Below are 55,267 nucleotides of genomic sequence, written 5' to 3'. Positions count from 1 at the left end.
TCGGCCAGTACGTGCAGATAAAGGGCGTGTTTTTCAAGGTGGTCGGCATCTTCACCCACACCGGCAACAACGGCCGCAATGAGGAGCGCGCCTTCGTGCCCTTCACCACTTTCCAAACGACTTTCAATCAGTACAACCAGGTGCAGCGCATCGGCATCAGCAGCACCAAGGGCACGCCCGTGAAGCAGCTCGAAGACCAGGTGCGCCTGCTGCTGGCCCGCCGCCACCAGTTCGACCCCGCCGACAAGCAGGCCCTGGACCTGGAAAACAACGAGGAGGAAGTTAAGCGCTTCGAAGGCCTCTTTACGGGTATCAAGCTGTTCGTCAGCGTTATCGGGGTGCTGACGTTGGTGGCCGGGGTGGTGGGCGTGAGCAACATCATGCTCATCATTGTGCAGGAGCGGACCCGGGAAATCGGGGTGCGCAAGGCCCTGGGTGCCACGCCCTGGAGCATTATCAGCATGATTGTGCAGGAGTCGGTGGTCATCACCAGCTTCTCGGGCTACCTGGGGCTGTTTTTCGGCGTGGCCCTGCTGGACTTGGTGCGCTACATGCTCGAAAAGGCCGGCGGCACCACGTCCTACTTCGACCACCCCGAAGTGAACCTGGGCGTGGCCGTCAGCGCTACCCTGCTGCTGGTCGTGTCTGGAGCCGTAGCCGGCCTGATTCCGGCCATGAAAGCGGCCAATGTGAAACCTATTGAAGCCTTGCGGGCCGACTAAGGGATAGAAAGCTGATTTCCTCTTATCGGAAGAGGGGAGTTGAAAAAGTAACCTGACTATCAATGTTTGACCTCGACAAATGGAGCGAAATATGGGGGACGGTGCGGCGGCATAAGCTGCGCACTGGGCTTACCGCATTTGGCGTGCTCTGGGGCATCTTTATGCTGGTTGTGCTGCTGGGCGCGGGCAAGGGCTTCCGCAACGGGGTGGAAAAGGAATTTGACGTGGCCAAAAACGCCGTATTCGTGTGGAGCCAGCGTACCAGCGTACCATTTGCCGGCCTAAAGGTTGGCCGCTTCATTCGCTTTACCAACGACGACGTGGCGGCCCTGCTGCGCGAAGTGCCTGAGGCGGCCGTGGTCTTGCCCGCAGCTCCCTCGACGGGACGTTTACGGTGCAGTACGGCACCAAAAGCTCGGCTTTTTCGGTGAACGGCGAATATCCCGGCTACCCCGCCATCAAGCCCCTGCACCTCACGGCCGGCCGTTTTATCAATGACGTCGACATCAACGAGCGGCGCAAAGTGGCCATCATCGGCGACCGGGTGGCGGAGGTGCTATTCGGTAGCGAGAATCCGCTGGGCCGGGAAATCCGCATCAAGGGCATCTTCTTCCGGGTCGTGGGCTTATTTAAGGCCGAGGGCAAGCCCGAAAACGCCCAGGAAGAAGCCCAGACCATCATGATTCCGCTCACGGCCCTGCAGGTGACTTTCAACCAGGTCAATCAGGTGGGCTACTTCGCCTTTATTCCCAAGCCCGGCGTGCCGGCGGCCGTAGTCGAAACCAAGGTGAAGCAGCTGCTGGCCCGGCAGCACAAAGTGGCCCCAACGACGACCGGGCTTTTGGTTCGGCCAACGTGGAAGAGGAATATGCCCGGGTGCAGGGCCTGTTTACCGGTATATCGGGCTTTAGCTGGCTCGTGAGCATCGGCACCATTCTGGCCGGCATCATCGGGGTGAGCAACATCATGCTCATCGTGGTGAAGGAACGCACCAAGGAAATCGGGATTCGTAAGGCCCTGGGCGCTACGCCCTGGAGCATTATCAGCCTGATTGTGCAGGAAAGCATTGTCATCACGGCCGCTGCGGGCCTGATCGGGCTGCTGCTGGGCACGGCCCTCATGGCCGGCATTGCCTCCCTGATTCAGGGTCAGGACGTGGGTTTCTTCGCCAACCCGCAGGTCGACCTGGGCGTGGCCCTTACGGCCGTGGTGCTGCTGGTCGTGGCCGGTGGGGTAGCTGGCCTGGTGCCCGCCGCCATTGCGGCTCGTGTGCAGCCGGTGGTAGCTCTTAAAGACGAATAAGCGGTGAGAGGGTGAGTTGCGGGTCCGCTCGCGCAGCCTGCCCGTCATGAACCCGAACTCACCATTTCACTATCTCACCATTTCACCAAACGCCCGGCTATGAACCACCAAGCACTGCCCGACGAAACCACCGTTGATGTAGAGCCCGCAGCGGCTTCTGCCCGTTCGTCCCACGCGTATCAGGCGGCCTACCAACCGCCGAAAACTCCGCTGATTACCATGAAACGAATTTTTCTGGGCATCCTCGTGCTCCTGCTGCTAGCCGGCTTCGGCTGGCTTGTCCGCTACTTCTGGAAGCAGGCCCACACCGACCCGGTGACCTACAAAACGGAAACCCCCTTTGTGGCCGACATCGTGAAGAAAACCGTGGCGACGGGCAGCATTGTGCCCCGGCGCGAGGTCCAGATCAAGCCCCAGGTGTCGGGCATCGTGGAGGAGCTGTTCGTGGAGGCCGGGGAGCCCATCAAAGAAGGCCAGCTTATTGCCCGCATCCGGACCGTCGCCAACGCGGCCAACGTCAATAACGCCCAAAACAACATCCAGGCGGCCCGCGTGGCTCTGGAAACCTCCCAGATTGAGCTGGACCGGCAGCGGCCCTTGTTTGAGCAGAAAGTCATTGCCGAGCAGGAATACAACCGCCTGCTGGCCGACGTGCGCGCCAAAAAGCAGGCCCTCGACGCGGCCCAGAACGATTTGCAGATTGCCCAGCGCGGGGCCTCCCGCAACACCGGCGGCGCCTCCAACACGGTTCGTTCCACCATTACCGGCCTGGTGCTGGATGTGCCCATCAAAGTCGGCTCATCGGTAGTGGAGCGCAACAACTTTAACGAGGGCACCACCATTGCCGCCATTGCCGATATGAAAAGCCTGGTGTTTGAGGGCAAGGTCGACGAGAGTGAGGTGGGCAAGGTGCGGGAAGGCATGGACCTGAACCTGACCGTGGGCGCCCTGGAAGGGGAAAATTTCCCGGCTACCCTCGAATACATTGCGCCCAAGGGCATCACCGAAGAAGGCGCCATCAAGTTTCAGGTGCGGGCCAACGTGCGCCTGCAGCCCGGGCAGTTCCTGCGGGCCGGCTACTCGGCCAACGGCGACATTGTGCTGGGCCGCCGCAAGCAGGTGCTGGCCATCCGGGAAAGCCTGCTGCAGTTCGGCAAAGTCAACAAGGACAGCGTGTTTGTGGAGGTCGAAACCGCGCCCCAGCAGTTTCAGAAGCGGCTTGTCAAGACGGGCCTATCGGACGGCATCAACGTGGAAGTACTGTCGGGCCTGACCAAGACCGACAAAGTAAAGGTGCTCGGCCCGCCGGCGGAAGGGGAGAAGAAAGGCTAATCGTACGCAACGCCAAGCTGCCACCGCCCCAACGGCCCAACCCTGCACGGGTTGGGCCGTTTGCTGTTTACCCCTTAATCTTTCTCTAATTATGCGCCCCCAAGCCTACACCCTGCAATTCAACCCTAAGCTGAGCTTAAACGCCGACGGCAAACACGTGCGCGACGGGCTTTCGGCAGTGCTGGGCACGGGCGACAACCTGTGGCTGAGCTGCGATGAGCGGACCACCATCGAGCGGCTTACCCGCACCGGGCCGCACGAGTACGGGCAGCACGTTTCTTACCAGCTCGCCGACCTGCTCGATTTGCCCGCCGACGAGGAAAGTGAAATCGACATCGAGGGCTTGGCCGAAGCCGACCATTACCTCTGGGTGATTGGCTCCCACAGCCTTAAGCGCAAGAAGCCCGACCACGAGCACGAGGACGTAGCCAAGCAGATTGCCAAGCTGGCCAAAGTGGAAAACGACCCCAACCGCTACCTGCTGGCCCGGATTCCGATGATCCGCAACGAGAAAACCGGCGACTTTGAACTGCACAAAACGGCGCCCCACCCCACCAAAGCCAATGAAACCCTGCAGGCCGCCCAGCTCCACGGCAGCACCGAAACCAACGAGCTGACCGACCTGCTGGCCGATGACCCCCACCTGAAACCCTTTCTCAAAATACCCGGCAAAGACAACGGCTTCGACATTGAAGGCTTGGCCGCGGCCACCGACGGCCGCCTGTTTGTGGGCTTGCGCGGGCCGGTGCTGCGGGGCTGGGCCGTAGTGCTGGAATTGCTGCCCGAGCTCGACAAGCACGGCCGCCTGCGCTTGGCCAAAGTGGGCGGGGAGCAGCAGTACTACAAGAAGCACTTTCTGGCTTTGGGTGGCATGGGCCTGCGGGAGTTGCGCCAGTCCGGCGACGACTTGTACCTGCTGGCCGGCCCCACCATGGACCTTGACGGCACTATTGCGGTGTACCACTGGCCCAACGGCATGAGTCAGGAAGGCGACAGCCTGATTGGCCCCGACAAAATTCACCGCCTCTTCGACGTGCCCCACGGCCACGGCCCCACAGCCGGGCAGGATAAAGCCGAGGGCATGGGCGTAATTGATAAAGACCACCTGCTTATCGTGTTCGACAGCCCCAGTGACGCGCGCAAGCCCGTGGCCCACCAGGTGCGGGCCGATGCCTACCGGCTGCCTGGGCTCTAGGCCCAGGTCTGAGTTGTTTCCGCTTACTTTGCTTTTCCACGCCTTTTTCCCCGACCACCACACCACACTATGGCTGTCAAGCTGCTGCAAACGCCCGAAACCACGTACCGCATTCATTTCCAGGACTGCGACATGCTGGGCCACCTCAACAACGCCCGCTACCTCGACTATTTTCTCAACGCCCGCGAAGACCACACCACCGAACACTACGCCCTGAATCTGGGGCAACTGGCTAAAGAGGAAGGTGCCGGCTGGGTGATTACCAAGCACCACATTGCCTACCTGCGCCCCGCCAACCACGGCGAAACCGTGCGCATCCGTACCCAGCTCATCCATTTCGACAACTCCAACTTGGTGGTCGAAATGCAGATGCTCAGCGAAGACGGCAGCCGCCTGAAGTCGGTGCTGTGGTCAGAAATGGCCTTTGTGCGCGTGGCATCCGCTACCCGCACCGACCACACTGACGAGCTCATGGACATGCTCGACCAGCTCGACGTCGAAGACGTGAGCTACGACCCCGACGGCTTCGATGAGCGGGTGAAAAGCCTGCGCAAAAAGCTCAAGCGCGACCGGGCCGGCCGCGACGATGAGTAACCCCACCCCACTGTTTGCGTACTATGAAAGCCGGTTCTGCCTAGCGCAGACCGGCTTTTTCATTCCTGTTCTACTACCCCAACCCTAACATCTATTTCCATGAGCATCTTTGGTAGTGATAAACTAAAAGGCAAGAAAATAGCCATTGTAGCCACCGACGGCTTCGAGCAGTCGGAACTGGAAGAACCCAAGAAATACCTCGAAGGCGAAGGCGCCGAAACCCACGTTATTTCCCTGAAAAGTGGCTCCATTAAGGGCTGGGACGAGAAAGACTGGGGTAATAAAGTCGATGTCGACAAGACCATCGACCAAGTGAGCGTGGCCGACTACGACGCCCTAGTGCTGCCCGGTGGGCAGATGAACCCCGACGTGCTGCGTACCGAGCAGAAAGTGGTGGCCTTTGCCGCCGAGTTTATGCGCTCGGGCAAAGTGGTGGCTGCCATCTGCCACGGCCCCTGGACGCTGATCGAAACCGGCTTGCTGCGCGGCCACAAAGTGACCAGCTGGCCCAGCCTAAAAACCGACCTCACCAATGCCGGCGCCCACTGGGAAGACAGCGAAGTGGTCGTCGATAAAGGCCTTATCACCAGCCGCAACCCCAGCGACCTGCCCGCTTTCAACAAGAAGATTGTGGAAGAAATTCTGGAAGGCAAGCACGCGCCCCGCTCATAAGCTTACCGATTTGAACAACGAAAAAGCCCCGGCCATGCATGGCCGGGGCTTTTTCGTTGGCGTGCAGACGCGTTTACAAATCCACGGCCATCCGGACGTTGCCGCGCTTGTACATAACCGTGCCCAGCGGAACTTCCACGAAGCCCAGCTTGCGGTACACGTGCAGGGCCGGCAGCAGAATGTGGTTCGACACCAGTTCAACCCGGGTTACGCCCATAGTCCGGGCCCGGTCCAGAATGGCTTTACACAGCGCATAGCCAATGCCACGGCCCTGCATCTGGTCGGTAACGGCCATCTTGGCCAGCTTCCAGCTGCCATCGGCGGGGTTGTGAAGCAAGGCCCCAGAACCTACAATGGCGCCCTGGTAGCGGGCCAGCAGGATAAAGCCGCCTGGGTCGAGCAAATGGGTTTGCGGGTCGCCCAGGGTTACGTGGTCGGCGGGCTCCAGTTCAAAGTAGCGCGTAATCCACTCGTGGTTGAGGCGCCGGAAATCGTCGTGGTATTGCGGCGCGTACTCAATGATTTCGAGGTCGGCAGCGGTATAGTTATCCATGCCTCAAATATGGCAAATGTAATCTAGGGCTGCACCAAGGCCAGCAGCGCGGCGGCATAGCGGTGGTACGTCAGGTAAAAGCCCAGGTCGAACAACAGCAGGAAGCCACCCTGCAGCCACAACGACCGGCCAAAGCCCAGCAGCCGTTCCGGGCGCTTGGCCGCTGTCAGGCCCCGGGCCCGCAGCCAGCTGCCCATTATCAGGTAAGCCACGTCGAGCCCCGCGTTGAAAAGCAGAATTTTCTCGAAGTCGAACTGGGCCTCCAGGCTGGCCGCCAGCGTAAGGCCGGCCACTTGGTTGGGGTGAGCCCTGAGCATGCCCACCACGGCCAGCACGGCATTCACGAAGTTCCAGCCCACGTTCATCTGGTGGAAGTAGTGGGTTTCGGTGCGGGTGTCGGTGTGGGCCACCAGGTAGCCGCTCACCAGCAGATTGAGCAGGGCCCAGGTAGCCAATATGGCCATGCCATGCTCGGCTAGCAACTCCCGGCCGTGGTTGAGGGCAGGCAAGGCCGTTGTGATATCAGCTCCCATTCGCAGTCGGAAAGAGTGGTGAAAGGGTCAAATGGCGCATAAAAAAAGGAAGCCCCGAAAGGCTTCCTTTAAAAGTCATTATCCAAGGTCGGCTATTGGGTGAAGCCAATGCCAACGTACACCTGGAAGTTGCTGTTCTTAATGTCGCTCAGCGCCTTATTACCCGTTGTGGCCAGGTTCTGATCCTTGATGATTTCGTTGAAGCCGGCGTTGTAGCGGGCTCCCACCCGGGCAGGCCCTACGCGGGCTTCAGCACCCACGGCTAAGCCATAGTCGAAGCTGGTGTAGCTGTAACCGTACGTATTGTTTTCGTCGGCAATCTTGCGCTCATTACCGTCTTCGGTTACCTTGGTCAGCAGCGAAACCTGAGGACCGGCGTGGATGCTCACGTTGTCGAGGATGTTGAACACCAGCAGCACGGGCACGTTCAGGTAGTCGAGACGACGCTCATTTACGGTCGTGGTGGTAGCGCCCGTACCGGTGCCGGTCGTTTTCACCGAGTTGCCTTCAAAACCCTGGCGGCTATAGAGCAGTTCGGGCTGAATAGAAAGGCGGTTATTGAAACCGTACTGACCATAAATGCCAGCGTGGAACGACTTGTAGTTGGAGCCGTTGGCGAAGTTTTTCTTGTCGTCACCGTACACGTCGGACAGGTTAAAGCCGCCCTTAATACCGAAACCGGTGTTGCGGGAGTCACTCGTGCCGGCCGAGTAGTCGGTGGAAGAGCGCAGGCCAACCGGACCGTTGGTGTCGTTCTTCTGAGCAAAGGCGGTAACGGTGGCGAGGGAGAGAGCGAGGAGTAAATTGAATTTTTTCATTGGAGAGTGAAGGTCTAGGGTGGTTGCAACGGCGGGCCTTGGTAAAGTACAGGCGAGCATTTGTAACCGACTATACTTGCCCGTCGGCAGAAGGTTACGCCCGAGGGCTGATCCGGAGAAAAATTTCTTGCCCCAGGAAGTAGGATGAATGAAAACTGCCCGTATCTTTGGCGCTTTCCGGCCGCCGCCAGAGTGTTTGATGGGATATTAGCTCAGTTGGTTCAGAGCACTACCTCGACAAGGTAGGGGTCACTGGTTCGAGCCCAGTATGTCCCACGTCACGCCTTCAATACCCGCCCTTATCCGGCGGGTATTGCTGTTTCTGGCCCTTCTGACTTTCTATGCTCCCCATTGCCTGGGCTCCGCTTTACGCCCACCCGCTGCCCGAGAATCACCGGTTTCCGATGCTTAAGTACGAGCTACTGCCCGAGCAGCTCTTGCGGGAAGGTACCGTGACGGAGGACAGCTTCTTTGCCCCCGTGCCGTCGCCCGAAGCCGAGATTCTGCGCACCCACAACGCGGAATATTACCGGCGACTCGTAGCCGGGCAACTCACGCGGCAGGAGGAGCGAGCCACGGGCTTTCCGTGGTCGGCGCAGCTTATTGAGCGGGAAATAACCATTCTGGGCGGCACAATTGAGTGTGCGCGACGGGCGTTGCAGTGCGGCATTGCCCTCAATATTGCCGGCGGAACCCACCACGCTTTTGCCAACCGGGGCGAAGGATTTTGCCTGCTCAATGACCAGGCCGCGGCGGCCAATTACTTGCTGGTCCATGAGCCGAGTATCCGTAAAATTCTGATTGTGGATCTGGATGTGCACCAGGGCAACGGCACGGCGGCCTTGTTTGGGCGGGAGCCGCGGGTGTTTACCTTCAGCATGCACGGGGCCCGCAACTACCCACACCGCAAGGAGCAGTCGGACCTGGACCTGCCCCTGGCCGACGGCACCGACGACGCGACCTACCTAGGGCTGCTGGCCGCCACGCTGCCCGCCTGCTCGACGAGGTGCAGCCTGATTTCGTGTTTTACCTGGCCGGCGTCGATGTGCTGGCCACCGACAAGCTGGGCCACCTGGGTTTGACCCGGGAAGGCTGCCGCCGGCGCGACGAACTGGTGCTGCGGCTGTGCCACCAAAACCAGGTGCCCGTGGTGGTATGTATGGGTGGCGGCTACTCGGTGCGCATTGCCGACATTGTGGAAGCTCACGCCAATACCTTCCGCCTGGCAGCCGAGCTGTACACGTAAGCCGCTGCCTAGCTAGAAGATAACCTGCCAGCGAAAGGCCCAGCACCAGCGCAGCGTGTACCGCTCGATGCCCGCGGCGGCCAAAATCTGCTGCCAGTCCCGGCGCGCGAAGGCCCGGGCTACCGACAGCGGAGCGTCATTCTGAACCAGGTACGAGCCCCGAAACAGACGCGTAAGCCACTTGATGCTATAATACGCTACCGGCTGCCGGTGCAAATCGTTGATGAGGACGCCTACCCGGGCCTGGGTTTTGAGCTGACGCAGCAGCTCAGCCAGGGCCTCACTGGAAAAGTGGTGGCAAAACAGGCTGCAGGTGATGATATCAAACTGCTGCTGCCGGAACTCGGCGCCGAAAATGTCCTGCTGCTGAAAGCTGATTTCAGGGAAGCTCGCAGCCTTGGCAGCTGCATAGTCAATCATGAAGGCGTTGGCATCAATACCCACCAGCTCCACGGGCACGCTCTGCCGCCGGGCCCAGCCAGCAATGTGGCGCAGCGTGTCGCCGCCGCCGCTGCCCAGGTCGGCCAGGCGTAGGGCGCGGCCAGTAGGGAACTGAGAGCGGAGCCGCTGCAGCCCGTCGAGCACTACGCGGTAGCCGCCCAGCCAGGTATTGATGGTTTCCAGCTCGTCTAGATTCTGCCGCAGCGCGTCGGAAGCCAGTGAGAGGTCGTCCATCAGCTCTTCCTCGGTGGCGCGGGTGCTCAGGTCGGGCATAGCAGACTAGGCAACGTGAACCTGCAGCAGCATAGCTTCCAGGGTCAGGCCCGGTCCGAAGGCGAAGCTCAGCACCGGTGCCCCAGCCTCAGCCGGCGTGAGCGACTTAAGCAGCTCGTGCAACACAAACAGCACCGTGGCCGACGACATATTGCCGTAGTCGCGCAGTACCTGGTAGGCAAAGCGGTTGTCGTGGGCACTCATACCGAGCTCCTGCTCAATGGTTTCCAGGATCTTGCGGCCGCCGGGATGAATGGCAAAGGCGTGAATATCCTTGAGCTTGACCGGCAGCTTGCGCAGCAGGCCTTCGGTGAGTTGCCGGATGCCCTTTTGAATCATCTTGGGCACGTACGACGACAAAGTCATTTCAAACCCGAAGTCGTTGATGTGCCAGGCCATGTCGGCGTGGCCGTCGGGCTCCAGCTCGCAGTGAAAAGCCTCGAGGCTCAGGCTGTAGCCGTGCTTGCCGGGCTGGGCTTGCACCAAAGCCGCCGCCGAGCCGTCACCGAACAGCGCGTTGGATACCAGGTGGTCTTCTTCCTTATTCTTCTGAAAGTGAATGGTGCAGAGCTCGGTGCACACCAGCAGTACTTTGGCACTAGGGTCGGCCAAGCAAAACGCCTGGGCCAGCTTCAAAGCATTAAATGCCGCGTAGCAACCCATGAAATTGACGCAGGTGCGGCGCACACTGGTACTCAGCCCCAACTGCGCGACCAGCTCAATATCCAGACCCGGGGCGTACATGCCCGTGCAGCTTACCGTTATTAGGTGGGTAATGTCGCTTAGGGCCACGTCGGGCTGCTGCTTGAGGCAGTTGCGCACCGCTTCCACTGAAAGCGGCAAAGCGTACTGCCGGTAGGCGGCCATGCGCTGGCCTACCGTGGGGAAAGGCTCCAGGTCGGGCGTGTTCGGGAAAAACTCGAAGTCCCCGTTGGTCCGGCTGTAGTCGGCCAGCACGGAGTAGCGCTGGGCAATGCCCGTAACGCGGTACAGGGCGCGCAGTTTGCGCGTGTCGGCGGCGTCCAGCTGTAAGCCTTCGGCCATAAAGGTGGCAATCTGCGGCTGAGGAATGCGGTGGGGCGGGGTAGCAGTGCCAATGGCACATAAGTAGCTCGTCATCGAAGGCAGTATACGGATTTGCCGTCGGTTCGGCTTAGGAGTGCAACAAACTAAATGACGGGCGGTTTTGGGGCCTCAAAACGCCGAGCCGTGGGTGCGCCGCATCAGGGCCCGCACCCCGCCGGGCCAGTGCCGCATGCCGCCCACCACGGCCTCGCTCAGCACCGGGCGTCCAAACAGACGCTGCACGGCCCGCCCCACCCACAGCCGGGGCCCGAAATGCTGCTGCCAGTCATGGCGGTAGGCAGACTCCAGCGCGGGGCGGGAGTAGCGGCTCTGCAAAAACTGGTCGATGTGAAAACTAGCCCGCTCGGCTCCGTGAATGGCCATGGCCATGCCGTTGCCGCACAGGGGCGTAATCAGGCCGGCCGCGTCGCCGCACATCAGCACGTGGTCTTCCACGCAGTTTTTGGGCGCAAAGGATATTTCGTTGATAACCTCGGGCTGATCATAAAGGAACTCCGCCTCGCGCAGAACAGCCCGCAGGTGTGGGTTCTGGGCCAGCACCTGCTCCTGCATGGCTCCAATGGTGCCGTGGGCTTTCAGGTTTTGGCGGGTGGTGAGGTAGCAAAAGCAGTACTTATCCTCCTCAATAGCCGACAACCCCGCGTAGCCGTCGGCAAAGTTGTGCAGGGCAATTACGTCACGCGGAAAGTCGAGCCGCACGTGGTATTTCACGCCCAGGTACGGGGAGCGTTGCTGAAAAAAGCTGCGCTGCAGCTGCCGGTCTAGGTTGGCGCGCTTGCCGTAGGCGCCCAGCACCACGCGGGCCGTCAGCTGCTGCCCGTCGGCTAGGGTCACGCGGTGCTGGTCCAGGGCCTCGTTGAAAACCACTTCCGTCACGGTAGCCGGCTGGTGAAATACCACGCCCCGGGCCGTGGCCTGCTCAAACAGAAAATAATCGAGGCGGTAGCGGCTGACGCCGAAGCCGCCCAGGTCGAGCGGGCTAGTCAGTATGCGGCCGGCCGGGGAACTGAGCAGAAACCGGGAAATGGTGGCCGGGCCCAGCGGGGCGGGGTCCACGCCGAGGCGGCGCAGGTAGGGCAGCACCTCATTAGAGACATACTCGCCGCACACCTTATGAAAGGGTAGCTTTTGCGCTCTATTAGGGTCACCTGGTAGCCGCGCTGCCGCAAATCCAGGGCGGCGGTCAGCCCGCCTAATCCGCCGCCAATAATGAGAACGTCCAACTTAATTTAGGTAGTAACAAGGTGAGAAAGAGAGTAGAAACAAATCTTTTATCAGCGCGTAGTTATATTTCGTAACTCTAATGCATATTCCGTATTATCTTTGCAAACCTAATTGAGCGCCGGCCGTTAATCTAGTCAATATACAACCTGCGCTTGTCCCACTCTACAGCATGCTATGATGCAACGCTTACGCTTTTTTTGTCTACTACTCGTGCTTGGCTTCGGTTTCGTCCGTAGCACACTGCCCGCAGCCTCGGCCCAGCCGGCTGTTCGTACGCCTGCCCCCACGCGGCCTGCCGACGAAAAATCCTTTTTAGTGTACCCCAACCCCAGCAGCGGTATTGTCCACATCGCCATCAACGGCTTTGAGGGACGGCGGCTGGAGCTCCGGATTCTCAACGTTATCGGCACCGTTATCTACCGTGAGTCTATCACGGAGCTGAGCGGCCCCAAGACTTTGGACTTAAGCAAGTTTGCCAGCGGGCTGTACTACGTGAAGCTGGAAGGCGAAAACGCCAGTGAGATGCGTAAGCTCGTGATTCGCTAATCATCTGCATTCTTGCTGAATAAATAGTAAAAAGCAGTCGTCCGCGGCTGCTTTTTTTGTGAGCTGGATTCCGGGTTGCAAAGTATTGCCCAGCAAAAAGGCCTCCGTCGGGAGGCCTTTTTGCTTTGAGAAGAAGAGGTTAGCGGCCGTTGCGCACTGGCACCCGCACGGGCTGCAGGCGCTTTTTCCGGTCGTTGTCATCAAAAGGATTGAAGACCAGCAGGGCGGCGGCCACGGCTAGTCCGCTGAGAAGGAGCAAGGACATAAGAAAAGTATTAGAGACAAGACAAATTACAACCTTAAGCGGTAACGAACAACTAGTATTTTGTTGATGACCTGCAATTGGTTACTGTTTACCTAACCCCAAAAACCGTGCTTCGGTTTCTATATAATTATGTCCTTTTCAGAAGGGCCTCCACCACGTAGCGGGCGTCGGGCCCGGCGCCACCCATCAGAGCCGAGCTGCGGGTGTGCAGCCACGGCAACCCCAGAAACGCCAGGCCCGGCGCCTCGGTCAGGCCGCGCTGGTGGCGGGGCTCCCCGGCCGCATCAAATACGGGCACTTGAATCCAGTCGAAGGCCGGGCCGTAGCCGGTGGCCCACACCACCGCCTGCAGGGGCGGGGTAGGAGCAACCGAGCCTTGTAGCCCACGGCCATCTTCCGTTACCCTCACTGCCTTGCCGATAAAGTGGACATTCGCAAAACTGCGCAGCCGGCTCAAGTCGGCGCTGACGACTGGCTCGGGCGGGCCAGCATGCGTCGGCCCAGCCAGGACTGTCGCGGCACCCGCATCAGCCCCGTCGACTTGAGGAAAAGCCACATGCCCGTGTTGTTGGGCAGAGCGGGCGTCAGTTCATTAAAGGCCGCATACACCGGCCGGCCGGTGGCAGCTAGGTCGGCGCCAATCTGCAGGGCCGAGTTGCCGCTGCCCACCACAGCCACCGGTCCGGTGCCCGGCAGCTGCCCGGGCGGCGGTATGCGCTGCTATGTACTTGCGGAATGGCTGGGTTAAGCTGCTGAGCAAAATCGGGCAGACGCGGCGCATTGTAAGGACCCGTGCACACAATAACGTTGCGGGCCGTATAGGTTGGCCCGGCCGCAGTGCTGACTTCGTACTCTGTCCCGGCCTGGATGGCGGCCACGCGCGTTACGCGTTGGCCCAGGCGTACGGGCAGGTTGAAATGCTCCGCGTAGCGTTGCAGATAAGCTGCCGCTTCGTCTTTGGTCGGGTAGCGGGTTGAGCTGCCGGGCCAGGGCAGACCGGGCAGGCCGCTGGCCCAGGCCGGCGAAAACAGGCGCAGGGAGTCGTAGCGGGTGGCCCACACGTGGCCGATGGCTGGCCGCTCATCCAGCACCACGAACGACTGGCCGTGGTGCTGCAGATAGTAGGCTGCCGCCAGCCCCGCCTGCCCCGCCCCAATAATCACAGTATCAATAAAAATAGGAGAGTCGGGCATAAGTGGGGAAATGGAGGGCGGCCGCAAAGGTAAGCGGCCTTAATCGGGAAGTTCCCGCCGAAGCTGGGCTATTACCTGGTCAGTAACGGTCCGCACTTGCTGCACGAGGCTGTTTATTTCGGCCAAGTCGTGGTCTGTACCGGGCTTTATGGATTCCAGCCGGCGCACAATGTCCAGCACAGGGTGCATGTGCAAGCCGGCGAAGGAGCTTTTCAGATGGTGGGCGGTGGCACTCAGAGCCGGCCAGTTTTGCTGCTGCAAGGCTGATTCCAGTTCCTGCACAATGGGCGGCGTGGTTTCAACGAATACCCGAATCAAACGACTAATGAATTCTTCGTTGCCGTGGGCCAGGCGACGAATACCCGCCAAGCTGTATACCGGAGCTGATTCCTCGGCCACAAGCGTGTTGGGTGGGGTCAGCAGCCGAACCAGGGTCTGGAACAGCTCTTCTTCCTGGAAAGGCTTGGAAACGTAGCCATCAAATCCGGCCGCCTGATACCGTTCGGCTTCGCCTGGCAAGGCATGGGCCGTCAGGGCAATAATGGGGGTGGCGGCCCGGGCCGCGTCGGGGTGCTCACGCAGCAGGCGGGCGGTGGCAACACCGTCGAGGCCGGGCATCTGAATATCCATCAGCACGGCATCGTAGCGGTGGTGGTGGAACAGCTGCAGGGCTTCGCGGCCGTTGCTGGCAATATCTACCTGGCAGCCCCAGGTGCCGAGCTGGGCGTTTACCAACACCTGATTGACAGCATTGTCTTCGGCCAACAGAATACGGCGCGGCCCTAAGCTGTAGTAGCCGACTGGTGCAGCAAGGGGCGTAGAGAGAGGCAGCGGAGCCTGCGCCTGCGCAAAGGGCAGCGTAACCCGGAAAGCGCTGCCCTCATGCAAGCGGCTTTCCACCGTAATGCTACCACCCATGAGTTCTACTAAGCCCCGCGAAATACTAAGCCCCAGGCCTGAGCCGCCATATTCGCGGGCCGTGCTGGCCGTGGCCTGGGTAAAGGAGTCGAACACGTACTCGAGCTGGTGGGCCGGAATGCCGATGCCCGAATCGAGAACGGCAAACTCAAACACCAGGGGCTCTTGGGGGTTGCTAAGCCGTCGGCAGGTTAGCAGCACCTGGCCTTGATCCGTGAACTTGACGGCATTGCTGAGCAGGTTGAGCAGCACCTGACGCAGCCGGTACGGGTCGCCGGATACCAGCGTGGACACTTCGGCCGGGGGCAACTCTAGCTCCAGGCAGATGCCTTTTTCGGCAGCTTTGGGCAGCAGCAGCTGCCGGCTGGCTACCAGTACTTGCCGCAAATCAAAGTTGGTAGTTTCCAGGCGGACCTTACCCGCACCCAGCTGGGCCATGGCCAGAATATCGTTGATAATCACCAGCAGCTGATCGGCGGAGTGCTGAATATGGTCCAGATACTGGCTTTGCCGCTCGTCGAGCGGCGTTTTTTGCAACAGCCCGGCCAAACCCAGAATGCCAGTCATGGGCGTGCGAATCTCGTGGCTCATGTTGGCCAGGAAGTCCTGTTTGGCCCGGGCATTTTCCTCGGCGGCCTCTTTGGCCTGACGTAGGGCCTGCTGGGTTTCCTTCAGGGCCGTGATGTTGCTGTCGACGCCCAGCACCCGGGTGGTGCCATCGGCTAGCTGGAAAGGGCGTTTGATGCTGTTGAACCATACCACCTCTCCGTTGGGACGGGTAAACGTTTCTTCCATGATCAACTCCCGCTGGGAGGTCATAACCTGCCGGTCGGCGCGCAGGTAGCGAGCCATGTCGTCGGGGGAAATAGGAAGCTGGCTTACGTTGGTTTGTACCACTTCCTCCACGCTCAAGCTATACAGGTCGGCCGTAGCCTGGTTGGCCAGCAGGTAATTGCCGTCGCCGTCCTTGAGGTAGACTAGGTGGGGCGTGGTGTCAATTACCTGGCGGAACAGGTCGTTCTGCTCGGCCAGGGTGCGGTTGGCGGCCCGGCGCTGCTCCTCGGCTAGCTTCCAGTGGGTAATATTCTCGGCCGTGCCCACCACCTGCTGCACTTCCCGGTGGCATTGCGCTCAAAGGGCGTATTGTTGAGCCGCAGCCACCGGATGCTGCCGTCGCGGTGGTACATAAATACTTCCAGGGAGCGTATCTCGCCTTCGGCACAGCGGGTTAGCTGGTCGATATGGTCCTGTAGCAGCAGTAGCTGGTCGGGGGCGGTTAGTTGGGCCAGCATGTTGGGGCCCATAGACTGCAAATCGGTTTCGGAGTAGCCCAGCAGCGTTTCGATGTACTGATTGCAGTACACGTTGCGGCCTTCCTGGATGTCAAGAATATAAATCAGGTTGGGGGCGGTGCTGGCCAGGCGCTCCACAAACAGCTGGCTCTGGCGCAGCTTGACTTCCATGCAGCGACGCGCCGTTACGTCTTCGGCACTGGCCACCATCTGGCTCACGCGCCCGTTGGGGTGGCGGCGAAACGGGGCACTTTTAATCTTCATCCAGCGCCAGCTGCCGTCCCGGTGCCGCACCTGGTACTCCGATTCCAGGGTTTGGCCCACCGCCGTCTGGGCCAACTCACCCCGACGCCGCTGCACGCTCCGATAGTCTTCGGGCTTTAGAATGGTGGGCAGCAGGCGGGCCCCCAGGCCCACCATTTCCACGTCGGAATAGCCCAGCAGCGGCAGGCTCTGACTATTGCAATACAGCAGTCGGCTTTCGTCCAGGTCCAGGAGGAATACCAGGTGCGGAATCGTGTCGGTGATGCGCCGAGCAAAGAGCTGACTGTGCTCAAGCTCCTGCTCGGCCACGTGCCGGGCCGTAATATCGGTCAGGTACACGTTTACGCCTTCTTCCTGCGGCAGGGGCGCAATGGTCCACACGTAGCGGATGGTGCTTAGGCTGTACTCATACACCCGCGGCTGGCGCGCCGCCAACGCCGCACTGATTTCGCTGCGCAGAAAACCCTGGCAGGCGGCCTCAGCCGGTTCCTGCAGCATGTGCAGCACGGGTTGAGCGGCTGAGTTGGCGTAGCGTGCCTGCCCGTCGTAGGTAAAACAGATAATCGGGTTCGGGCACTGCTCGGCCAGCCTGGACAGCTCCTGCACGTGCTGTAGTATCCGCTGCTGCTGGGTTACGTCTTCGTAGCTCCATAAGTGCAGCACGGTTTCGCCGTTTTGAACCACCGGTAGATAGTCGACCTGCAGAATGATGCCGTTGCTGAGGTGCTGAAGCAGGCCCTTTACCTGGGTCTGAGCCTCCCGTGCCGCATCCATCTGGGCTTTCACCCACGTAGGGTTAGTGAAGCCGCGCTGACCCCGCGTGAAAATAGCCTCGCTGGGTTGGCCGATGTACGTGGAAGTCTCGCCCGGCAACAGCAGCATTTCGGCCAGCCGGTGATTCAGCGTCACGACGCCCTGAGCATTTTCAATCAGCAGCCCGGTATGAATTGTTTGCAGCAAAGCGGCCGTCTGCTTGGCCGCCGCCAGGCGCTGCTGTTCCACCAAAGCCCGTAGTTGCTGCAATTCGAGTTGGGCGGCGGCCTGTGCCTGCTGCGCCTGCTGCAGGCGCCGCCGCAGTTGACGGTAAGCTAATAAAGTCATAGTACCGTAGCTATGGTTCAGATCAGGGTAGATGGATATCCTTGTTCTGAAGCATACGATAAATGGTAGACTTCCCGATTTGCAGTCGGGCGGCTACTTCTGAAATATTTCCGTTGTAGGTCTGCAGGTAGCGCTGCACAATGGCGGCCGTCTGCGCACGCAACGACTCGTCGGATCCGGGCACGATGAGGGGAGGCTGGTTGGGCCGCTCTCCCCGCAGCGACAAATCCTGGGGCCGGATTGTGTCGCTTTCGGCCAGCACGGCGGCCAGTTCCACCACCGCTTTCAGCTCGCGCACATTGCCGGGAAAGTGGTATTGCAGCAGCAGGTGCTGCGCCTCGGCCGAGATGCTGCAGGCTGCCATGCTGTTTTGTCGGCAAAAGTCCCGTAGAAAGGAGTTGGCCAGCAGAAGAATGTCATGGCCCCGGGCGCGCAGAGGCGGCAGCACAATGGGCAGCCCCAGCAAGCGGTAGTACAGATCCTCGCGAAACCGGCCCTCTTGCACCTCCTTGCTTAAGTCGCGGTGGGTGGCCACCATCAGGCGGGCATCGAAGGCAATGCGTTGGTTGCCGCCCACGCGAACAACCTCCCGCTCCTGTAGCACCCGCAGCAGCTTGGCCTGCAAGCTTAGGTCCAGCTCCGAAATCTCATCCAGGAACAGCGTGCCTTTGTTGGCCTCCTCAAAGCGGCCGATGCGGCGATTAATGGCCCCGGTGAACGCGCCTTTCTCATGTCCGAACAATTCGCTTTCCAGCAGCTCCCCAGGAATTGCGGCCACGTTGACGGCCACAAAGGGCCCGTCACGGCGGTCTGATCGGAAATGTATGGCTTTGGCCACGAGCTCCTTACCCGTGCCAGTTTCCCCACTCAACGACACCGAAATGTTAGCCCGGCCAGCCTTGTCGATTAACGTAAAGAGCTGCTTGATTTGGTCACTTTCCCCCAGAATAGCACGCTGTGGGTCGTATTTCTGGCCAATCTGTTCCCGCAGGCGCACATTCTCCCGCCGCAGCAGTAGCTGCTTCTGCAAGTTGCCCACGGAATTCCACAGCCGGTCCAGGGTTTCCTCATCTTTTACCAGATAATCGTAGGCTCCCTGGTGCAGCAGAGCAATGGCCGTGCGCACATCTTCCTGCCCGGAAATAACGATAACAGCTACTTCCGGCAGCCGTTCCTTGATTTGGCGCAGGGCCTGGTCGCCCCGCCCGTCGGGTAAAGAATAGTCCAGGGTAATTACGTCAGGCTTTTCGCCCAAATTATCCAGGCAGGCCTGCACAGTTGTAAAGCGCCGAAGCTGATAGTCAGGGTTTTGGGATAGACGATATTCTAGAATCTCGCCATACCAAGCGTTGTCCTCAACGATGAAAATAGTAACTACTGTAGAATTGGGCATAGGAACGGGGGCAGCTAAGGAAGAATATAGCCGGCTCATCAGGGGAGCTGAAACCTGTTAGCGCGGAATTATTCAATTGTTTAAGCGTAAGAGGACGGATAAGAAGGACATTTACTACTTGTAAACGCTAGTATATGCCTAAAAAACAGGGTTTGCCAGCCTTTCCCAAAATGGGAAGTGCAATCTATAATTGGGAAATCGTTATAGAATAAGTGCGCAAGTAAGCATATGATCCATAGCCAGTTAATTGCCCAGGTTAAAAATGGCGCTTTCCTTTAATACCTCTTGCGCCACGGAATGCCGCAGCCTGACCAGCCTTTTTCGTCGGCTACAGCTTTTCTAAAACCCGATTAGCTTATCCTCTGAACTCTCATTGGTGAGTCGGGTTAAGGGCCGTAAGTACGACCAGGGTCTTGCCCCGGTTTTGGGGTATGCTCCTGCCCGGCCTTGCTAGCTGAGGTGGAGTAGGCTCTGAATTGCAACTGATATAAGAGAAGGGGCAGGGCTAAAGGGCTAATTTGGTGAGAATCGGTCCGAGCAGGCTCCCTTCACTCGTGAAAAGGGCTATTACATATGGCAGAATATCTTTTTAAAAGTATGCGCTGTCGTTGGCCACCGGGACTGGCGACCCCGCAAAGTGCAGCATTCATAGATGTGTCAAAATGGGAAAACGGCCCTTCACAAGCTTCGAGTAGTGATTGTGAGCAGTTTTTTAAGTGGCGAATAGACTGAATTGTAGGTTTCTGGGTACTCTCCCGGCTCATTAGCCTTTCCCAGATCCAGAAAGCCTTTTCTTAAAATGGGAAAATATTAGGCTTTTATTATTTGTTTAAATCATTGAATATCAGTTGTTTATCTTTTTAAGTAGAGCTTGGTCATAGGCTTGTACTAAAGGGAACACCAGCCCCATACCAAGGCTGCTTACCCTCCACAGTTATGAAAAGCCTCTACTACTTCCGAATTCTAAGCTTGTGCTTAGTGGGGTTACTGCCGGGCCGCTACACCGTTGCCCAAACTGAGTCGGCCTATTACTCCACCTTTGCCACCCCGATTAGTCCGGCCAACTACCGCACCAGTGCCACCGGCGCCGGGTTGTGCCTGAGTTGTCTAGTTTCCAACCCGGAACGAGCCGCTGATACAGACCTGGAGAATTACGCTACCATCCAGAATACGCTTGGGTTGCTGGGCGGCGGGGTGGCGCTGTCGCTGAGCTTATCGGGCACGGCTCCGGCTACGTACCGAGCCGGGGTCGTAATTAGTAGCGGTAATGCGCTTAATGCCAATACTCTGGCCACGCTTACCTTGCGTACTTACCTCGGCGGCAATCAACAGCAGGAGCTTTTAGCTAATGATGCCTTGGTGAGTAGTACTGCGCTGTCCGACAGCCGGGTACGGTTGGAGTTTGTCTCCTCCAAGCCTTTTGACCAGTTGGAAATTGCCGTGGGCGGAATTCTTAACGGCATCAACACGGTGCGGGTGCTTTACGCCTACGGGGTGCCGGCTAATACCCAATTTACCAAGGCAGTGGGCTACCTTTCCCGGGCCACCGAGCCCAGCACCGATGACTACAAGGCAACAACCGGCGGCACCGGAATATCTGCTTGTGTGGGTACGGGCGTAGCTAACCCCCTCAATGCCGTGGACGCCGGGCTGAACAACTTTGCTACCCTAACTACTTTGGCCGGCGTAAACTGCTCGGCCGCGCTGCAGGTAAAGCTCGAAAGGCCTGCTCCGGCTGGCTACCAGGCTGGCTTTGTGGTCGGCAACGGCGGTGTGCTGGATGTGAATGCGCTAAACTCCCTGCAAATTACTACTTACCTCAACGGTGTGGCCCAGGAAGCGCGTAGCGGGGCTGAACTGCTGGAATTGACCCTGCTGCCCGACAACCGCTACCAGGTCAGCTTTAAATCTGGTCTGGCATTCGACCGGGTCGAAATCAAGCAGTCGGCGCTGGCTAGCGCCCTCAATACCCTGCAGGTTTACTACGGTTTTGGTATTGAGCCCCGGGCTTTCCAGGATGACGAGCCTGTGTTGTCGGACTTCACCGAGCCCAAGCGCGGTACTGAGTATCAGGAGTCGGGTTCGGCGCTGGCCTGTGTGGGCTGCAGTTCCACCAACCCCCAGAAAGCGGCCGACAATACCTTTTCCGAGTCTGATTACGCCGAGGTACGATTCCCCATAGCTGCCCTAGGTACCTACAAGCTGAAGCTGCGGCTGAATGGCGCGGGCCAGGCCGGTAACCGCGCCGGCATTGCGTTGCGCACCAACAATACACTGCTCAACAATACGCTGCTGCAGAATATCCGCATCAATACCTACGGCGGAACCAATGGCAGCCGCCTGCTGGAAAGCTCATCCGCCACAACCTTGCTGGATCTGGGTCTGGTAGGCGACAACCGCCACCAGCTGGGTTTTTTAACGACGCAAGACTTTGAATGGGTGGAAGTTGAAGTAACCGGAGGGGTGGGCTTGTTCTCTGCCGCCCAAATTTTCTACGCCTTTGCCGACGACCCCAACCCCGATTTCCCTGCCGAGGTAGGGCCACCCCAACGCCGCTGCCGGTGGAGCTACGCGCCTTTCAGGGCAGGAGCGTGGAAAGTGGGGTAGAGCTAACCTGGCAAACTGCGTCGGAACAAAAAAATGACTACTTCCAAGTGGAACGCTCCCTGGGCCCCGAAACGGGCTTCACCACGATAGGGCAAGTACGGGGCGCAGGCACCAGCACGCGTGGCGCCAATTACCTTTTCCGCGACGAAAACGCCGCCCGGCAAGGCCGCACTCTGCTCTATTACCGGCTGCGGCAAGTAGATCAGGATGGCAGTGAGCATCTGTCACCAGTAGTGGTCATAACCTGGAAAAGTCAGTTTACGGCGGCCCTGCAGGTTTATCCCAACCCAGCTGAGGAAGCGCAACGTATCAATGTGCGGATAGGCACGATGCCTGCTGAAGGAGCCCGTATTCAGGTATACGGCAACTTGGGAAGCGTTATTTGGCAAGGACCGGCTACAAGCCAAGCACTGGAGTTGCCACTCAGTACCCTCAGCAAAGGGCTTTACCACGTTGTGCTCACCGATGCTGCTGGTCAGCGGCTGTCTAGCCAGCGCTTGGTCGTTACGGGGCGTTAGCAGCCCACTTAAATGCCAAGGGTTCTTGCTTAGCTGGTAATACATCGTCGAGTTTCCTTTCGAAAGGCCTTGCTACGTGTGGTAGCAGGGCCTTTTTAGTTTTCCAAATTCGGCCAAAGGAAGAGCTAACCACGACAATGCGAAGAGCTATTATCTGGTAAAAGTCCGATTTGTGTAGGAAAGCGGTAGACTACAGTAAACAGGATATATACTAGATTAAGTATGTTCAAAATTATGGTATAGCTAGTAGGAGGGCCCAAAGCCCTAATGGCTTGGATGCTGCCTAAAGAGGGTTTTGTTGCGGTTTTTTCAAATTAATACGCAGTAATATGATAATATGATAGAACTGTATTTGTCAAAGACGAGTAGAATGGTAATATTTCGGTAACATCTTTCAATTTCACCCCGGTCATCTTTGCGGCCGAATTGCTATCCCTGTTTCGCTGTTTCCTTTCTCACTTTCTTTTCATCATCCAAAACTCTTTTCGAATGAAGCGTACCCTCTACCGCTTACTCAGCTGTGGCCTGCTCGGCATCCTCGCTGTTTCGTGTTCCAAAGACGAAAGTGTTGCTCCCGCCAGTGCTCCCACGACTGTTTCACAGAGTTTTGATGCCACGCGCGACAGTCACCTGACCATGGGTAACCCCAGTGGAGCTACCACTAGCGCCACGAACTACACCAATTATCTGATGTCGAAGTCGCAGTTCGCGCTTTCGTATCACCGCGACCGGGCCATTCCAAACTGGGTGAGCTGGCACCTGAGCAGCGCCTGGGTAGGCAGCACCCCGCGCCAGGACAACTTCGCCGCCGACGCAACTTTGCCCTCAGGCTGGTTTCGGGCTACTAGCAGCAGCTACACCGGCTCGGGCTTCGACCGGGGCCATAACTGTCCTTCTGCCGACCGCACCGGTTCGGTGGCCGATAACTCGGCTACTTTCCTGATGACCAATATGATGCCCCAGGCCTCAGTAAACAATCAGCAGACCTGGGCCGGCCTGGAAAACTACTGCCGCACCCTTATCAACCAGGGCAATGAGCTTTACATTATCTGCGGAAGCTACGGCAATGGCGGCACGGGCGTAAATGGCTACGCTACGACCATTGCCGGCGGCAAAATTGCGGTGCCCGCCCGCTGCTGGAAAGTGGTGGTAGTATTACCCGAAGGCTCCAACGATGCCAGCCGCGTGACGACCAGCACCCGCGTCATTGCCATCAACACCCCCAATACCACTTCTATCGGCACCAGCTGGGGCAGCTACCGCACCACCGTGGATGCCATCGAGTCTGCTACCGGCTACAACATCCTGTCGGCCGTGTCGAGCACGGTGCAGGCTACTATCGAAGCCCGGGTCGACAGCGGACCTACGAACTAAGGTATCGGCAGCTCATAACTGCACAAATGCCCTGGCTGCCACTTGGTTGCCAGGGCATTTTCGCTATATTGTAGCTGTACTATCCCGCTCAGCCTGATTGTGGTTTTGCCACAAACGCATCCTTCGGCGGGTCGTACTCTTTGGGCGTCGTGAAAAGAGTGAAAGGTGACGATTACCGAAAAGCCGCGCTGCAACGCGGCTTTTCGCGTTTCTTACGTAAAGCGCTGGTTGGTAACGGATTCATAATATCCCGATAACGCACACCCAATACTCGGTCGTGAAATTTGTAAATGCCGGTACCCTCTGGTGCCCGGCCGCTACCAGGTTTTGCCGATGGACTTTCTCTCTTCCTCCGTTTTTCCTTATCCCGCTGGGTTTGGCCGCCGCTCCCAGGAGCTGCTGCGGCCAGTGCTCAGCTACTTCAGCGGGGCCCGGGAGCTTCAGCGCTTGTACGAGCAAACGGCGCATCTGCGGGGGCGCGAGTTTATCGGCGCCTTGCTGCGCCGCCTCAACATTACGGTGACCTACGATGCCGCCGAGCTGCGGCAGCTGGCCCAGTCCGGAAGCTTCGTGGCCGTGGGCAACCATCCGTGCGGTCTGCTCGACGGGCTGGTGCTGCTCTACGCGCTGACAGAGGTCCGGCCCGATTTTAAGTTGGTAGCCAATGAGGTGCTGGCTCCCCTGCTGACCCAGCTCGGCAGTCACCTGATTCTGGTAAATCCCGAACGGGCCGCGGCGGGACAAAACGTGCCCGGAGTACGCCAGCTGCTGCATTACGTGCACAACGAGGTACCCATTGGCCTGTTTCCGGCTGGGGAGGTAGCCAGTCAGCTGCAGCCATTCCGCCCGGCCCTGGAAGCTGAATGGCACCCCACTGCCGGCCGCCTGCTCTCGGCTACCCGCGTGCCGGTGGTTCCGGTGTGGCTGAGCGGGCACAATAGCCGCTCCTTCAATCTGCTGGGCCTGCTGCACCCCTGGTTGCGCACGGCCCGCCTGCCCGCCGAGCTGCTCAATAAGCGTGGGCAAACAATTCGGTTGCGGCTCGGGCGGCCCATTGCGGCTGCGGAGCTGGCTCGCTTGGCTGCTCCTGAGCGTTTGGCTTACGTGCGGGCCCGGGTGTTTGCGCTGGCCGCCCCGGCGGCTTCCCGCCTGATGGCGCCCGCCGCGCCACCGGTAGTGGCCGAAACTGCTCCCGAACTGATAGCGCGCGACATCAACGCTCTGCGGGCTTCGCGCTGCCTGCTGCGCTCCGGGTCCTGGGAGGTGTACCTTGCTAGCAAAGCGGAATTGCCCCACGTACTGCGGGAATTGGGCCGGTTGCGGGAGCTTACGTTCCGCCGGGAAGGAGAAGGCACCCAGCAGCCTCTGGACCTAGACCGTTACGACGACTATTACCGCCACCTGTTTCTCTACGACCGGGCTGCCCAGCAGCTGGTAGGCGCTTACCGCATCGGGCGGGGGCGGGCCATACTGCGCCAACACGGGCGGCGGGGCTTTTATCTGCACTCCCTTTTTCGGCTGAAAAAAGAACTGGAGCCGTTTCTGGCCGAGTCGCTGGAGCTGGGCCGTTCCTTTGTCCGCGCCGAGTATCAGAAGCAGCCGCAGCCGCTGGCCCTGCTCTGGAAGGGCATTGCCGAATACCTCTGCCGCCACCCGAGTACCGCTACCTTATTGGCCCAGTCAGTATCAGCAACCGGTTTTCGAGCGTCTCGCGGGCGGTGATGGTGAACTTCCTGACCGAGCACTACTGGCGTGCCGACCTGGCCGCTCTGGTAAAGCCTCGCAAGCAGTTTCGCTACCGCCCGCTCGATGCCCAGGAACTGCCCACTACCCTGCAGCAGGGCCTGACCAGTGTGCAGGATCTGCACAAGCTCATTGCCACGTTTGAGGCCGGAGGAGCGGGCATCCCGGTGCTGCTGCGCCACTACCTCAAGCGCAACGCCCGGCTGCTGGGCTTCAACCTGGACCCCAACTTCTCCAATGCCCTCGACGGGTTTATTGTGCTCGACGCCCGGGAACTGCCCGCCCGCACCCTCGATTTGCTGGAGCGTTAGGCCCTACTGGTCACTTCTATGTGCACAAAAAAGCCCCGGACACGTAGTCAGGGGCTTTTTCGCCGTTGGCTGGTTTCTTAGTTAGCGCTGGGCACGCCCACTCCACCTTCCTCGGCGGCGGGCATGGTATTCATAAAGGAGCGGAAGCTCATGGCGGCTTCACTGGCTATGTTATTGGCCTGGGCCGTTACACGCCGGTCGTTAAAGGTCTTGCCATTGCTTTTCTCGGCGGCCAGGCGGGTGATATAGTCGCTGAGCATCTCGGTTTCGTCGGGCTTCTGGGGTCGGGCACCAGGCGGAACGAGCCCACACTGTACTCGTAGCCTTTGTCGCTAGCCCGGAACACGAAGTCGAAGCGAATGACATGCTCCTGCTCCTTACCAGCCGTAGTCACGGGCTTTACCTTGCCCGTGCCCGTAATGCGTACCGTCCCTGTGGCCGCGTCCGACTTAGCGCCCATCTTGGGAGCGTAGGGAAAGTGGTTTTGAGTCCAGTCGAGGGCCCGCTTGTAGAGCACATCCTTGCCTACCTCTTCTGCCAGCACGTTCTCCGAGTAGCTTACGGAAGCTCCTGAAGAAACCTGAGCCACAGCTGCTGGAGCACTAGCTAGCAGACCGGCGAACATCAAACCAAACAGCACTTTTTTCATGAGAGTAGTAAAGCGAAGTGTTAGTACAAATATGACAGAAGTCAAAGAGGTTAGGTGGAGTAGTAGAATTATGAGGCGCTCAGTTGTAGTCCGTTAAGATAAAAAGAATCGGTCGGAAAAGCTTGGCTTGAAAGCAAATGATGACGATGAATCTTTCCGTTGATTCCTGGCTTGTTCTCCCATTGCTAGCCCTTGGTAAGCAGCTAGCATTAAGAAGATCAATAAATTGGACTTTTGCAATGAAAGATGTTGATTTGCTAAATCACAAATTTTGAATTTTGCTGGGAACAGACAAAGATAAGCAACCCGGCTAAGATGAGCAGGTCATTTTTTTATGACTCAGTAAAAAATTGGGATTCAATGTTTTGTGTAGCCTATATAATAAGGTATAGCAGCAGGTAATATGAGTAGAAAAGAAGAGTAGGTAACATTATGGTAACATAAACTTAATGTTACCAAATGAGCAGGGTTGGTAACAAGTAGTACTTTTGCGACGTGCTTCACCTCAATCAACAGCATTTGATGGAGCGCGGAACCTTCCGCAAGAGCGTTCTGCGAGATGATCGAAAGGTCGTTGCCCCTGTTGATTCCTTCATTTTTCTGGTTTTTGCCCCGTTCACCGCTCCGGTTTCCGAAGCGGTTTTTTTATGGCCTGAAGGTTCGTCCGGTGGGCTAGAGCCGGTCTGCGCCTAAGGTTTTCCAACTCTTCTCTTCACGTCCACATACTGGTAAGCCCTCATGAACGACCCGACCTTCGCCCAGCAGATGGTAGCCGCCGCTCCTGCCGCCCCCGCAACGTGGGTCTGAGCACGGCCGCCATGTTCCGCGGCGCTCGTACGTACATGGAGTCGGAAGGCTTCGTGGCCCTTCACAACCTGCCTCACATTGGGAGCATAACCAGCGCCTGCCAAAATACCGACACGCTCTTCACGCTTATCAACCGTGACAACGTCATCTAGTTAACCTCTTTTCAGAGCGCCCGGCTACTACCGGGCGCTCTGCATTTAAGGCTGCTGATCCGTCAGAAGACCAGCAGCCTCAAGAAACGTATAACCTGCCGTCCTGAGCTGGCGGAGGAAGTTCTGAGTAAGGGCGCGGTGGGTTTTTGGTGAAAAAGGAGGCTGCCGTTCCCAGTTCAGAATCCTCCGTCAGTTCTGGACGGCAACTTTCTTTAACGAGCAAATCATGCAACTAGGAAACCTCACTCTGCAAAACCCCATCTGCCTGGCGGCGGCGCCGTGGCAACTGGATGGATCTGGCTACGAGCGGCTAGGCGCTATTTTTACCCGGACCGTCACGATGGAGCCCAAGCCCGGGCTTTACGAGGAAGGTATCTGGCAGGTAAATGAGCAAACCCTGCTCAACGCCACCAACATGCGGACCGAAAGCGCCGAAATCCTGGTGCAGGAGCACCTGCCTCACCTACTCAGCTACGGCGTTCCGGTCTTTGTCAGCATCACGGCGCCCGGCATTCCCGGGTTTCGCAAAATTGCCCGCTTCCTGGCCCGCGAAGTCGGCTCCCAGATTGCCGGCGTGGAAGTATACATTGCCCAGCCCGACACCGGCAAGGGAGCTGAGCTCAACGCCAAGTTTGTGCGCGAAGCCACCCAGGCCGTGCGCAATGAGCTGGGACCAACTGCCATAATTGTGGTAAAGCTGCCGCCGTGGCCCGAGCACATCCGCGGCCTGGCCCTAGGCGCGCAGGAAGGCGGGGCTACGGCCCTGGCCGCTACCAACGTGCTGAAAGCCCTGCACCTGCCCGACGATGCTACCGGGGAGCCCCTGGTCGGCGGCTTATCCGGGGAAGCCCTGCGGCCGGTGGCCCTGCGCTGCGTGTGGGAACTGGCCCACGATGCCCGCATTACCCTCCCGATTTTCGGTACCGGCGGCATCTTCACTCAGGGCCACGTCACGGATTATCTGCGCTGCGGTGCCAGTGCCGTGCAGATTGCCAGCGGCGAGTGGCTCGAACCGGGTTTGTCGGCCCGGCTGGCGGCCGAGTGCAGCCATCTGGTAACGGCCAACCTGCAGTAGCAAGCAGGAGTTTCAGCTGGCTGGCGCTTTTGTTTTCTCCCACCTATTTTTGGTTTTTCGCCTTCCCCACCCATCATGGAAAAGCTCATTCAACGCGTCCAGCAGGCCAACTCCTTGCTCTGCGTGGGCCTCGACCCCACCGGCGACGACCAGCAGGTAGCCCGCCGTCTGGCCGAAGTCATCGACCAGACCAGCCCGTACGCGGCAGCCTTCAAGCCTAACCTAGCCTTCTTTCTGAGCCGGGAAGACGGAGTGAAGCTCCTGCGCGAAACGGTGCAGCGCATTCCGGAAAGCATTCCGGTGATTCTGGACGGCAAGTTCGGCGACATTGCCAACACCGCCGACCACTACGCCCGCTTTGCTTACGACGTCATTGGAGCCGACGCCGTGACGGTAAACCCCTACATGGGCGACGACGCCATTGTGCCCTTCGCCCGGCCTGGCAAGATGGTATTTGTGCTGGCCAAAACGAGTAATAAGCCGGTGCATTCCCTGCAAGACGTGGCCCTCACCCGCGGCGGCTACCTTAGCGACTGTGCCGCCCAAGTAGCCCGCAAGCTTGACGAAGAGCACAGCGGTATTGGCTTGGTAGTAGGTGCCACCAACGCCTCGGCCGTGGCCCGCATGCGCAGCCTTAGCCCGCAGCAGTGGTTTCTGGTGCCCGGCGTAGGTGCCCAGGGCGGTGATTTGCAAGCCACGCTGCGGGCTGGTCTGCGGCCGGATGGCTCCGGAGTGCTTATCAATACGTCACGCGCCTTGTGGCAGGCCGCTGATGCTGGTGCCGCGGCGCGGGAACTGGTGGAGCAGATCAATACGTTCCGACCTACTGCCGTTCCTTCGTGGATATAAATGGAAAACAGTCCTGTTGATACTAATCGTGGCCTTTTTCAGGCAATAGACAGCTTCGCTATAAGGCGCCGAAACGAGTTCTATATCATTGGGCAGCTGATCGAAGGCGAAGTTCAGGAACAATGGTATGTTCAGATTCCCTTTAACCGGTCTACGTCGCTGAGTCTGCGAGTTACCCAGCTTGAAACGATTGACATAACCGGCAGTGCAGAATCATATCAGCTTTTGATTGTGGCAGCAGATGCGGAAGCAATGGACCTTCTGCTGGCATTAAGAGTAGGCTCAGAACGAATTGTAATTTCATCCGCAGGCCCCGAATAAGCATTAATGACTTCCTCCCAAACTTCCCTGACTTCTGAAACTCTGGAGCAACAGCTGCTCCAGGAAGACGCGCTATTGCGCGGCCACTTCCGCCTGTCCTCGGGTCTGCACTCCGATACCTACGTGCAATGCGCCCGGTTTCTGCGCCGGCCCGACCTGGCGGCCCGGCCGCGGCCGAGCTGGCCCGGCAGATTCAGCAGGCCGGTTTGCAACCTGATGTGGTAGTAGGTCCGGCCATGGGCGGGGTAGTCATTGGCTACGAGCTGGCCCGGCAGCTGGGCGTGCCCGGCATCTTTACCGAGCGGGATGATACCGGCCAGATGACCCTACGCCGGGGCTTTACGGTGGAGCCGGGCCAGAAAATTATTATTGCCGAAGACGTGGTAACTACCGGCAAGAGCACCAACGAGGTAGCCCGGGTGCTGGAAGGGCTGGGTGCAAAAGTTTTGGCAGTCGCCAGTTTAATTGACCGCACGGGTGGGCAAGCTTCACTTTCTTTTCCGAACTTTGCCCTGCTGCCGGTAACGGCGGCTACCTACGCACCCGATGATTGCCCGCTGTGCCGGGCAGGTATTCCGGTGGTAAAACCGGGCAGTCGGCCCGATAAAGCGTTTTCTTAAACCTACTGCGGCGCAACCGGCGCTGCGGCAAGGCATTTTCGGCGTACCCTGCGCGGGTATGCTTCCTCACGGCGGTGATTTTGCCGCGCGTGGGAAACCCGAAAAATAGACAAACCTCCCTCTTTTGGACTCTACCCAAAGAACCATTCAGCTTCTGCTCAAGCCCGGCCAACACGATGGCGAGGGCCAACGTGTAGCCGAAGCTGCCTCCCGCCACCTGGGCCTCACTACCGGCCGGGTGCAAAGCACCGCCCTCTACACGGTGCGCTACCCCGTGACGGATCAGCAACTGCGCGACTTCGCCACCCACTGCCTCCAGGACCCGGTGCTGCACGACGTGGCCCTCGACGAGTTCCGCCACGGCGCCGAATACAAGAGCTACATCTTGGTGGCCAAGCTGCCCGGTGTGACCGACGACGAAGGCATATCGGCCCAGAACGCCCTCGGCGACTTTCTCAACGAGCCGCTCGACACCCATACCCAGCACATTTTCAGCAAACGACTCTACTTCCTGGAGCAGGAGCTGCCCGAGAGTAGTCTGCGCCGCCTAGCCGAAGATCTGCTCGGCAACAAGATGATTAACCGCTTCGAGGTCGGCCCCATAGCCCAGATTCGCGACTATACGCCGCGGCCGGGCGGTGGGGCCGAATCCATTACGGACACCGTGCGCCTGATGGGCTTGTCAGACGAAGAGCTGGTGAAGCTTTCCAAGGACAATCTCTACGCCCTGAACCTGGAGGAAATGCGCGCCGTGCGCGACCATTACACCAGCATTCAGGCTGAGCGCCAGGCCGCCGGCCTGCCCCAGGACCCCACCGACTGCGAGCTGGAAATCATTGCCCAGACCTGGTCGGAGCACTGCAAGCACAAGGAGTTTTCGGCCGTCATTAAGTACCGGGATGCCGACACGGGCGAGGAGTTTGAAGTAGACTCCCTGTTTAAAACCTACATCAAAAACGCTACCTCGGAAGTTGACCGGCAGCTGCGGGCCAACGGCAACGACTGGCTAATTAAGGTGTTCAGCGACAACGCCGGGGCCGTGCGCATCAACCCCGAGTCGCTGTTCGTATGGAAAGTCGAAACCCACAACTCGCCCTCGGCCATTGACCCTTACGGCGGAGCTATTACCGGCATTCTGGGCAACAACCGCGACCCGCTGGCGACTGGCATCGGGGGCGCGAAGCTGCTCTTCAATACCAACGTGCTCTGCTTCGGCAACCCCGAGTTTAACGGCACCTTGCTGAGCAACCAACTGCACCCGCGCCGCATTTTTGAAGGCGTGCGCAAGGGCATTGAAGATGGCGGCAACAAGTCGGGCGTGCCGACCGTGAACGGGGCCATTGTGTTCGATGACCGCTACGCCGGCAAGCCGTTGGTGTACTGCGGTACTGGCGCCGTAATGCCCATGCAGCTGGCCGGCCTCGACTCCTGGGAAAAGAAAATCGACGCCCAGGACCGCATCATCATGGCTGGGGGCCGGGTGGGCAAGGACGGCATCCACGGCGCAACTTTCTCCAGTATTGAGCTCGACGAAACCTCGCCCGCCACGGCCGTGCAGATTGGCTCGCCCATCACCCAGAAGCTGGCCATGGACTTCCTGATCCTGGCCACGCGGCGCGGCCTGATTAAGTGCAGCACCGACAACGGCGCGGGCGGCTTGTCTTCGTCCATTGGTGAGCTGGCTACTATCAGCGGCGGCGCGGTAGTGGAATTGGAGAAAGTGCCGCTGAAATATCCTGGTCTGCGGCCCTGGGAAATCTTCGTGTCAGAGTCGCAGGAGCGTTTCTCTCTGGCCGTAGAGCCCGCAAAAATGGACGAGCTGCTGGCTCTGGGCCGGGAAATGGAAGTGGAGCTGACCGACATCGGTTACTTCACTGCCGATGGCAGCCTCGACGTGCGCTTTGATGGGGAGTCGGTGGCGCGCATCGACATGGAGTTCCTGCACAACGGCGTGCCCCGCAAAGTGCTGGAAGCCGAGTGGACCAAACCCACGGCTCAGGAACCCGCGTTGCCCGCCGACCTCGATTATACCGACGTGCTGAGTCGTTTGCTGGGCAGCCTCAACATCTGCTCCCGCGAATCAGTTATCCGGCAGTATGACCATGAGGTGAAGGGCCGCACGATTATCAAGCCGCTAATGGGCGCAACCGGGCAGGCCCCGCAGGATGCTGCCGTGGTGCGCTTTAACTTTGAGTCGTGGGAAGGCGTGGCCGTGAGCAACGGCATTCTGCCCCGCTTCGGCGACCTGGATGCCTATGATATGTCGGCCGGCGCCTTTGATGAAGCCGTGCGCCAGATAGTAGCGGTGGGAGGGAAGCTGCCTAACCTCACGTACGGCGACGGCAACTTCTGGTCGGTGAACGACAATTTCTGCGTACCCGACTCGGTCTACGACCCCGCCACCAACCCCGATGGCAAGCACAAGCTGGCCAAGCTGGTGCGCATGTGTCAGGCCCTGCGCGACGCCACGGCGGCCTACTGCATCCCGCTGACTTCGGGCAAGGACTCGATGAAGAACGACTTCAAGGCCGACGGCGTGAAGATTTCCGTTCCGCCCACGGTGCTGTACTCCATGACCGCCAAAATCGAGGACGTGCGCCGCACCATTACCTCCGACTTCAAGCAAGCCGACGACGTGGTGTATCTGCTGGGCGAAACCTACGACGAGTTGGGCGGCTCGGAGTTCTACCAGCTCTTCGGCGAGCTAGGCGCCAACGTGCCCAAAGTGCGTTTCGAGGAAGCTAAAACGTTGTACACCCTCATGGGCCAGGCCAACGACCAGGGCCTGATTCAGTCCTGCCACGACTTGTCGGATGGTGGCCTGGCCGTGGCCCTGGCCGAAGCCACGTTTGGCTACGGCTTTGGCGCTGCCATCGAGTTGCCGGAAGGTCTGCCCGTACACGTACAGCTGTTTTCCGAGTCGCACTCCCGCTTTGTAGCCACCGTGGCTCCGGAAGATGTAACGGCTTTCGAGCAGCACTTTGGCCCCCGCGCTACCCGCCTCGGCGTGGTGACGCCGGCCGGGCAGCTGACGGTGCGCCACAACGGACAAACCGTTTTATCGGCTGATACCGCGGCTTTGCGCCATGAGTGGACCAACGGGCCCGTGAACAGAATTATCGGCTTCGGCCAGCACGAAGCAGCGCACTAGAAATGAACGAGAAACCCCTGTTTCCTGATTTGAACGTGCCGCCCCAGCCGCAGCGCGACGAAACCGGCCCCGCGCACACCAACGCTGACGGGACCGTGACCGTGCTCGGCTACAAGAGTATCGACGGCGGCCACGAAAGCACCGAACCCCTGCACGGCAGCGCCCAAGCCCAGGCCAAGCAACCGGTACAGGCCCTGATTCTGACCGGCTTCGGCATTAACTGCGAGGAAGAGTACGCCGCCGCTTACCGCCTGGCCGGCGCCGAAGCGACCATTGTGCACCTCAACGAGGTAATGCACGGCCACGTCAGCATCCACGACTACGACATCCTCAACTTCCCCGGCGGCTTCTCGTTCGGCGACGACCTGGGCTCGGGCGTGGTGCTGGCCAACAAGCTGCGCCACCGCAAAAACGCCGAGGGCCGCACCCTACTCGACGAAATCCGGCAGTTTATTGCCAATGGCAAGTTCGTGATGGGCATCTGCAACGGCTTCCAGGTATTGGTTAAGCTGGGCCTGTTGCCCAACCTGGGCGGCGACGTGACGCCGGAAGTAACCCTGACCCACAACGCCTCGGGCCGCTACGAGGACCGCTGGGTGCGCCTCAAAGTCAACCCTGAGTCGAACTCGCCTTTCCTGAAGGGCATTGACTCGCTGGAAGTACCCGTGCGCCACGGCGAAGGCCGCCTCATTATCAAAGGCGAAGAAACCCTGGCCGAAATCGAAGCCCGGGCCTTGAACTGCTTGGCTTACACCGACTACGACGGCTCGCCCACCGACGTGTACCCGCACAACCCCAACGGTGCCGACCTGAACTGCGCCGGCCTGACCGACACCACCGGGCAGGTGTTCGGGCTGATGCCCCACCCGGAGGCGTTTCTGTCGCTCTACAACCACCCCGACTGGGCCCGGCGCAAGCGCCAAAACCCGAATCTGAGTGAGGAAGGCGACGGGCTCAAGCTGTTCCGCAACATCGTGGCGCACGTGCAAAGCCAGCGGCAGGCAGCCGTAGCTCAGCCCGAAACCAGCCAGCTTTCATCCTAAGACACCCCCGCATTCCGCCGGCCGTACCGGTTGACTACGCCACCATATGAACACCCTCAACCACTTCGATACTCCTCAGCTCGAGCTGCTGCACCGCGGCAAGGTTCGTGACTCGTACCGTGCTCCTTCCGGTGAGCGGCTCATCGTGGTAACGGACCGCCTCTCGGCGTTTGACTCGGTGCTGGAAACACCCGTGGCCCACAAAGGCGCGGTGCTCAACGGGCTGGCTGCTTTCTGGTTCGACAAAACCCAGCACATCATCCCCAACCACGTTATCAGCCTGCTCGACCCGAACGTGACGCTGGCCAAGGAAGCCGAGCCGATTCGGGTCGAGATGGTGGTGCGGAACTACCTCACGGGCTCGATGCTGCGCGGCTACCAGCAGGGCCAGCGCACCTTCTCGGGCGTAACCGTGCCCGACGGCCTGACCAAGCACCAGCAATTCCCCGAGCCCATCGTGACGCCGACGACCAAGGAGGAGTCGGACCGTGAGATTACGCCGGATAACCTCGTGTCGGAAGGCTGGGTGTCGGCGGAGCTCTACGCCAAGATGCGCATCAAGTCTTTGGAGCTGTTCAACTTCGCATCGGTCTGGATGGCGGAACGCGGCATTATCCTGGTGGACACTAAGTACGAGTTTGGTTTGCTGAACGGGGAGCTGATTCTGATTGACGAAATCCACACGCCCGACTCGTCGCGGTTCTGGAGCGCCGCGGACTACGCCCAGAACCCCGAGACGGCCGAGCAGATGGACAAGGAGTACGTGCGCCAGTGGCTGATTGCCAACAAGCAGGACGGCCAGTATCCCCGCGCCCTCACCCCCGAGGTTTCTGCCGAAGCCACCCGCCGCTACCTCGATATCTACGAGCGTATCACGGGCGCCCCGCTGCCCACCGGCGCCGAAACCGGTACCGGCGACGTGCAAACCCGTCTTGTAAGCAACCTGGTGCGTGCCGGCATTATGAAAGGTGCTTAATAAGACAAAGCCAATGGAAGCCACTCAGCAAAAGCAACTCGTGGAAAGCTACATCGAAGCCTACAACCGCCTCGATGTAGCCGGCATGCTTCAGCCCCTGCACGAAAACGTCGTGTTTCGCAACGTTTCCAACGGCGAAGTAGACCTGACCCTGACCGGCAAGGAAAATTTCCTGCAGCAGGCCGAGCAGGCGCTGCAGTACTTCTCCCAGCGCGAGCAGCGCGTCACCGATTGGCAGTTCAGCGCCGATAAGGTGGAAGTGCAACTCGACTATTCGGCCGTGGCCGCCATGGACTTCCCCAACGGCCTGAAGGGTGGGGATACGCTACAGCTGCAAGGCAAATCCGTTTTCGAGTTTGCCGATGGACAAATAACTTCCATAACCGATATTAGCTAAGCTGAACCTTTTCGCCTGATGCCGACTACCGCTACCCTAAAGCTCGATGTTTCCTCGCCCCAGGCGCCGGAAGCTCAGCCCCTGCTCGACGCCTTGTCGGGGCAGCTGGGTGCGCGCTTCGGCAGCGACGGGCGGGCTTCGTTTACGGAGTGGCAAGCCAGTGACCCGCGCTACATTTTCCTGCTGGCTCGCCAAGACGGGGAAGCGGTGGGCTGTGGGGCAGTGCGGCCCTTGGCTGCTAGCGTGGGGGAAGTGAAGCGCATGTTTGCCAAGTATTCCCGGCAGGGCATTGGCGAGGCCGTGCTTAAGCAGCTCGAAACCGAAGCCCGAAAGGCCGGTTATACGGAGCTGTGGCTCGAAACCCGGGTGGCCAATACCGAAGCCTGCCGCTTTTACCTGAAGAACGGCTACCAGCGCCGCGCCAACTACGGCCAGTACATCGGCCGCGACAATTCGGCTTGCTTCGGCAAGCTTCTGACCTTTTCTGACGCAGCCGAGCTCCTTTCTTATGACTAGTCCTTTGAACAAAACCATTGTACTCCTCGGCGGCGGGGCCCGTGAACACGCCATGGCCTGGAAGCTGACCCGCGACGGGGCCACGGTACACGTGCTGCCCGGCAACGGCGGCATCCCAAACAGCCACCCCGACATCAGCGCCACCGACTTCCCGGCCGTTCAGCAGTTCTGCGAAGCCCACGGCGCGAAGCTCATCGTGGTAGGACCCGAAGCGCCCCTGGCAGCCGGCGTGGTCGACTACTTTGCCGGTTCCGACATCCGCGTTTTTGGCCCCACTCGGGCCGGAGCGGTGCTGGAAAGCTCCAAGGTGTGGAGCAAGAACTTCATGCGGCGGCACGGTGTAGCTACGGCTATGTCGTGGCAGTACCGTAGCGACAAGCTGGCTGATGCTCGCACCAAAGCAACCGAACTGAACGGGCAGGTAGTAGTGAAGTACGACGGGCTGGCTGCCGGCAAGGGCGTGTACGTGTGCTCCTCCATTGAGGAAGCCCAGGCCGCCCTGGACGATTTGCAGCTGCAGCACACGGGCTGGTTTAGCTTCCTGCTGGAAGAAAAGCTCAGCGGTCCTGAAATCAGCATCATCGGCGTGACGGATGGCAACCGGGTGCGGCTGCTGGCTCCTTCTCAGGACCACAAACAGTTGCTGGCCGGCGACCAGGGTCCCAACACCGGCGGCATGGGCGCCTACTGCCCCGTGCCCTTCTGCGACGACAACGTGCTGGCCGCCATCCGCACCAGCATCGTGGACCCCACGCTGCGCGGTTTGCAAAACGAGCAGTTCGACTTCAAAGGCTTCCTGTACTTCGGCATCATGCTCACCGACCAGGGTCCCAAGCTGCTCGAATATAACGTCCGCCTCGGCGACCCGGAGGCCGAAGTGCTCTTGCCCGCCCTGGAAAGCTCCTTGCTGGAACTCATCGAAGCCACCCTGGACGGCAAGCTCCAGCAAACCGTGGTGCGGCAGCGGCGGGGCTGCTACGTGGGCGTGGTGCTGGCCTCGGGCGGCTACCCGGCCGCCCAGTTTCCCACCGGCTTCCCCATCACCGGCCTCGACCAGCTTCATCCCAGCATCCTGGCCTTTCACGGCGCTACCAAGCAGCAGGACGGTCAGCTGGTAACCACCGGCGGCCGGGTGATGGTGCTCGTCGGGCACGGCGAAGAGCTGGAAGATGCCGTGGCCCACGTGTACCGCGAAGCCGGGAAAGTTAAATTTCAGGATGTATACATCCGTACCGATATCGGCCAGCGGCCGGAACCGACCCTTGCAGCCAACTGGTAACCCTATCGTCCGCAAAGCGCGCCTGGCCATTCTGCTGTCGGGCCGGGGCTCCAATATGGTGGCCCTGGTAAACGCTGTGCAAAGTGGCGTGCTACAACACCTGGCCGAAGTAGCGGTGGTGTTCAGCAACAAGCCCGACGCGCCCGGCCTGGAAACGGCCGCCGCCCTGGGTTGCCCCACGGCCAGCCTTACGAGCCAAGGCCGCAAGCGCCAGGAGTTTGACGCCGAGGTAGTGCAGGTGCTGCAGCAGTTTCAGCCCGACTACATTGTGCTGGCCGGCTACATGCGGATTTTGTCGCCCACGTTCATTCGGGCCTTTGCCGGGCGCATTCTCAACATCCACCCCGCCGATACTCACCAGCACCAGGGCCTGCACGCCTACGAGTGGGCCTTCGAAAATCAGCTGAAGGAAACCAAAATCACCGTGCATCTGGTTGATGAGGGCCTGGACACTGGACCAATTCTGGCGCAGCATCCGGTTGACTTACAGGGCGCTGGTACCCTAGAGGAAGTAGAGCGCCGCGGCCTGGCCGTGGAGCACTTCCTGTACGCCGACACCCTGGCCCGCCTGATTCGAGGCGAGCTTTCCAATCTGAACTCCGACCCGGCAGCTACGACGGTAGCCGCCGGTGCTATCCCCACCTCCGAACCCCTGGTGCCTTGGTCGTCCGGCGCTGCTTCTGTCGAAGCAGGGCAGGGAGGTGAGGCGATTCGCTAGAACATTACCACCCACCCCAGAAAGCTGGCTCTCTTACGCCAGCAACTGACCATTTGAAACTGCCATGTGCGGAATAGTAGGTTTTTACGGCCCCGATGACGTCGCCCACGACATCGTATTCGGTCTGACGGCGCTCCAGCACCGTGGCCAGGACGCGGCCGGTATTGCCACCTTCGACGACAATTTTCACCTCTGCAAGGGCAACGGTCTGATTTCGGACGTGTTCAAGCCCAAGCAGCTCAAAAAGCTTAAGGGCAACATCGGCATCGGCCACGCCCGCTACACCACCCAGGGTTCCAACGACGCCGAGCTAGCCCAGCCCTTCACCACGAGCTACCCCTTCGGCCTCTCGATGGTGCACAATGGCAACGTCATCAACTTCCGGCAGGCTGCCAAGCGCCTGCACGAGAAGTACCACGTGCTGCCCAAGACGAGCAACGACCTGGAGCTCATCATGTACACCTTCGCCTCGGAGTTGCGCCTGAAAAACCTCGACAACCTCTCGGTTATCGATATTTTCGACGCGGTAGAGACAACCCAGGAGTTGGTCAAAGGTGCCTACGCTACCATCACCGTTATTGCCGGGCACGGGCTGTTGGCCTTCAACGACCCGCTGGGCATCCGGCCGCTAGTGCTGGGCCGCCGCGACACCGAGAACGGGCCCATCTACGCCTTTGCCTCCGAAAGCACCTGCTTCGACTACCTAGGCTTCGAGTTCATCAAGAACGTAGGTCCGGGACAGGCTGTGTTTATTGATAAGGACTTTAAGGTTCACTACAAGAACCCCTATAGCCTGCCCAAGGCGTTCTGTGTCTTCGAGCACATCTACTTTGCCCGCGAAGATTCCACGATTCACGGCCGCCTAGTGGCCCGGGAGCGGGTGCGCCTGGGCAAGATTCTGGCCCGTAAGGTTATCGAGTCAGGCATTCAGCCCGATATGGTTATCGACGTGCCTTCGTCGGGGTACTTTGCCGCATCGGGTCTGGCTGAGGCCATTGGCGTGCCCTACCGGCGGGCTATGGTGAAGAACAACCACATGGGCCGCTCCTTCATCGTGAGCAGCCAGGCCGGCCGGGAGGATATTGTCAAGAAGAAGCTGAACCCGATTCGGGAGTTTGTGGAGGGCAAGAAGATTGCCGTAGTCGACGACAGCATCGTGCGGGGCACTACCTCGCGTCGCATTGTGCGGATTCTGCGCGAAGCCGGCGCGGCCGAGGTGTACTTCATCAGCAGCGCCCCGCCCATCGTAGCGCCCTGCATCTACGGCATCGACATGGCCATGAGCACCGAGTTGATTGCGGCCAACTACACCGAGGAGGAAATCTGCCAGTACATCGGGGCCGATAAGGTTATCTACCAGTCCATTGAGGATTTGCAGGAGCTGTTTGCTGAGGATAAGGGGCACGGCGGGAACTGCTTTGCCTGCTTCACCGGCAACTACCCCACCGGCGACGTGACCAAGTACCTGCGCCACATTCAGGAGGAGCGCCAGAGCCACCGCAGCGACAAGAAAGCCAGCTCCGAGCCGGTGGCATCCGTAAGTGCCAAGGCGCCCGAGCCGACGGAGCACTAGTATCAACCAGAAAAACCATTTGTCATCCCGAACGCAGTGAAGGACCTTATTGCCGCAGAACGAGTCGTTGTTACGACGGTCGTCTAACGTGATAAGGTCCTTCGCTTTGCTCAGGATGACAGCATAAAATAACAGACTACATGTCCACTTCTTCCCAGAAACCTGCCGGCTACGACATTGACCTCGGCAACGAATGCTCCCGCAACGCCTACGCCTGGTCGAAAAAGACTTTCGCCAACCGGGCCGGCAAGCCGGGCGAGGCCGCACAGGATTTGGATGGCGGCTTCGCCAATGAAATCCGCTTTGGCAATGCCCGGCTGGGTATCAGCTCGGACGGCATCGGGACCAAGATTGAAGTGGCCGAGCGGGTAGGGAAGTTTGACACCCTGGGCTACGACCTGGTGGCCATGACGGCCGACGACCTGATTGTGGGTGGTTTCGTGCCCACGAACCTGTCGAACATCATCGACGTGAACACGCTCGACTACGGGGTGATTGACGAGATGATGCGCGGGCTGCACGACGCCTGCAACTTCGCGGAAGTGGCCATTACCGGCGGTGAAATTGCGGAGCTGGGCAACCGTATCGGGGCTGGCCGGGCGCAAAGATGAACTTCAACTGGTGCTCGACAGCCATTGGCAGCCTGCACCCGAGCCTGGAGCGGCCCTTGAGCGGCGCGGGCGTGCAGGCCGGTATGGCCGTGGTGGCGCTTCGCTCGCCCTCCTTCCGGTCGAATGGCTTCTCACTGGCGCGGCGCACCCTGCAGAACCTGTTTGGCGACAACTGGCACTCGGCCCCGTACGATGGTGCAGACGCTACGCCCCACGGCAGCGCGGGCCACACCTGGGGCGAAGTGCTGCTGACGCCTTCTTTGATTTATTCGCCCGGCGTGGCGCGGGTGCTGGATGCGGGACTGCCGCTCTATGCTGCCGCCCACATTACCGGCGGCGGCATTGCCGACAACTTCAAGCGGGTGCTCAAGAACGGCGTAGGTGCCGAGCTGACCAACCTGTTTGAGCCCCTGCCCGCCATGCAGAAGCTCACCGAGCTGGCCGGCATCACGCCCGCCGATGCCTACCTGTACTGGAACATGGGCAACGGCATGCTGCTTGTGACCGATGAAGCCCAGGCCGAGGCCGTAGCCGAGAGCCTGCGTGGCAACGGCTATGATGCCCAGGTAGCGGGCCGCATTACGGAGCAGTCCGGCATCCGGTTGACGGTAGGCGCCGGGGAGCTGAGCTACGAGTAGCTGATCCCTGACGCACATTAGCTGCTGGCTGCACTTAAGATAAATGAACAAGGCCCCGACTTCCTCAGGAAGCGGGCCTTGTTCGTTGCAGGTGTGCGGAGTTAGGCGGCCAGGGGCTCAATGTCGAAGCCGGCCTGGGCCACAGACTTCATGATGAGCTCGGGAATGGGGTTTTCACCTTCCACGGTAAGCACTTTATCGGGGCTGGTGGTGTCGACCTGCCATTTCTCAACGCTGGCTTCGGCGTCGAGGAAGGGAGTGACGGCGCGCAGGCAGTTGGCGCAGTTGATGCTGGTTTTGAATTTCAGGGTCGGCATGGAACACGGGTTAAGGCAAACGAAGACTGCGAATGGGCTAGCCTACGTGTACGGAACTCGGGCCGGAGCCGGCTAAAAGGACGTGAAGGTGTAGGTGGTGTAGTACGGCGCGCCGTCGATGGGCGAGAGGCCGTTGTCCTGCTTGAATTTGAGGGTAGAGGCGGTAAGCTCCAGCAGCTCGTAGGTGCGCGTCGTGCCGGCAATGACGGACAGGGTGCGGTTGGTGGCGTCGAGGTTCCACTGGGCGGGGTTCGACTGCGGGGCGCTGGGCTCACACTTGCTGGCGCCTTCGTCGATGACCATGGTTTTGTCGGGCGCAAACTTCCAGAAATCGTCATGGTCGCAGGCCGGGGAGGCGCTGTAGTTGTCCACGTCGCGGCGGGCGTTGCCGGCGGGGTACACGAAGGTGGTGACGTTGGCACTCATGCGCCAGTTTTTGGCCGTGAGCAGCTGCACGTCCTGGGGTACTTCCTCGTCCTTCTCACAGGCGGTGAAGCCGAGGGCGAGGCTGAGCAGCACGAGGAGGGAAGAGCGTTTCATGAGAACAGGAATTAGGGTTAGAGGAAGAACGAACCTGGCGGGCCATGGGCGCGGCGGGCAGGGGCTTGACCAGGCCCGGGCCCGGAAGGTTGCATGAGCTACCAGAGTGTCGACTTTTACCGTATTTCACGGCCTGATTCCTGTTCTTCGACTCGCAATGCACCCCGTAGTATGACTAACTCTGAATTCTGGCAGCTGCTGGATGCCTCGAAAGCTGCCGCCGCCGGCAGTCAAACCATCCAGGCGGATTTCTTGTCGGAGCAGCTTGCGGCCTTGGAGCCCGAGCAGATTATTGAATTTGAGCGACGCCTGCGCGAAAATCTGCGCGAAGCCGACGACTATAGCATCATGGCGGCTTTGAAGATTCTGGACGGCTACGTGATGGATGACTCTTATCTGTACTTCCGCTGCTGGCTGATAGGGCAGGGGCAAGCAGTGTTTCAAAACGCTCTGCGGGATGCCGACAGCCTGGCCCAGGTGGTCCAAGAGGCCTACCAGGAGTTTGAAAACCTGCTCTACGTGGCAACGGAGGCCTACGGGCGGCGCACCGGGCGCCGGGAAGAAGATGATACCTTTCCCAGAAGCGTGGCGGCCGAACAAGGCTTAGACTACGACCTTGGCTCCGAAACCAAGGGCCAAGACTGGCGGGAAGAGCAGCTGCCCAAGCTACTGCCGCGGCTGTGGAAGAAGTTTGGGGGTAATTAGACCAGCCTTTTACTTTTGATATACCGGACAGCTTACATTGCTCAAACCACCGTTTTCCTAGACAATTGCACGATGATCTATTAGGCATTTTGTGCCAAGATGTGAGCCGTGAGCCCGATAACTTGCTTTTCGAGGAAATCGCGCTGAACAGATACTTGGCTACGACTAATGACAAGCCCAATTCTACGCCCTTCTCTCGCCCTAAACACTTCTACGGACTTGATTAAAAGCGTAGTGCCTGCTGGAAAGACCAACTGATTCCCAGCTGCCACTTGCCCTGAGGGCTCTCCTGTCAGCACCCAACCCAAATTGTTGATCCAGAAGGAATCAACTACGACGAAAGAACCAACTGGCGTTTGCATAGAAATAAAAGTAATCCTCCTTTTCCTGAACGGCTATTCAATAAGCCTGCAAGTCCTGTAAACCCGCCCTACAGTCCGGATTGAGTACAGGAAACTAGTTCAGTTACCTAAGTACAGAAAATCTAGGACGAAGATGAGTTACCTGAACTCCTCAAATGAGGTGTTCACGCAGTTTATCCGGTACTCGAAGCAGGTTCTGCTAGACCTGCTGTGGTTCAGTGCAACGAATGTTTCCTACAGAACGGGGAAGGTTACCAAGCTAAGCCGCGCCTAGCTTGGTAACCTTCCCCATAACCACCTACGCCGGCCGCTGGGGTCGTTTCTCCAGAATCAGGTTGGTGCGGAAGGTGTTCAGGCTTTCTTCCAGGCCCACGGGGTAGACGTGGGGGTTGAGGAAGCGCCGGATGCTGGGGTCCAGGCTTTGCACTTCGCGCTGGGCCCGGGCCCGGCTTTCCTGCAGGGTGGGCAGCTCGGCCACCAGCTCGCCGTTGCGGAACACGGGCTCCAACAGCTCCCGGAACTGGGTGCTGCGGATGGGGCGGCGGCGCGTGGGGTCCACGGGGTCCACGATGGTGAGGTCCTCGGGCAGGGGCTCGGCCGAGTTGTAGAGCATGTCGGCGCGGGGCTGGCCTTTCTCGGTTTCGTAGCGCCGCACCTGCAGAATGCCCGGAATGCTGGTTTTGGCCAGTTGCTCGGAGATTTTGACGGTGTACTCCCATCCCGAATCATCCGGCTTGCGCAGGGCCGCCAGCTTGTAGACGCCGCCCAGGGCCGGCTGGTCGTAGGCCGTGACCAGCTTGGTGCCAATGCCCCAGGTGTCAATCTGGGCGCCTTGCTGCTTAAGGCTGACGATGAGGTTTTCGTCGAGGTCGTTGCTGGCCACGATGCGGGTTTTGGGAAAGCCGGCCTCGTTGAGCAAGGCCCGGGCCTCGCGGCTCAAGTAGGCTAGGTCACCGGAGTCGAGGCGGATGCCGCCCAGCTCGTGGCCTTTTTCGCGCATGCGCCGCGCCACGCTGATGGCCCGCCGCACGCCTTCCAGCGTGTCGTAGGTGTCTACCAGGAACACGGAGTCGTCGGGGAAAGCGGCGGCGTAGGCTTCAAACGCGGCTTCCTCTTCGTCGAACGACATGACCCAGCTGTGGGCGTGGGTGCCGCGCACCGGAATGCCGAAGCGCAGGCCGGCCAGCACGTTGGAAGTACCATCGACGCCGCCCAGGTAGGCCGCCCGGCTGGCTCCCAGGCCGCCGTCGAAGCCCTGGGCCCGGCGCAGGCCGAATTCCAGCACCTGGTCGTCGCCGGCTACTTCGCGGATGCGGGCGGCCTTGGTGGCAATCAGGGTCTGGAAGTTGACGAGGGTAAGCAGGGCCGTTTCCAGCAATTGTACTTGTAGAAGCGGGCCCTTGATGCGCATCAGCGGCTCGTTGGCAAACACCACGGTACCCTCGGCAATAGCGTCGACATCGCAGGTAAAACGCAGGTCGCGCAGGTAATCCAGGAACTCCTGGGGAAAAAGGGCCACGCCTTTGGAGCCGCGCAGGCCGGCCAGGTAGCCCAGGTCTTCGGCGGAAAAGCGCAGGTTTTGCAGCCAGTCGGCGGCGTAGGCCAGGCCGGCGCACACAGCGTAGCCGCCAGCGAAGGGCGGCTTGCGGAAATAGAGGTGGAATACGGCTTCCCGGTCTTGCAAACCTTGTTTCCAGTAGCCGTAGCTCATCGTGAGCTGGTAGAGGTCGGTGACGAGGCTGAGCGAGGAGGAGTAAAGGCCGGAAAGGGGCGTGTTTTCCTGGGAGTTAGGCATTGCAAACGGGGTTGATTTGGCAAGTACACAAGACGGCTGCAACTATACTACGGCCGCAACAGTCAGAGGGCTGTTTCCCGTATGAGGGCAACGGGCCGTCCACAAAGGTTAATTAAAATATATAATTCATACTTAATTGGACTTTGTGTAGAAAGATTTGTTACTTTCTATATCTTTACGGCCTCTATTACTCATACCTGTTCCTGTACCGCGCTTACCGCGTTTTTGCCTATTCCAACACGTTTACTTCTAACTTCATGCGTCTATTATTACCCGCCGTGGCCGTGGCCACGCTGGCCGGCAGCCTGAGTGCGTCGGCCCAAGCTCCGCAGCGCGTCACGCTGCCGGCCAACACCATCGGTTCAGGCTCGGGCGCGGCCGCCCGCAGTTCGGCGCTCAGCGCTTGGACGTCTCTGGCTAAAATGCCGCAAGAACAGTACAACGGTGGCAGTGCCTATCTAGATGGCAAAGTGTATGTGTTTGGTGGGTCCCTTCAAACCAGGACGGGAAGAGAGTACACCGATAAACTCCAGGTCTACGACATTGCTACCAATACCTGGAGCACCAAAGCCTCTATGCTACGGCCACTGGCCTCCAACGGCGGGGTAGCTAAGGATGGCCTGATTTACAACATCGGAGGCGTCTATCTGGGCTATAATAGTCCTATTCCGAGCTCTTCGATGACGTATAATCCAGCCACTGACACCTGGGCTGCTAGTACGCTACCTAACTATCCCAGGGCGACTTCCGGAAACCAGAGTATTATTTTGGGTGAATGGCTAGGGCCGGATGGTAAAATCTACGTCTACGAAGACCGGGCTGGTATCAGCGTCTTTGATCCGGCCACGAATGCGTGGCTTAATGACGTTATAATCCCACCAAACAGTGGTGGGCCTCTAAACGGATATTATTCGGATAGGAGCATGGCTGCCATTGCCTTTGATGCCAATGGGCTGTTGCATGCTTTTGGCGGCGGGAAGGAAGATATGGCCTATTACTATCGGGATGCGGTTACGACTCACTCCGTATATAACCCCGCCACGCGGGTGTGGACCAGCGCCGCACCCCTTCCCAAAGCTAAGCTGTATGCCTCCGTGGTGCTAGGCCCGGACGGCAATATGTACGTGCTAGGCGGTGGAGCTAGCTCGACAAATTTCGTCCCCGATGTGCAGATCTATAACCCGACTACCAATACCTGGACCGTCGGGCCTTCCCTGCCGGCCGGCAATGGGTATACCTTTGTACAAGGCAACGACATATATGTTGTGACTTCAACTGCCACGTACAAGGCTACCATTACCATTTCAGGCATTACGTGGACCGGCGCGGTGTCTTCTTCGTGGACCGATGCCGGCAACTGGTCGGGGGGCACGGTGCCCACGGCTACCGATGACGTGACCATTCCGGCGGGCCTGAGCCGCTACCCCAGCATCAGCACCAGCACGCCCACGGCCAAGCAGGTTACCCTGGCCAGCGGGGCCCAGCTGAGCATTGCCGAGGGCGGTACCCTGAGCCTGATGGGAAACTTTGTCAACAATGGCGCTTTCTCGGCTACGGGCTCAGGTACCCTGGCTTTCAGCGGCAGCACCGTCCAGGTTTTAGGCGGCACGGCTCCCACCACCCTGCAAAACCTGACCGTGGGCCCGGCCGGGGCCAGCCTGGCCGGCCCCGTGACAGTGCAGCGTCTGCTCACGCTGACCGGCAACCTGGCTACCAATGCGCAGCCCTTCGTGCTGGCTTCCTCCAGCGCCGGAACGGCTATGGTCGTCAACAGTGGCGGCGTCGTGACCGGTGCTACCACGGTGCAGCGCTATATTGACGCGGCTAGCAATGCTGGCTTTGGCTACCGGCACTATTCGCCCGCCGTACTTGGCGCTACACTGGCGAATCTGAACATAGGCACCACCCCACAGGCTACCACGGCGCCTGGTCCGCTGCAAATCAACGCCAGTTACAACTTCGCAGCTGAGCCCAGCCTAGTTACCCCTTTCCCCACAGTGCTGGCCTACGACCAGAGCCGGGTGGGCGCGGTGGCAGGCTCAGATGGCTTCAATCAGGGATGGGTGTCGCCTTCAGCCGCTAGCCAGAGCCTGGTGGCCGGCCGGGGTCTGACTATTAATGAGCCGGCCGGTAACTTTTTTGAAGTCACGGGTTCCACGCTGACCAGCGCTTCCGTGGGCGTAAGCGGCCTGACACGCAGTTCCCAGGCCGAGGCAGGCTGGCATCTGCTAGGCAATCCTTACCCCTCCCCAATCGACTGGAACCGGGTGAGCCGGACCAACATAGACGCGGCTGCCTACGTGTATCGCTCGCTCAGCCGCTACGAGGGCGGCTACACGGCTTATGTCAATGGAGTAGGCACCAATATCATTCCCCAGGGGCAGGCGTTCTTTGTGCGCGTAAGCTCAGTTGGGGCTTTCGGCAGCGTGGCTTTCTCGGATGCCTCCCGCGAAACCACGTATTCGGCCCCCGGCTACGCCCGCCCGGCCGGTACCGAAACCCGGCCGTTGGTCCAGCTTACGCTGCAGCGCCAAGGTGCCACAGGAACCGCCAGTCAGGACGAGTTCTACGTTTATGAGCAGGCCGGCGCCACGGCGGGCTTCGATGCGGCCTATGACGCGGTGAAAGTGCAGCTCAACGGCGGTCAACAGCCCAGCCTCTATCAGGTGGTGGGCAGCGAGGGACTGGCTATTCAGGGCCTGCCCACGGGCAGCGCGCCCCGCAGCTTATCGTTGGGTGTGCACGCCGCCGTAGCCGGCACGTACAGCTTCTCGGCTGCCCAGATACTGAACCTGTCGGCTACCGAGCCAGTCTGGTTAGAAGACAAGCTGAGCGGGACGTGGCACAATCTGCGTGAGGGTGCCTACTCGGTAGCCCTAAGCCAAGGACTGAGCACCACGCGCTTTGTGCTGCACCTGCACCAGGCCGCTATTCTGGCCAATGCCAAGGCCCGCACCTGGCAGGGCGAGTTGCAACTGTACCCCAATCCCGCCAGCGCCGCAGCACCTTTGACCCTGGTAGCCAACGGCGTGAGCGGCAGCTGGGTAGAGCTAGTGCTGCTCAACAACATCGGCCAGGCTGTGTGGCAGCAGCAGCTTCCCGTGGGAGGCCAGGAGTTGCGCACTACCGTGCCGGTAGCGGGCTTAACCCCGGGCGTATACACCGTGCAGGTGCGCAGCCAGGCTGGGGTGCTTACCCACAAACTGGTAATACAGTAAAATCAACCACTAAAAAATAAATTACCTGAAAGAATGACTAATGTTTTGATTCGTCGCATTGCCCTGACGGGGGTATTATTGGTAGGCATGAGCCAATTGCCAGCCTTGGCCCAGGGCCCTGGTAATGGCGGCCCCCAACCGGGCGCTACCACCGCTCCTATTGATGGGGGAGCCAGCCTACTGCTGGCTGGTGGCGTGGCTTTGGCTTTGCGACGCCTGCGCCGTAAGTAGCAATTGTTTGGCCGGAGCCTAGCCTGTCCAGCGTAATACCGTTTCCTCTGCCGCCCGTTGTGCTTGCACAGCGGGCGGCTTTGTTTTTTACTACTGCCAGTCGGGAAGCGGACAGTTGGGTTTCCACTTCCGAACACGCTGTCCATTTCCGGACAGAGTTTTAGGCGAAGCAAACAGCTGTGTGGCGTGTAAGTAAAAGATAATCAGTTTATTATTGAAATGGCACGCGGCTTGGCTCTATCCAGGGGAAACTACTACCTCCCTGCACGAAAATGGACAGAGCAATATCTCCCGCCACGCATACCCGCCGCCGCCGTCGGCAGTGGCTTATCGGCACCGCCGCGCTGCTACTGGTGGTAGCGGGCCTGCTGGCTTTTCGCTCGGTGCTGCAGCCCAGCATCCGGCGCGACCAAATCCTGACTACGAAAGTGGAAATCGGGGATGTGGAGGCTTCCCTCACAGCTGCCGGAGTGATTATCCCGGGCCGCGAGGCAGTTATTACCAGCCCCATTCAAAGTACCATCCGGCGCGTGGCCCTGCAGGTAGGGGAGAAGGTGCAGCCGGGCCAGACCATCCTGGAGCTCGACAAGGAGCTCACGACTACGGCCCTGGCCAAGCTGCAGGATGAGCAGCAGCAGAACCGCAACAAGGACGGCCAGCTGCAGCTCACCCTGGAAAAAGCCCTGAACGACCTGGAGTCCCAGGAAAAGGTACAGCAGGTGAAAGTCCGCAGCCTGCAGTCGACGCTACGCGACGAGCAGTACCTGCTCAAAATCGGGGGTGGTACGGCCGAGAGTGTGCGGCAGGCCGAACTGAACCTGAAAGTGGCCCAGCTGGAATTGCAGCGCCTCGGGGAGCAGATTCGCAACCAGCGCGCCGCCAACGCCGCCGATAAGCGTGAGCTGGGCTTTACCATGCAGATTCAGGACCGTAGCATCACGGAGCTGGCCGGTAAGCTGGCCCAGGCCAACATCAGCAGCCAGCAGCCCGGCGTGCTTACCTGGGTGAATGAGGACATTGGCACCACCGTCAACCAGGGCGATGCCCTGGCCCGGGTAGCCGATTTGAGCCGTTTCCGGGTACGGGCCTCCATTTCCGACACCTACGCCGATGCCCTGCACCTGGGCGACGCGGTGGTGGTGCGCGTAAACGACACCGATTTGCGCGGCACCGTCACCACCGTCAGCCCGGCCGTGGACAAGGGTGTGGTAACCTTCTACGCCAAGCTCACCGACGACCACCACCCCGCCTTGCGGGCCAACCTGCGCGCCGACGTATTTGTGGTAACCAAGGCCCAGCACAAGGTGGTGCGGGTCAAAAACGGACCGTTCTACCAGGGCGGCAAAGAGCAGGCGGTATTCGTGCTGCGCGACGGGAAAGCGGAGCAGCGCACCGTCCGCTTTGGCGACAGTAACTTCGACTACGTGCAGATAATCAGTGGATTGCAGCCCGGCGACGAAATCGTGCTCAGTGAGCTAAAGGAGTACAAGGATACGCCTTCCCTGACCATCAAAGACTAAGTAGCTGCGTGATGAAACGACTTTCTACCCTCCGCGCAAAAATGCTGGGCACTCTCGGCGGTCTGCTGCTGACTTTGCCCACCGTGGCCCAAACCGCCGCGCCCCTGAGCCTGCCCCAGGTTATTGAGCAGGCCCTGGCCCAGTCGTCGGTGGCCAAGCAGGCCGCTACCAACCGCGAAACCAGCTACTGGCAGTACCGCACCTATCTTTCCAACTACCGGCCGCAACTGGGCCTGCAGGGCACGGTACCCGGTTACCGGCGGGAGATTTCGCCGGTGGTGCAGCCCGATGGCACCACGGGCTTTCGGGCCATCCGGACCCACAACGCCAACTTGGGCGTCGCCCTGACCCAGAACATTGGTCCTACCGGGGGCCAGATTTACCTCAGCTCCTCGGTGCAGCGCTTCGACGACTTCAACCGCGACGACCGGACCTACCGCAACCAGCCCTTCGGTATCGGGCTCACCCAGCCTATCGGCGGGTACAACAACCTGCGCTGGGCCCGCAAGATCGAGCCGCTGCGCTACCAGGAATCGGGGCGGCAGTATGTGGAGGAGCGCGAGAATATTGCTCAGCGCATCACGGAGCTGTATTTTGACGTGCTGCTCCAGCAGGTAAATGCCGACGTGGCCCGCCAGAACGCCCAGGCCAACGCCGAAATGCTACGTTTGGGCAAGGAGCGGTTCCAGCTCGGCCGTCTTTCCCAGAGCGACCTGCTACTGCTCCAACTTAACCTGCTTAACTCCCGCAAAGCTCTCGGCCAGGCCCTGCTCGACGCTCAGACGGCCGCCGTCGACCTGCAAAGCTACACTGGCCTCTCGGCCGAAGCCCTGCAGCTGACCGTGCCCGAGCCCACGACCATACTTGCTATTGACCCCGCGCAGGCACTGGAGCAAGCCCGCCAGAACCGACGGGAAACCCTGGCGTTTCGCCGCCGCCTACTGCAGGCCGAAAGTGAGGTGGCTTTGGCCAAAGGCACCACCGGTTTGCAAGCCAGCCTGGTGGCCAACCTGGGCTACGTGAACAGCACCCAGAATTTCTGGTCGACCTATAACACCCTGCAAAGCCAGAATCAGCTGAGTCTGACGTTTTCCATGCCCATCGTGGACTGGGGCCGGCAAAAGTCCATCGTCAAAACGGCCGAGTTGACCCGTCAGCAGGTGCAGCAAACCGTGGCCCAGGAGCAGAGCACCTTCGAGCAGAGCGTGGTAACCCAGGCCGCCCAGCTCAGCAGCCTGCACGAGCAGCTGGAGCTGTCGGCCCAGGCCGATTCCCTGGCCCAGCAGCGCTACGACATTGCCCGCGCCACCTACCAGGTGGGCCGCATCAGCCTCACCGACCTGAACATTGCCCTGGCCGAAAAAGACCAGGCCAAGCGGGCCTACATTGCCGCCCTGCGCGCCTGCTGGGTGGCGCACTACCGCCTCCGCGCCCTCACTCTCTACGACTTCGCGCTACAGCAGCCACTGCATACTGAAGGGGTGAAATAGTGAGCTGGTGAGTTGATGTTTTGTCATTGCGAGGACGAAGGACGAAGCAATCCGTCCTCTGCGAAGCACGAAGTGACCTTTTACCAAAAAGCCCTGACGTTAGCGCAACGTCAGGGCTTTTCACTTAAGGACAACTCAGCACATAGCAGCGGACGGATTGACGCTGCTTGAGGCGCGGAACGTTCTGCGTCCTGGCAAGGGCAGGTGCTCCGCTTTACGCGGCTTTGCGGCCGGGAGCAGCCAGACTGGTGTTCCAGATATCCTGGTGAAGCTTCCAGTGGCCCTGCTGCTCTTTCCAGACGACTAGGTACTTGCCCTGGTCCATCGGCTGGTGGTTGCCGTCGAAAAGGGTGTAGGTACCCAGCTCAATGGCCGTGTCTTCCAGCTCCTCAATGTCGCGGGTTTGGAGGCGCACCTGCTTGACGCCCATTTCCATGGCACCTTGCCAGAATGCCTGAATGCCCGAAAGGCCTTCAATGGGCTCCATGCCCGCGGGCAGCAGCACGCCCGCCGTGGTAAACAGGTTGGCAATGGCGGCCGCGTCGCCCTGTTCGAAGCTGGTTTCGAAGGTGTCGTTGGCGCGCCGGATTTCGTCGCGGATACTCGTGGCTGTGGTGGGCATGGGAATTGGGTTAGGTCGGTGAATACTATGCAGGTAGAAGATAAAGCTTTTTAAGCCAATAAAAACCTGATGGTTAGTTGTTTCGAGCGGTTTTAGGCCGGGCACTGCCCTTCCCATCAGAAAAAATCACAAAACCGTACAGGGCGGCTTCCATAATCGAACACCGTGTCCGTTTTCGGACAATATTTTCAACGCGCTATTTTGTGTTTGTTGTTGTAATTATTTGAAATACAATGTTTTACAAACTTGGCACAGGGCTTGGCTATACATAGTCAAGCCAGCCACTTCGCCGCGCAAAAACGGACACGGACAGCTGGTTGCTCCCTCAGAACCTTCCATCGACTACCAACTGCTCCATCCTATGAACTCCACGACGGCACCCCACAATCTGCTCGACTCTGCCACGGCCCGCGTGGCTCCGGCCACGGCCATGCTCAAGCTCACCGACATCGAGAAGGTGTACCAGACCAAAACCATCGAAACGGTGGCCCTGAACCGGGTAAACCTGACCATCAACAAGGGCGAGTTTGTGTCGATTATGGGGCCTTCGGGCTGCGGCAAATCCACGCTGCTCAGCATTATGGGCCTGCTCGATGAGCCTTCCTCGGGCCAGGTAGAAATTGCAGGCCGGCCGGTTACGTCTTATTCCGACAAGGAGCTGGCCCACCTGCGCAACCAGAAACTCGGCTTCGTCTTCCAGAGCTACCACCTGATCAACGACCTCTCGGTGCTCGACAACGTGGAGCTGCCTTTGCTTTACCGCAGCAGCGTGAGCGGCAAGGAGCGCCGGCAGCGGGCCCACGCCGCCCTCGACAAAGTAGGCCTCAGTGCCCGCACCAACCACTTTCCCAGCCAGCTTTCGGGCGGGCAGCGCCAGCGCGTGGCCATTGCTAGGGCCCTGGCCGGCAACCCCGAGCTGATTCTGGCCGACGAACCCACCGGCAACCTCGACTCGGTGATGGGCGAGGAAATTATGGATCTGCTGCTGGGCCTCAACCGCCACGACGGCGTGACCATCGTGATGGTAACCCACGACGAGCAGCAGGCTCTCAAGACCGAGCGGGTCATCCGCTTCTTCGACGGCAGCCAAGTCAGCTAAACGGTGAACTGAAGAGGTGTGAACTGGGGAGTTGTCGTTCCGCTCCACTATTCCACTGTCTCCCGCAAACTCACCATTTCACCCCTTCACTATTTCGCCTTATGCGGCTCTCTTCCTTATCCGCTCTTTCCGAAACCGACCTGGTGGCCGAGTGCCGCCGCGGTAATCCCCGGGCCCAGAAGGTGCTCTACGACCGGCTGGCCCCCGGCATGCTGGCCGTGTGCCTGCGCTACCTGCGCCGCCAGGAAGAAGCCGAAGAAGCTCTGGTGCTCGGGTTTGTGAAAGTGTTTCGGGCCCTGGAGCAGTACCGCCACGAAGGCAGCTTCCGGGGCTGGGTGCGCCGCATCATGATCAACGAGGCCCTGGGCCAGCTGCGCCGCCGGCAACCCCTGCACCTCGACATCGACGAGTGCCACGACGGGGTAGCCACCATCGGAGCCGCGGCCGAAAGCAACCTGGAAACGGCCGACCTGCTGCGCCTGATTCAGGACCTGCCCGCCGGCTACCGCACCATATTCAACCTCTACGCGGTGGAGGGCTACAACCACCCCGAAATTGCCGCGCTGCTGGGCATTTCGGAGGGCACTTCCAAATCGCAGCTCAGCAAAGCCCGCGCCCTGCTGCAGCGGCGGCTGGCCACGCTTCACCACTACTCTTCTTTTCAGCCTCAGTCTTATGCTGCTTAGCTACCTCAAAATTGCCTGGAAGGTGCTGTTGCGCCGCAAGTTCTTCACCTTCATCAGCCTGTTCGGCATCAGCTTCACGCTGATGGTGCTGCTGGTCGTAGTGGCCATGTTCGACCACACCGTGGGGGCCCACGCCCCGGAGTCGCGCCTGGACCGGATGCTGTTTGCCAATTTCCTGCACATTAAGTATAAGAACGGCGGCAACCAGAACTCCCCACCCAGCTACTACCTGCTCGATAAGTACGTGCGCCCGCTGCGGACGCCGGAGAAAGTGGCCATCTACTCCAACTTCCACGCCACGCCCAGCTACGTGGGCAACAGCCGCATCGACCTGGATTTGAAGTACACCGACGAAGGCTTTTGGCAGGTACTGGATTTCACCTTCCACGATGGCAAGCCCTACACCCAGTCGGAGGTAAAGTCGGCTGCCCACGTGGCCGTCATCAACCGCACCACGGCCCGCAAGTACTTCGGCACCGACCAGGGCGTGGTGGGCCGCTCAATTGAAATCAACCAGTCCAACTTCCGCGTCATCGGGGTGGTGGAAGACGTGCCGGCCATGCGCCTGGCTTCCTACGCCGACGTGTGGGTGCCGCTGACCAACAGCCCCAGTGACCTGAAGCGCGTGAGCCTCGACGGCGACTTTTCGGCCATCGTGCTGGCCAAGTCCACCGGGGATATTGCCGCCGTGCAGGCCGAGTTCGATCAGGTGGTCAAGCGCATTCCGCTTACCGACCCCAAGGAAATGGACCACCTGGATTTGCACGCCGACCCGCTGCTGGCTTCTTATTCCCGCCAGATCATGAGCCCGCTGACCAACTACGAGTCCAACGGCCTGGGCATTCTGTACTCCATTCTGTCGGGCATTGCTCTGCTCTTTATGCTGCTGCCGGCCCTGAATCTGGTCAACATCAACGTGAGCCGCATTATGGAACGCTCCTCCGAAATCGGAGTGCGCAAGGCCTTTGGGGCCACCGGTGGTACGCTCATCGGGCAGTTCCTGGTCGAAAACATCTTCCTGACTACCATCGGGGGCCTGCTGGGGCTGCTGCTGGCGTACGTAGCCCTGCAGCTTATCGACGGAGCTCAGATTCTGGCCTACGCCCACTTCGAGCTGAACTGGCGCATCTTCAGCTGGGCTCTGCTCGTGACGTTGTTCTTCGGCGTGCTCTCGGGTGTGTATCCGGCCTTCAAGATGTCGCGCCTGCAGCCGGTACAGGCCCTGAAAGGAAAGTAAGGTGGTGAACGGGTGAAATAGCGAGCTGAGGTTCAATCTGCTCGAAGAACAACGGCTTTCTATTTCACCTCCCGCCGCGCCGCCTTCACTTACCATCTCACCATTTTACCATCTCACCTGATGATACGTCACCTGTTTACCCTAATCTGGAACCGGAAACGGTCCAACTTCCTGCTCATCGCCGAAATCCTGCTCTCGTTTTTCGTGCTCTTCGTGGTGAGCGTGCTGCTGGTGAGCAACTACTATAATTACCGGCAGCCCATGGGCTTCCGCCCCGACAACGTGTGGGAGTTTGACCTGACTCCCGGCCTGGACACAACGGACCGCAAGGGTACTTTGCGCATGGTGCTGCAGCAGCTCAAGGCCACGCCCGGCGTGGTGGCCGTAACGCACACCAGCCATAATTCGCCCTTCTCGTTCAGCAACATGAACACCGACGAGTACCGCTATAAGGGCAAGCAAGCCCCGCTGACCGAGTTCTATGATGCGGATGACGACATGGTGCAGGTGCTGGGTCTGAACGTGGTGGCTGGCCGCTGGTTTGACCGTCGCGA

General features: G+C 59.6%; 60 protein-coding genes, 1 tRNA gene and 2 pseudogenes (2 of these 63 only partly in view). 42 read left to right on the top strand and 21 right to left on the bottom strand.

What is annotated here, in order from left to right; translation table 11 throughout:
- The 8 genes from MUN79_RS02230 to MUN79_RS02195 form a co-directional block, all read left to right on the top strand.
- Window positions 1-722, top strand: the 3' portion of a protein-coding gene (locus MUN79_RS02230) for an ABC transporter permease (protein ID WP_244676190.1). Its footprint begins 502 nt before the window's first position; the window shows 722 of its 1,224 coding nt (coding positions 503-1,224); its start codon lies off the left edge, out of view; its stop codon occupies window positions 720-722.
- A 62-nt stretch (window positions 723-784) separates the two neighbouring features.
- Window positions 785-1,153: an ABC transporter permease gene (locus tag MUN79_RS02225; protein ID WP_244676189.1), complete on the top strand. Its 369-nt coding sequence runs from the start codon at window positions 785-787 to the stop codon at window positions 1,151-1,153.
- A complete protein-coding gene (locus MUN79_RS02220) occupies window positions 1,117-1,644 on the top strand; it encodes an ABC transporter permease (RefSeq protein WP_244676188.1) in 528 nt (175 codons plus the stop codon). The genes MUN79_RS02225 and MUN79_RS02220 overlap by 37 nt, the downstream gene beginning before the upstream one ends.
- A complete protein-coding gene (locus MUN79_RS02215) occupies window positions 1,578-2,024 on the top strand; it encodes an ABC transporter permease (protein ID WP_244676187.1) in 447 nt (148 codons plus the stop codon). The genes MUN79_RS02220 and MUN79_RS02215 overlap by 67 nt, the downstream gene beginning before the upstream one ends.
- Before the next feature lie 99 nt (window positions 2,025-2,123).
- Entirely contained in the window at window positions 2,124-3,356 is a 1,233-nt protein-coding gene (locus MUN79_RS02210) for an efflux RND transporter periplasmic adaptor subunit (RefSeq protein WP_244676186.1), read from the top strand.
- 91 nt (window positions 3,357-3,447) lie between these two features.
- Window positions 3,448-4,551, top strand: a complete 1,104-nt coding sequence (locus tag MUN79_RS02205; protein ID WP_244676185.1) for a DUF3616 domain-containing protein — start codon at window positions 3,448-3,450, stop codon at window positions 4,549-4,551.
- A 69-nt stretch (window positions 4,552-4,620) separates the two neighbouring features.
- Window positions 4,621-5,145: an acyl-CoA thioesterase gene (locus MUN79_RS02200; protein WP_244676184.1), complete on the top strand. Its 525-nt coding sequence runs from the start codon at window positions 4,621-4,623 to the stop codon at window positions 5,143-5,145.
- Between the two features lie 99 nt (window positions 5,146-5,244).
- Window positions 5,245-5,817: a type 1 glutamine amidotransferase domain-containing protein gene (locus MUN79_RS02195; RefSeq protein WP_244676183.1), complete on the top strand. Its 573-nt coding sequence runs from the start codon at window positions 5,245-5,247 to the stop codon at window positions 5,815-5,817.
- A 73-nt stretch (window positions 5,818-5,890) separates the two neighbouring features.
- On the opposite strand, the gene MUN79_RS02190 is transcribed toward MUN79_RS02195, so the two are convergent.
- The 3 genes from MUN79_RS02190 to MUN79_RS02180 form a co-directional block, all read right to left on the bottom strand.
- Window positions 5,891-6,370: a GNAT family N-acetyltransferase gene (locus tag MUN79_RS02190; protein ID WP_244676182.1), complete on the bottom strand. Its 480-nt coding sequence runs from the start codon at window positions 6,368-6,370 to the stop codon at window positions 5,891-5,893.
- Window positions 6,371-6,393: 23 nt separating this feature from the next.
- On the bottom strand, window positions 6,394-6,903 hold the full coding sequence (locus MUN79_RS02185; protein ID WP_244676181.1) for a DUF6992 family protein: 510 nt from the start codon (window positions 6,901-6,903) through the stop codon (window positions 6,394-6,396).
- A 92-nt stretch (window positions 6,904-6,995) separates the two neighbouring features.
- Window positions 6,996-7,721, bottom strand: coding sequence for a porin family protein (locus MUN79_RS02180; RefSeq protein WP_244676180.1), 726 nt, complete (start codon window positions 7,719-7,721; stop codon window positions 6,996-6,998).
- Window positions 7,722-7,922: 201 nt separating this feature from the next.
- Between MUN79_RS02180 and MUN79_RS02175 the strand changes: the two genes are divergently transcribed.
- Both MUN79_RS02175 and MUN79_RS02170 read left to right on the top strand, forming a co-directional pair.
- Window positions 7,923-7,997, top strand: a tRNA-Val gene (locus MUN79_RS02175).
- A gap of 65 nt (window positions 7,998-8,062) precedes the next feature.
- A pseudogene (locus MUN79_RS02170) lies at window positions 8,063-8,967 on the top strand (histone deacetylase family protein).
- A gap of 12 nt (window positions 8,968-8,979) precedes the next feature.
- Here MUN79_RS02170 and MUN79_RS02165 read toward each other — a convergent pair.
- From MUN79_RS02165 to MUN79_RS02150, 4 genes and pseudogenes are all read right to left on the bottom strand, one after another.
- On the bottom strand, window positions 8,980-9,681 hold the full coding sequence (locus MUN79_RS02165; RefSeq protein ID WP_244676179.1) for a methyltransferase domain-containing protein: 702 nt from the start codon (window positions 9,679-9,681) through the stop codon (window positions 8,980-8,982).
- 6 nt (window positions 9,682-9,687) lie between these two features.
- On the bottom strand, window positions 9,688-10,800 hold the full coding sequence (locus MUN79_RS02160; RefSeq protein WP_244676178.1) for a type III polyketide synthase: 1,113 nt from the start codon (window positions 10,798-10,800) through the stop codon (window positions 9,688-9,690).
- 75 nt (window positions 10,801-10,875) lie between these two features.
- Entirely contained in the window at window positions 10,876-11,877 is a 1,002-nt protein-coding gene (locus MUN79_RS02155) for an NAD(P)/FAD-dependent oxidoreductase (RefSeq protein WP_244676177.1), read from the bottom strand.
- Window positions 11,878-11,921: 44 nt separating this feature from the next.
- Window positions 11,922-11,990 (bottom strand): annotated as a pseudogene (locus MUN79_RS02150) (FAD-binding protein); the annotation flags it as partial.
- 211 nt (window positions 11,991-12,201) lie between these two features.
- On the opposite strand from MUN79_RS02150, the gene MUN79_RS02145 reads away from it, so the two are divergent.
- Window positions 12,202-12,537, top strand: coding sequence for a T9SS type A sorting domain-containing protein (locus MUN79_RS02145; RefSeq protein ID WP_244676176.1), 336 nt, complete (start codon window positions 12,202-12,204; stop codon window positions 12,535-12,537).
- 139 nt (window positions 12,538-12,676) lie between these two features.
- On the opposite strand, the gene MUN79_RS29785 is transcribed toward MUN79_RS02145, so the two are convergent.
- From MUN79_RS29785 to MUN79_RS02115, 7 genes are all read right to left on the bottom strand, one after another.
- Entirely contained in the window at window positions 12,677-12,802 is a 126-nt protein-coding gene (locus tag MUN79_RS29785; protein ID WP_262922970.1) for a hypothetical protein, read from the bottom strand.
- A 127-nt stretch (window positions 12,803-12,929) separates the two neighbouring features.
- Window positions 12,930-13,211, bottom strand: a complete 282-nt coding sequence (locus tag MUN79_RS02140; protein WP_244676175.1) for a hypothetical protein — start codon at window positions 13,209-13,211, stop codon at window positions 12,930-12,932.
- 44 nt (window positions 13,212-13,255) lie between these two features.
- Window positions 13,256-13,480, bottom strand: coding sequence for a hypothetical protein (locus tag MUN79_RS02135; RefSeq protein WP_244676174.1), 225 nt, complete (start codon window positions 13,478-13,480; stop codon window positions 13,256-13,258).
- Window positions 13,429-13,995, bottom strand: a complete 567-nt coding sequence (locus MUN79_RS02130; protein WP_244676173.1) for an FAD-dependent oxidoreductase — start codon at window positions 13,993-13,995, stop codon at window positions 13,429-13,431. Before MUN79_RS02130 ends, MUN79_RS02135 begins: the two co-directional genes overlap by 52 nt.
- Window positions 13,996-14,034: 39 nt before the next feature.
- Complete coding sequence (locus tag MUN79_RS02125; RefSeq protein ID WP_244676172.1) at window positions 14,035-16,026, bottom strand: PAS domain-containing hybrid sensor histidine kinase/response regulator; 1,992 nt, start codon at window positions 16,024-16,026, stop codon at window positions 14,035-14,037.
- A complete protein-coding gene (locus MUN79_RS02120) occupies window positions 15,978-17,570 on the bottom strand; it encodes a PAS domain S-box protein (RefSeq protein WP_244676171.1) in 1,593 nt (530 codons plus the stop codon). Before MUN79_RS02120 ends, MUN79_RS02125 begins: the two co-directional genes overlap by 49 nt.
- Window positions 17,571-17,592: 22 nt before the next feature.
- The gene (locus tag MUN79_RS02115) at window positions 17,593-18,963 is read right to left on the bottom strand and encodes a sigma-54-dependent transcriptional regulator (protein WP_244676170.1); all 1,371 of its coding nucleotides are present in this window, start codon (window positions 18,961-18,963) and stop codon (window positions 17,593-17,595) included.
- Between the two features lie 936 nt (window positions 18,964-19,899).
- Between MUN79_RS02115 and MUN79_RS02110 the strand changes: the two genes are divergently transcribed.
- From MUN79_RS02110 to MUN79_RS02090, 5 genes are all read left to right on the top strand, one after another.
- Window positions 19,900-21,570, top strand: coding sequence for a hypothetical protein (locus tag MUN79_RS02110; protein WP_244676169.1), 1,671 nt, complete (start codon window positions 19,900-19,902; stop codon window positions 21,568-21,570).
- A 47-nt stretch (window positions 21,571-21,617) separates the two neighbouring features.
- A complete protein-coding gene (locus tag MUN79_RS02105; protein ID WP_244676168.1) occupies window positions 21,618-22,088 on the top strand; it encodes a T9SS type A sorting domain-containing protein in 471 nt (156 codons plus the stop codon).
- A gap of 489 nt (window positions 22,089-22,577) precedes the next feature.
- A complete protein-coding gene (locus tag MUN79_RS02100; protein ID WP_244676167.1) occupies window positions 22,578-23,462 on the top strand; it encodes a DNA/RNA non-specific endonuclease in 885 nt (294 codons plus the stop codon).
- Window positions 23,463-23,795: 333 nt separating this feature from the next.
- Window positions 23,796-25,184: a bifunctional lysophospholipid acyltransferase family protein/GNAT family N-acetyltransferase gene (locus tag MUN79_RS02095; RefSeq protein WP_244676166.1), complete on the top strand. Its 1,389-nt coding sequence runs from the start codon at window positions 23,796-23,798 to the stop codon at window positions 25,182-25,184.
- Window positions 25,184-25,516 carry a hypothetical protein gene (locus tag MUN79_RS02090; RefSeq protein ID WP_244676165.1) on the top strand — a complete coding sequence of 111 codons (333 nt, stop codon included), beginning with the start codon at window positions 25,184-25,186 and terminating at the stop codon, window positions 25,514-25,516. Before MUN79_RS02095 ends, MUN79_RS02090 begins: the two co-directional genes overlap by 1 nt.
- A gap of 77 nt (window positions 25,517-25,593) precedes the next feature.
- On the opposite strand, the gene MUN79_RS02085 is transcribed toward MUN79_RS02090, so the two are convergent.
- Window positions 25,594-25,776 (bottom strand): hypothetical protein, encoded by a 183-nt coding sequence (locus MUN79_RS02085; RefSeq protein ID WP_244676164.1) that lies wholly within the window; start codon window positions 25,774-25,776, stop codon window positions 25,594-25,596.
- Window positions 25,704-26,165 carry a DUF4468 domain-containing protein gene (locus MUN79_RS02080; protein ID WP_244676163.1) on the bottom strand — a complete coding sequence of 154 codons (462 nt, stop codon included), beginning with the start codon at window positions 26,163-26,165 and terminating at the stop codon, window positions 25,704-25,706. The genes MUN79_RS02085 and MUN79_RS02080 overlap by 73 nt, the downstream gene beginning before the upstream one ends.
- Before the next feature lie 495 nt (window positions 26,166-26,660).
- Between MUN79_RS02080 and MUN79_RS02075 the strand changes: the two genes are divergently transcribed.
- From MUN79_RS02075 to MUN79_RS01995, 17 genes are all read left to right on the top strand, one after another.
- Window positions 26,661-26,858, top strand: a complete 198-nt coding sequence (locus MUN79_RS02075) for a hypothetical protein (RefSeq protein WP_244676162.1) — start codon at window positions 26,661-26,663, stop codon at window positions 26,856-26,858.
- A gap of 104 nt (window positions 26,859-26,962) precedes the next feature.
- Complete coding sequence (locus MUN79_RS02070; RefSeq protein ID WP_244676161.1) at window positions 26,963-27,124, top strand: hypothetical protein; 162 nt, start codon at window positions 26,963-26,965, stop codon at window positions 27,122-27,124.
- A gap of 226 nt (window positions 27,125-27,350) precedes the next feature.
- The gene (locus tag MUN79_RS02065; protein ID WP_244676160.1) at window positions 27,351-28,199 is read left to right on the top strand and encodes a dihydroorotate dehydrogenase; all 849 of its coding nucleotides are present in this window, start codon (window positions 27,351-27,353) and stop codon (window positions 28,197-28,199) included.
- Window positions 28,200-28,274: 75 nt separating this feature from the next.
- Window positions 28,275-29,048 (top strand): orotidine-5'-phosphate decarboxylase, encoded by a 774-nt coding sequence (pyrF, locus tag MUN79_RS02060; RefSeq protein WP_244676159.1) that lies wholly within the window; start codon window positions 28,275-28,277, stop codon window positions 29,046-29,048.
- On the top strand, window positions 29,049-29,369 hold the full coding sequence (locus MUN79_RS02055; protein ID WP_244676158.1) for a hypothetical protein: 321 nt from the start codon (window positions 29,049-29,051) through the stop codon (window positions 29,367-29,369). It begins immediately after the preceding gene.
- A gap of 6 nt (window positions 29,370-29,375) precedes the next feature.
- Entirely contained in the window at window positions 29,376-29,594 is a 219-nt protein-coding gene (locus tag MUN79_RS02050) for a hypothetical protein (protein ID WP_244676157.1), read from the top strand.
- Window positions 29,498-29,989, top strand: coding sequence for an orotate phosphoribosyltransferase (gene pyrE / locus MUN79_RS02045; protein WP_244676156.1), 492 nt, complete (start codon window positions 29,498-29,500; stop codon window positions 29,987-29,989). Before MUN79_RS02050 ends, pyrE begins: the two co-directional genes overlap by 97 nt.
- A gap of 124 nt (window positions 29,990-30,113) precedes the next feature.
- Window positions 30,114-33,140, top strand: coding sequence for a phosphoribosylformylglycinamidine synthase subunit PurL (locus tag MUN79_RS02040; RefSeq protein ID WP_244676155.1), 3,027 nt, complete (start codon window positions 30,114-30,116; stop codon window positions 33,138-33,140).
- 2 nt (window positions 33,141-33,142) lie between these two features.
- Window positions 33,143-34,183, top strand: a complete 1,041-nt coding sequence (locus tag MUN79_RS02035) for a phosphoribosylformylglycinamidine synthase subunit PurQ (RefSeq protein WP_244676154.1) — start codon at window positions 33,143-33,145, stop codon at window positions 34,181-34,183.
- 46 nt (window positions 34,184-34,229) lie between these two features.
- On the top strand, window positions 34,230-35,159 hold the full coding sequence (locus MUN79_RS02030; protein ID WP_244676153.1) for a phosphoribosylaminoimidazolesuccinocarboxamide synthase: 930 nt from the start codon (window positions 34,230-34,232) through the stop codon (window positions 35,157-35,159).
- 13 nt (window positions 35,160-35,172) lie between these two features.
- Window positions 35,173-35,556, top strand: coding sequence for a nuclear transport factor 2 family protein (locus MUN79_RS02025; RefSeq protein WP_244676152.1), 384 nt, complete (start codon window positions 35,173-35,175; stop codon window positions 35,554-35,556).
- An 18-nt stretch (window positions 35,557-35,574) separates the two neighbouring features.
- A complete protein-coding gene (locus tag MUN79_RS02020; RefSeq protein WP_244676151.1) occupies window positions 35,575-36,072 on the top strand; it encodes a GNAT family N-acetyltransferase in 498 nt (165 codons plus the stop codon).
- Window positions 36,065-37,351, top strand: coding sequence for a phosphoribosylamine--glycine ligase (gene purD, locus MUN79_RS02015; protein ID WP_244676150.1), 1,287 nt, complete (start codon window positions 36,065-36,067; stop codon window positions 37,349-37,351). The genes MUN79_RS02020 and purD overlap by 8 nt, the downstream gene beginning before the upstream one ends.
- A complete protein-coding gene (purN, locus tag MUN79_RS02010) occupies window positions 37,335-38,069 on the top strand; it encodes a phosphoribosylglycinamide formyltransferase (protein ID WP_244676149.1) in 735 nt (244 codons plus the stop codon). The genes purD and purN overlap by 17 nt, the downstream gene beginning before the upstream one ends.
- A 64-nt stretch (window positions 38,070-38,133) precedes the next feature.
- Entirely contained in the window at window positions 38,134-39,642 is a 1,509-nt protein-coding gene (purF, locus tag MUN79_RS02005) for an amidophosphoribosyltransferase (protein WP_244676148.1), read from the top strand.
- Between the two features lie 140 nt (window positions 39,643-39,782).
- On the top strand, window positions 39,783-40,253 hold the full coding sequence (locus MUN79_RS02000) for an AIR synthase related protein (RefSeq protein WP_244676147.1): 471 nt from the start codon (window positions 39,783-39,785) through the stop codon (window positions 40,251-40,253).
- A complete protein-coding gene (locus tag MUN79_RS01995; protein WP_244676146.1) occupies window positions 40,250-40,891 on the top strand; it encodes an AIR synthase-related protein in 642 nt (213 codons plus the stop codon). Before MUN79_RS02000 ends, MUN79_RS01995 begins: the two co-directional genes overlap by 4 nt.
- A gap of 101 nt (window positions 40,892-40,992) precedes the next feature.
- Here MUN79_RS01995 and MUN79_RS01990 read toward each other — a convergent pair whose 3' ends face one another.
- Together MUN79_RS01990 and MUN79_RS01985 are read right to left on the bottom strand one after the other, a co-directional pair.
- The gene (locus MUN79_RS01990; RefSeq protein WP_244676145.1) at window positions 40,993-41,208 is read right to left on the bottom strand and encodes a heavy-metal-associated domain-containing protein; all 216 of its coding nucleotides are present in this window, start codon (window positions 41,206-41,208) and stop codon (window positions 40,993-40,995) included.
- A 72-nt stretch (window positions 41,209-41,280) separates the two neighbouring features.
- Window positions 41,281-41,748 (bottom strand): lipocalin family protein, encoded by a 468-nt coding sequence (locus MUN79_RS01985; RefSeq protein WP_244676144.1) that lies wholly within the window; start codon window positions 41,746-41,748, stop codon window positions 41,281-41,283.
- 171 nt (window positions 41,749-41,919) lie between these two features.
- Between MUN79_RS01985 and MUN79_RS01980 the strand changes: the two genes are divergently transcribed.
- Window positions 41,920-42,453, top strand: coding sequence for a DUF4240 domain-containing protein (locus MUN79_RS01980; RefSeq protein WP_244676143.1), 534 nt, complete (start codon window positions 41,920-41,922; stop codon window positions 42,451-42,453).
- Between the two features lie 80 nt (window positions 42,454-42,533).
- Here the strand turns inward: MUN79_RS01980 and MUN79_RS01975 are convergent, their stop codons facing one another.
- A complete protein-coding gene (locus MUN79_RS01975) occupies window positions 42,534-42,815 on the bottom strand; it encodes a hypothetical protein (protein ID WP_244676142.1) in 282 nt (93 codons plus the stop codon).
- A gap of 298 nt (window positions 42,816-43,113) precedes the next feature.
- Window positions 43,114-44,610 carry a nicotinate phosphoribosyltransferase gene (locus tag MUN79_RS01970; protein WP_244676141.1) on the bottom strand — a complete coding sequence of 499 codons (1,497 nt, stop codon included), beginning with the start codon at window positions 44,608-44,610 and terminating at the stop codon, window positions 43,114-43,116.
- Window positions 44,611-44,867: 257 nt separating this feature from the next.
- Here MUN79_RS01970 and MUN79_RS01965 point away from each other — a divergent pair, with 257 nt between their 5' ends.
- The 4 genes from MUN79_RS01965 (at window position 44,868) to MUN79_RS01950 (ending at window position 51,069) form a co-directional block, all read left to right on the top strand.
- Complete coding sequence (locus MUN79_RS01965; protein WP_244676140.1) at window positions 44,868-47,828, top strand: DUF8693 domain-containing protein; 2,961 nt, start codon at window positions 44,868-44,870, stop codon at window positions 47,826-47,828.
- Window positions 47,829-47,861: 33 nt separating this feature from the next.
- Entirely contained in the window at window positions 47,862-48,059 is a 198-nt protein-coding gene (locus MUN79_RS01960; protein WP_244676139.1) for a PID-CTERM protein-sorting domain-containing protein, read from the top strand.
- A 272-nt stretch (window positions 48,060-48,331) separates the two neighbouring features.
- Window positions 48,332-49,579 (top strand): efflux RND transporter periplasmic adaptor subunit, encoded by a 1,248-nt coding sequence (locus tag MUN79_RS01955; protein WP_244676138.1) that lies wholly within the window; start codon window positions 48,332-48,334, stop codon window positions 49,577-49,579.
- A gap of 41 nt (window positions 49,580-49,620) precedes the next feature.
- Window positions 49,621-51,069: a TolC family protein gene (locus tag MUN79_RS01950; RefSeq protein ID WP_244676137.1), complete on the top strand. Its 1,449-nt coding sequence runs from the start codon at window positions 49,621-49,623 to the stop codon at window positions 51,067-51,069.
- Window positions 51,070-51,283: 214 nt separating this feature from the next.
- Here MUN79_RS01950 and MUN79_RS01945 read toward each other — a convergent pair whose 3' ends face one another.
- Window positions 51,284-51,691: a YybH family protein gene (locus tag MUN79_RS01945; protein ID WP_244676136.1), complete on the bottom strand. Its 408-nt coding sequence runs from the start codon at window positions 51,689-51,691 to the stop codon at window positions 51,284-51,286.
- Between the two features lie 430 nt (window positions 51,692-52,121).
- Here MUN79_RS01945 and MUN79_RS01940 point away from each other — a divergent pair, with 430 nt between their 5' ends.
- From MUN79_RS01940 to MUN79_RS01925, 4 genes are all read left to right on the top strand, one after another.
- The gene (locus MUN79_RS01940) at window positions 52,122-52,790 is read left to right on the top strand and encodes an ABC transporter ATP-binding protein (protein ID WP_244678265.1); all 669 of its coding nucleotides are present in this window, start codon (window positions 52,122-52,124) and stop codon (window positions 52,788-52,790) included.
- Between the two features lie 101 nt (window positions 52,791-52,891).
- On the top strand, window positions 52,892-53,476 hold the full coding sequence (locus tag MUN79_RS01935) for an RNA polymerase sigma factor (RefSeq protein ID WP_244676135.1): 585 nt from the start codon (window positions 52,892-52,894) through the stop codon (window positions 53,474-53,476).
- Entirely contained in the window at window positions 53,466-54,713 is a 1,248-nt protein-coding gene (locus MUN79_RS01930) for an ABC transporter permease (protein WP_244676134.1), read from the top strand. The genes MUN79_RS01935 and MUN79_RS01930 overlap by 11 nt, the downstream gene beginning before the upstream one ends.
- A 120-nt stretch (window positions 54,714-54,833) precedes the next feature.
- A protein-coding gene (locus MUN79_RS01925) for an ABC transporter permease (protein WP_244676133.1) crosses the window boundary here: on the top strand, window positions 54,834-55,267 show its start. Its footprint extends 760 nt past the window's final position; 434 of the gene's 1,194 nt are visible here — the first part of the coding sequence; the start codon lies at window positions 54,834-54,836; its stop codon lies off the right edge, out of view.

It is taken from the genome of Hymenobacter cellulosilyticus, from assembly GCF_022919215.1.
Taxonomy (GTDB): domain Bacteria; phylum Bacteroidota; class Bacteroidia; order Cytophagales; family Hymenobacteraceae; genus Hymenobacter; species Hymenobacter cellulosilyticus.
The sequence above is the reverse complement of the archived record's forward strand: the minus strand, read 5'-3'. Positions and strand labels throughout refer to the sequence as shown.

Bases quoted from the DNA above. Each gene is read 5' to 3' on its own strand.
- MUN79_RS02200 (WP_244676184.1), top strand. From the start codon at position 4,621: ATGGCTGTCAAGCTGCTGCAAACGCCCGAAACCACGTACCGCATTCAT.
- MUN79_RS02080 (WP_244676163.1), bottom strand. From the start codon at position 26,165: ATGAAAAAAGTGCTGTTTGGTTTGATGTTCGCCGGTCTGCTAGCTAGT.
- MUN79_RS02190 (WP_244676182.1), bottom strand. From the start codon at position 6,370: ATGGATAACTATACCGCTGCCGACCTCGAAATCATTGAGTACGCGCCG.
- MUN79_RS02225 (WP_244676189.1), top strand. From the start codon at position 785: ATGTTTGACCTCGACAAATGGAGCGAAATATGGGGGACGGTGCGGCGG.
- MUN79_RS29785 (WP_262922970.1), bottom strand. From the start codon at position 12,802: ATGTCCTTGCTCCTTCTCAGCGGACTAGCCGTGGCCGCCGCCCTGCTG.
- MUN79_RS01970 (WP_244676141.1), bottom strand. From the start codon at position 44,610: ATGCCTAACTCCCAGGAAAACACGCCCCTTTCCGGCCTTTACTCCTCC.
- pyrF (WP_244676159.1), top strand. From the start codon at position 28,275: ATGGAAAAGCTCATTCAACGCGTCCAGCAGGCCAACTCCTTGCTCTGC.
- MUN79_RS02130 (WP_244676173.1), bottom strand. From the start codon at position 13,995: ATGCCCGACTCTCCTATTTTTATTGATACTGTGATTATTGGGGCGGGG.
- MUN79_RS02180 (WP_244676180.1), bottom strand. From the start codon at position 7,721: ATGAAAAAATTCAATTTACTCCTCGCTCTCTCCCTCGCCACCGTTACC.
- MUN79_RS01965 (WP_244676140.1), top strand. From the start codon at position 44,868: ATGCGTCTATTATTACCCGCCGTGGCCGTGGCCACGCTGGCCGGCAGC.
- MUN79_RS02160 (WP_244676178.1), bottom strand. From the start codon at position 10,800: ATGACGAGCTACTTATGTGCCATTGGCACTGCTACCCCGCCCCACCGC.
- MUN79_RS02030 (WP_244676153.1), top strand. From the start codon at position 34,230: ATGAACACCCTCAACCACTTCGATACTCCTCAGCTCGAGCTGCTGCAC.
- MUN79_RS01985 (WP_244676144.1), bottom strand. From the start codon at position 41,748: ATGAAACGCTCTTCCCTCCTCGTGCTGCTCAGCCTCGCCCTCGGCTTC.
- MUN79_RS02185 (WP_244676181.1), bottom strand. From the start codon at position 6,903: ATGGGAGCTGATATCACAACGGCCTTGCCTGCCCTCAACCACGGCCGG.
- MUN79_RS02210 (WP_244676186.1), top strand. From the start codon at position 2,124: ATGAACCACCAAGCACTGCCCGACGAAACCACCGTTGATGTAGAGCCC.
- MUN79_RS01940 (WP_244678265.1), top strand. From the start codon at position 52,122: ATGCTCAAGCTCACCGACATCGAGAAGGTGTACCAGACCAAAACCATC.
- MUN79_RS01975 (WP_244676142.1), bottom strand. From the start codon at position 42,815: ATGCAAACGCCAGTTGGTTCTTTCGTCGTAGTTGATTCCTTCTGGATC.
- MUN79_RS02025 (WP_244676152.1), top strand. From the start codon at position 35,173: ATGGAAGCCACTCAGCAAAAGCAACTCGTGGAAAGCTACATCGAAGCC.
- MUN79_RS02085 (WP_244676164.1), bottom strand. From the start codon at position 25,776: ATGCTCAGCGACTATATCACCCGCCTGGCCGCCGAGAAAAGCAATGGC.
- MUN79_RS02065 (WP_244676160.1), top strand. From the start codon at position 27,351: ATGCAACTAGGAAACCTCACTCTGCAAAACCCCATCTGCCTGGCGGCG.
- MUN79_RS01945 (WP_244676136.1), bottom strand. From the start codon at position 51,691: ATGCCCACCACAGCCACGAGTATCCGCGACGAAATCCGGCGCGCCAAC.
- MUN79_RS02195 (WP_244676183.1), top strand. From the start codon at position 5,245: ATGAGCATCTTTGGTAGTGATAAACTAAAAGGCAAGAAAATAGCCATT.
- MUN79_RS02165 (WP_244676179.1), bottom strand. From the start codon at position 9,681: ATGCCCGACCTGAGCACCCGCGCCACCGAGGAAGAGCTGATGGACGAC.
- MUN79_RS02095 (WP_244676166.1), top strand. From the start codon at position 23,796: ATGGACTTTCTCTCTTCCTCCGTTTTTCCTTATCCCGCTGGGTTTGGC.
- MUN79_RS01990 (WP_244676145.1), bottom strand. From the start codon at position 41,208: ATGCCGACCCTGAAATTCAAAACCAGCATCAACTGCGCCAACTGCCTG.
- MUN79_RS02100 (WP_244676167.1), top strand. From the start codon at position 22,578: ATGAAGCGTACCCTCTACCGCTTACTCAGCTGTGGCCTGCTCGGCATC.
- MUN79_RS01955 (WP_244676138.1), top strand. From the start codon at position 48,332: ATGGACAGAGCAATATCTCCCGCCACGCATACCCGCCGCCGCCGTCGG.
- MUN79_RS01935 (WP_244676135.1), top strand. From the start codon at position 52,892: ATGCGGCTCTCTTCCTTATCCGCTCTTTCCGAAACCGACCTGGTGGCC.
- MUN79_RS02115 (WP_244676170.1), bottom strand. From the start codon at position 18,963: ATGCCCAATTCTACAGTAGTTACTATTTTCATCGTTGAGGACAACGCT.
- MUN79_RS01930 (WP_244676134.1), top strand. From the start codon at position 53,466: ATGCTGCTTAGCTACCTCAAAATTGCCTGGAAGGTGCTGTTGCGCCGC.
- MUN79_RS02020 (WP_244676151.1), top strand. From the start codon at position 35,575: ATGCCGACTACCGCTACCCTAAAGCTCGATGTTTCCTCGCCCCAGGCG.
- pyrE (WP_244676156.1), top strand. From the start codon at position 29,498: ATGCGCCCGGTTTCTGCGCCGGCCCGACCTGGCGGCCCGGCCGCGGCC.
- MUN79_RS02090 (WP_244676165.1), top strand. From the start codon at position 25,184: ATGGTGAACTTCCTGACCGAGCACTACTGGCGTGCCGACCTGGCCGCT.
- MUN79_RS01960 (WP_244676139.1), top strand. From the start codon at position 47,862: ATGACTAATGTTTTGATTCGTCGCATTGCCCTGACGGGGGTATTATTG.
- MUN79_RS02120 (WP_244676171.1), bottom strand. From the start codon at position 17,570: ATGACTTTATTAGCTTACCGTCAACTGCGGCGGCGCCTGCAGCAGGCG.
- MUN79_RS02035 (WP_244676154.1), top strand. From the start codon at position 33,143: ATGAACGAGAAACCCCTGTTTCCTGATTTGAACGTGCCGCCCCAGCCG.
- purD (WP_244676150.1), top strand. From the start codon at position 36,065: ATGACTAGTCCTTTGAACAAAACCATTGTACTCCTCGGCGGCGGGGCC.
- MUN79_RS02055 (WP_244676158.1), top strand. From the start codon at position 29,049: ATGGAAAACAGTCCTGTTGATACTAATCGTGGCCTTTTTCAGGCAATA.
- MUN79_RS02110 (WP_244676169.1), top strand. From the start codon at position 19,900: ATGAAAAGCCTCTACTACTTCCGAATTCTAAGCTTGTGCTTAGTGGGG.
- MUN79_RS02050 (WP_244676157.1), top strand. From the start codon at position 29,376: ATGACTTCCTCCCAAACTTCCCTGACTTCTGAAACTCTGGAGCAACAG.
- MUN79_RS02205 (WP_244676185.1), top strand. From the start codon at position 3,448: ATGCGCCCCCAAGCCTACACCCTGCAATTCAACCCTAAGCTGAGCTTA.
- MUN79_RS01980 (WP_244676143.1), top strand. From the start codon at position 41,920: ATGACTAACTCTGAATTCTGGCAGCTGCTGGATGCCTCGAAAGCTGCC.
- MUN79_RS02000 (WP_244676147.1), top strand. From the start codon at position 39,783: ATGTCCACTTCTTCCCAGAAACCTGCCGGCTACGACATTGACCTCGGC.
- MUN79_RS01995 (WP_244676146.1), top strand. From the start codon at position 40,250: ATGAACTTCAACTGGTGCTCGACAGCCATTGGCAGCCTGCACCCGAGC.
- MUN79_RS01950 (WP_244676137.1), top strand. From the start codon at position 49,621: ATGCTGGGCACTCTCGGCGGTCTGCTGCTGACTTTGCCCACCGTGGCC.
- purF (WP_244676148.1), top strand. From the start codon at position 38,134: ATGTGCGGAATAGTAGGTTTTTACGGCCCCGATGACGTCGCCCACGAC.